At 32.6% G+C, this 57,671-nt stretch carries 57 protein-coding genes (1 of these 57 running past the window's edge); 21 read left to right on the top strand and 36 right to left on the bottom strand.

The genetic code is table 11. The features are described from left to right. The 5 genes from AC1EUY_RS06725 to AC1EUY_RS06745 all read right to left on the bottom strand — a co-directional run. On the bottom strand, positions 1–772 hold a 772-nt coding region (locus AC1EUY_RS06725), incomplete at its 3' end, for an ATP-grasp domain-containing protein (protein ID WP_480194743.1). 36 nt (positions 773–808) lie between these two features. Then, complete coding sequence (locus AC1EUY_RS06730; RefSeq protein WP_480194744.1) at positions 809–1,468, bottom strand: pyridoxamine 5'-phosphate oxidase family protein; 660 nt, start codon at positions 1,466–1,468, stop codon at positions 809–811. Then, positions 1,446–1,940, bottom strand: coding sequence for a hypothetical protein (locus AC1EUY_RS06735; protein WP_480194745.1), 495 nt, complete (start codon positions 1,938–1,940; stop codon positions 1,446–1,448). Before AC1EUY_RS06735 ends, AC1EUY_RS06730 begins: the two co-directional genes overlap by 23 nt. After that, positions 1,937–2,227 (bottom strand): DUF1272 domain-containing protein, encoded by a 291-nt coding sequence (locus AC1EUY_RS06740; protein WP_480194746.1) that lies wholly within the window; start codon positions 2,225–2,227, stop codon positions 1,937–1,939. The genes AC1EUY_RS06735 and AC1EUY_RS06740 overlap by 4 nt, the downstream gene beginning before the upstream one ends. 1 nt (position 2,228) lies before the next feature. Continuing rightward, complete coding sequence (locus AC1EUY_RS06745) at positions 2,229–2,747, bottom strand: DinB family protein (protein WP_480194747.1); 519 nt, start codon at positions 2,745–2,747, stop codon at positions 2,229–2,231. 80 nt (positions 2,748–2,827) lie between these two features. On the opposite strand from AC1EUY_RS06745, the gene pdxR reads away from it, so the two are divergent. Beyond that, a complete protein-coding gene (gene pdxR / locus AC1EUY_RS06750) occupies positions 2,828–4,309 on the top strand; it encodes a MocR-like pyridoxine biosynthesis transcription factor PdxR (RefSeq protein WP_480194748.1) in 1,482 nt (493 codons plus the stop codon). On the opposite strand, the gene AC1EUY_RS06755 is transcribed toward pdxR, so the two are convergent. The 6 genes from AC1EUY_RS06755 to dnaN form a co-directional block, all read right to left on the bottom strand. After that, complete coding sequence (locus AC1EUY_RS06755) at positions 4,296–5,159, bottom strand: RluA family pseudouridine synthase (RefSeq protein WP_480194749.1); 864 nt, start codon at positions 5,157–5,159, stop codon at positions 4,296–4,298. The genes pdxR and AC1EUY_RS06755 overlap by 14 nt on opposite strands. Then, positions 5,159–6,859 (bottom strand): gamma-glutamyltransferase, encoded by a 1,701-nt coding sequence (ggt, locus tag AC1EUY_RS06760; RefSeq protein ID WP_480194750.1) that lies wholly within the window; start codon positions 6,857–6,859, stop codon positions 5,159–5,161. The genes AC1EUY_RS06755 and ggt overlap by 1 nt, the downstream gene beginning before the upstream one ends. Beyond that, positions 6,856–7,446 (bottom strand): acyl carrier protein phosphodiesterase, encoded by a 591-nt coding sequence (locus AC1EUY_RS06765; protein WP_480194751.1) that lies wholly within the window; start codon positions 7,444–7,446, stop codon positions 6,856–6,858. Before AC1EUY_RS06765 ends, ggt begins: the two co-directional genes overlap by 4 nt. 54 nt (positions 7,447–7,500) lie before the next feature. After that, on the bottom strand, positions 7,501–8,220 hold the full coding sequence (locus AC1EUY_RS06770) for a hypothetical protein (RefSeq protein ID WP_480194752.1): 720 nt from the start codon (positions 8,218–8,220) through the stop codon (positions 7,501–7,503). A gap of 85 nt (positions 8,221–8,305) precedes the next feature. Beyond that, positions 8,306–9,001 (bottom strand): hypothetical protein, encoded by a 696-nt coding sequence (locus AC1EUY_RS06775; RefSeq protein WP_480194753.1) that lies wholly within the window; start codon positions 8,999–9,001, stop codon positions 8,306–8,308. A gap of 260 nt (positions 9,002–9,261) precedes the next feature. Beyond that, positions 9,262–10,380, bottom strand: coding sequence for a DNA polymerase III subunit beta (gene dnaN / locus AC1EUY_RS06780; protein WP_480194754.1), 1,119 nt, complete (start codon positions 10,378–10,380; stop codon positions 9,262–9,264). A gap of 179 nt (positions 10,381–10,559) precedes the next feature. On the opposite strand from dnaN, the gene AC1EUY_RS06785 reads away from it, so the two are divergent. The 3 genes from AC1EUY_RS06785 to AC1EUY_RS06795 all read left to right on the top strand — a co-directional run bounded on the left by AC1EUY_RS06785 (position 10,560) and on the right by AC1EUY_RS06795 (position 16,960). Further along, a complete protein-coding gene (locus AC1EUY_RS06785) occupies positions 10,560–13,064 on the top strand; it encodes a PIG-L family deacetylase (protein ID WP_480194755.1) in 2,505 nt (834 codons plus the stop codon). 118 nt (positions 13,065–13,182) lie between these two features. Then, positions 13,183–14,913 carry a sodium:solute symporter family protein gene (locus AC1EUY_RS06790; protein ID WP_480194756.1) on the top strand — a complete coding sequence of 577 codons (1,731 nt, stop codon included), beginning with the start codon at positions 13,183–13,185 and terminating at the stop codon, positions 14,911–14,913. Between the two features lie 52 nt (positions 14,914–14,965). Then, positions 14,966–16,960: a toxin-antitoxin system YwqK family antitoxin gene (locus AC1EUY_RS06795; protein ID WP_480194757.1), complete on the top strand. Its 1,995-nt coding sequence runs from the start codon at positions 14,966–14,968 to the stop codon at positions 16,958–16,960. A gap of 166 nt (positions 16,961–17,126) precedes the next feature. On the opposite strand, the gene AC1EUY_RS06800 is transcribed toward AC1EUY_RS06795, so the two are convergent. Then, positions 17,127–17,813 (bottom strand): M15 family metallopeptidase, encoded by a 687-nt coding sequence (locus AC1EUY_RS06800; protein WP_480194758.1) that lies wholly within the window; start codon positions 17,811–17,813, stop codon positions 17,127–17,129. A gap of 299 nt (positions 17,814–18,112) precedes the next feature. Here AC1EUY_RS06800 and AC1EUY_RS06805 point away from each other — a divergent pair, with 299 nt between their 5' ends. Continuing rightward, positions 18,113–19,174: a hypothetical protein gene (locus tag AC1EUY_RS06805; protein WP_480194822.1), complete on the top strand. Its 1,062-nt coding sequence runs from the start codon at positions 18,113–18,115 to the stop codon at positions 19,172–19,174. 26 nt (positions 19,175–19,200) lie between these two features. Further along, positions 19,201–22,653 (top strand): pyruvate carboxylase, encoded by a 3,453-nt coding sequence (locus AC1EUY_RS06810; protein WP_480194759.1) that lies wholly within the window; start codon positions 19,201–19,203, stop codon positions 22,651–22,653. A gap of 34 nt (positions 22,654–22,687) precedes the next feature. Here the strand turns inward: AC1EUY_RS06810 and AC1EUY_RS06815 are convergent, their stop codons facing one another. Further along, positions 22,688–23,470, bottom strand: a complete 783-nt coding sequence (locus AC1EUY_RS06815; RefSeq protein WP_480194760.1) for a S1/P1 nuclease — start codon at positions 23,468–23,470, stop codon at positions 22,688–22,690. 112 nt (positions 23,471–23,582) lie between these two features. Here AC1EUY_RS06815 and AC1EUY_RS06820 point away from each other — a divergent pair, with 112 nt between their 5' ends. The 9 genes from AC1EUY_RS06820 (at position 23,583) to AC1EUY_RS06860 (ending at position 33,372) form a co-directional block, all read left to right on the top strand. After that, complete coding sequence (locus AC1EUY_RS06820) at positions 23,583–24,443, top strand: SPFH domain-containing protein (protein WP_480194761.1); 861 nt, start codon at positions 23,583–23,585, stop codon at positions 24,441–24,443. A 174-nt stretch (positions 24,444–24,617) separates the two neighbouring features. Beyond that, on the top strand, positions 24,618–24,776 hold the full coding sequence (locus tag AC1EUY_RS06825) for a DUF4177 domain-containing protein (RefSeq protein ID WP_480194762.1): 159 nt from the start codon (positions 24,618–24,620) through the stop codon (positions 24,774–24,776). 9 nt (positions 24,777–24,785) lie between these two features. Continuing rightward, positions 24,786–25,301, top strand: coding sequence for a hypothetical protein (locus tag AC1EUY_RS06830; RefSeq protein ID WP_480194763.1), 516 nt, complete (start codon positions 24,786–24,788; stop codon positions 25,299–25,301). Continuing rightward, positions 25,291–26,238, top strand: coding sequence for an alpha/beta hydrolase family protein (locus AC1EUY_RS06835; protein WP_480194764.1), 948 nt, complete (start codon positions 25,291–25,293; stop codon positions 26,236–26,238). The genes AC1EUY_RS06830 and AC1EUY_RS06835 overlap by 11 nt, the downstream gene beginning before the upstream one ends. Before the next feature lies 1 nt (position 26,239). Next, entirely contained in the window at positions 26,240–26,410 is a 171-nt protein-coding gene (locus AC1EUY_RS06840) for a type II toxin-antitoxin system antitoxin (protein ID WP_480194765.1), read from the top strand. A gap of 34 nt (positions 26,411–26,444) precedes the next feature. Next, positions 26,445–28,706, top strand: coding sequence for a DUF5916 domain-containing protein (locus AC1EUY_RS06845; RefSeq protein ID WP_480194766.1), 2,262 nt, complete (start codon positions 26,445–26,447; stop codon positions 28,704–28,706). A gap of 34 nt (positions 28,707–28,740) precedes the next feature. Next, on the top strand, positions 28,741–31,272 hold the full coding sequence (locus AC1EUY_RS06850) for a M14 family metallopeptidase (RefSeq protein WP_480194767.1): 2,532 nt from the start codon (positions 28,741–28,743) through the stop codon (positions 31,270–31,272). A gap of 28 nt (positions 31,273–31,300) precedes the next feature. Continuing rightward, positions 31,301–32,641 (top strand): DUF819 family protein, encoded by a 1,341-nt coding sequence (locus tag AC1EUY_RS06855; protein WP_480194768.1) that lies wholly within the window; start codon positions 31,301–31,303, stop codon positions 32,639–32,641. A 44-nt stretch (positions 32,642–32,685) separates the two neighbouring features. Next, positions 32,686–33,372: a DUF4369 domain-containing protein gene (locus AC1EUY_RS06860; RefSeq protein ID WP_480194769.1), complete on the top strand. Its 687-nt coding sequence runs from the start codon at positions 32,686–32,688 to the stop codon at positions 33,370–33,372. 34 nt (positions 33,373–33,406) lie between these two features. On the opposite strand, the gene AC1EUY_RS06865 is transcribed toward AC1EUY_RS06860, so the two are convergent. From AC1EUY_RS06865 to argS, 7 genes are all read right to left on the bottom strand, one after another. Continuing rightward, entirely contained in the window at positions 33,407–34,207 is an 801-nt protein-coding gene (locus AC1EUY_RS06865) for a TIGR00266 family protein (protein WP_480194770.1), read from the bottom strand. Between the two features lie 239 nt (positions 34,208–34,446). Beyond that, a complete protein-coding gene (locus tag AC1EUY_RS06870; protein WP_480194771.1) occupies positions 34,447–34,758 on the bottom strand; it encodes a YbjQ family protein in 312 nt (103 codons plus the stop codon). A gap of 72 nt (positions 34,759–34,830) precedes the next feature. Further along, positions 34,831–35,337: a GNAT family N-acetyltransferase gene (locus AC1EUY_RS06875; protein WP_480194772.1), complete on the bottom strand. Its 507-nt coding sequence runs from the start codon at positions 35,335–35,337 to the stop codon at positions 34,831–34,833. 11 nt (positions 35,338–35,348) lie between these two features. Beyond that, the gene (locus tag AC1EUY_RS06880) at positions 35,349–36,038 is read right to left on the bottom strand and encodes a cyclase family protein (RefSeq protein WP_480194773.1); all 690 of its coding nucleotides are present in this window, start codon (positions 36,036–36,038) and stop codon (positions 35,349–35,351) included. 4 nt (positions 36,039–36,042) lie between these two features. Continuing rightward, positions 36,043–36,426, bottom strand: coding sequence for a VOC family protein (locus tag AC1EUY_RS06885; RefSeq protein ID WP_480194774.1), 384 nt, complete (start codon positions 36,424–36,426; stop codon positions 36,043–36,045). A 168-nt stretch (positions 36,427–36,594) separates the two neighbouring features. Then, entirely contained in the window at positions 36,595–38,067 is a 1,473-nt protein-coding gene (locus AC1EUY_RS06890; RefSeq protein ID WP_480194775.1) for a serine hydrolase, read from the bottom strand. 387 nt (positions 38,068–38,454) lie between these two features. Next, the gene (argS, locus tag AC1EUY_RS06895; protein WP_480194776.1) at positions 38,455–40,236 is read right to left on the bottom strand and encodes an arginine--tRNA ligase; all 1,782 of its coding nucleotides are present in this window, start codon (positions 40,234–40,236) and stop codon (positions 38,455–38,457) included. Between the two features lie 79 nt (positions 40,237–40,315). On the opposite strand from argS, the gene AC1EUY_RS06900 reads away from it, so the two are divergent. Genes AC1EUY_RS06900 through AC1EUY_RS06910 form a run of 3 tightly spaced genes read left to right on the top strand, consistent with a single transcriptional unit; the run spans position 40,316 to position 42,277 of the window. Further along, on the top strand, positions 40,316–40,684 hold the full coding sequence (locus AC1EUY_RS06900) for a cupin domain-containing protein (protein ID WP_480194777.1): 369 nt from the start codon (positions 40,316–40,318) through the stop codon (positions 40,682–40,684). Further along, positions 40,681–41,100 (top strand): VOC family protein, encoded by a 420-nt coding sequence (locus tag AC1EUY_RS06905; RefSeq protein ID WP_480194778.1) that lies wholly within the window; start codon positions 40,681–40,683, stop codon positions 41,098–41,100. Before AC1EUY_RS06900 ends, AC1EUY_RS06905 begins: the two co-directional genes overlap by 4 nt. A gap of 58 nt (positions 41,101–41,158) precedes the next feature. Beyond that, positions 41,159–42,277 (top strand): DEAD/DEAH box helicase, encoded by a 1,119-nt coding sequence (locus tag AC1EUY_RS06910; protein ID WP_480194779.1) that lies wholly within the window; start codon positions 41,159–41,161, stop codon positions 42,275–42,277. Positions 42,278–42,445: 168 nt separating this feature from the next. On the opposite strand, the gene folD is transcribed toward AC1EUY_RS06910, so the two are convergent. From folD to AC1EUY_RS06950, 8 genes are all read right to left on the bottom strand, one after another. After that, positions 42,446–43,321, bottom strand: a complete 876-nt coding sequence (gene folD / locus AC1EUY_RS06915; protein WP_480194780.1) for a bifunctional methylenetetrahydrofolate dehydrogenase/methenyltetrahydrofolate cyclohydrolase FolD — start codon at positions 43,319–43,321, stop codon at positions 42,446–42,448. 138 nt (positions 43,322–43,459) lie between these two features. Then, complete coding sequence (locus AC1EUY_RS06920) at positions 43,460–43,720, bottom strand: GIY-YIG nuclease family protein (RefSeq protein ID WP_480194781.1); 261 nt, start codon at positions 43,718–43,720, stop codon at positions 43,460–43,462. A gap of 56 nt (positions 43,721–43,776) precedes the next feature. Next, on the bottom strand, positions 43,777–45,105 hold the full coding sequence (gene ffh / locus AC1EUY_RS06925) for a signal recognition particle protein (protein WP_480194782.1): 1,329 nt from the start codon (positions 45,103–45,105) through the stop codon (positions 43,777–43,779). 54 nt (positions 45,106–45,159) lie between these two features. Then, positions 45,160–45,591 carry a hypothetical protein gene (locus tag AC1EUY_RS06930; RefSeq protein ID WP_480194783.1) on the bottom strand — a complete coding sequence of 144 codons (432 nt, stop codon included), beginning with the start codon at positions 45,589–45,591 and terminating at the stop codon, positions 45,160–45,162. Between the two features lie 321 nt (positions 45,592–45,912). Further along, a complete protein-coding gene (locus AC1EUY_RS06935; RefSeq protein WP_480194784.1) occupies positions 45,913–46,212 on the bottom strand; it encodes a type II toxin-antitoxin system RelE/ParE family toxin in 300 nt (99 codons plus the stop codon). Further along, positions 46,205–46,456, bottom strand: coding sequence for a type II toxin-antitoxin system ParD family antitoxin (locus AC1EUY_RS06940; protein ID WP_480194785.1), 252 nt, complete (start codon positions 46,454–46,456; stop codon positions 46,205–46,207). Before AC1EUY_RS06940 ends, AC1EUY_RS06935 begins: the two co-directional genes overlap by 8 nt. Positions 46,457–46,764: 308 nt before the next feature. Further along, positions 46,765–46,902, bottom strand: a complete 138-nt coding sequence (locus AC1EUY_RS06945) for a hypothetical protein (protein ID WP_480194786.1) — start codon at positions 46,900–46,902, stop codon at positions 46,765–46,767. A 381-nt stretch (positions 46,903–47,283) separates the two neighbouring features. Further along, complete coding sequence (locus AC1EUY_RS06950; RefSeq protein ID WP_480194787.1) at positions 47,284–48,492, bottom strand: DUF418 domain-containing protein; 1,209 nt, start codon at positions 48,490–48,492, stop codon at positions 47,284–47,286. A gap of 112 nt (positions 48,493–48,604) precedes the next feature. On the opposite strand from AC1EUY_RS06950, the gene AC1EUY_RS06955 reads away from it, so the two are divergent. After that, on the top strand, positions 48,605–49,420 hold the full coding sequence (locus AC1EUY_RS06955) for a methyltransferase domain-containing protein (protein ID WP_480194788.1): 816 nt from the start codon (positions 48,605–48,607) through the stop codon (positions 49,418–49,420). Here the strand turns inward: AC1EUY_RS06955 and AC1EUY_RS06960 are convergent. The 5 genes from AC1EUY_RS06960 to AC1EUY_RS06980 form a co-directional block, all read right to left on the bottom strand. Then, positions 49,417–49,941: a DinB family protein gene (locus tag AC1EUY_RS06960; protein WP_480194789.1), complete on the bottom strand. Its 525-nt coding sequence runs from the start codon at positions 49,939–49,941 to the stop codon at positions 49,417–49,419. The two genes, AC1EUY_RS06955 and AC1EUY_RS06960, sit on opposite strands and share 4 nt — an antisense overlap. Positions 49,942–50,143: 202 nt before the next feature. Further along, positions 50,144–50,698 (bottom strand): DUF1572 family protein, encoded by a 555-nt coding sequence (locus AC1EUY_RS06965; RefSeq protein ID WP_480194790.1) that lies wholly within the window; start codon positions 50,696–50,698, stop codon positions 50,144–50,146. A gap of 59 nt (positions 50,699–50,757) precedes the next feature. Continuing rightward, on the bottom strand, positions 50,758–51,156 hold the full coding sequence (msrB, locus tag AC1EUY_RS06970; RefSeq protein ID WP_480194791.1) for a peptide-methionine (R)-S-oxide reductase MsrB: 399 nt from the start codon (positions 51,154–51,156) through the stop codon (positions 50,758–50,760). 1 nt (position 51,157) lies between these two features. Beyond that, positions 51,158–51,652 carry a peptide-methionine (R)-S-oxide reductase MsrB gene (gene msrB / locus AC1EUY_RS06975; protein ID WP_480194792.1) on the bottom strand — a complete coding sequence of 165 codons (495 nt, stop codon included), beginning with the start codon at positions 51,650–51,652 and terminating at the stop codon, positions 51,158–51,160. Positions 51,653–51,655: 3 nt separating this feature from the next. Beyond that, positions 51,656–52,522, bottom strand: a complete 867-nt coding sequence (locus AC1EUY_RS06980) for an alpha/beta hydrolase (protein WP_480194793.1) — start codon at positions 52,520–52,522, stop codon at positions 51,656–51,658. Between the two features lie 56 nt (positions 52,523–52,578). Here AC1EUY_RS06980 and AC1EUY_RS06985 point away from each other — a divergent pair, with 56 nt between their 5' ends. Then, positions 52,579–53,400: a M48 family metallopeptidase gene (locus tag AC1EUY_RS06985; RefSeq protein WP_480194794.1), complete on the top strand. Its 822-nt coding sequence runs from the start codon at positions 52,579–52,581 to the stop codon at positions 53,398–53,400. A 97-nt stretch (positions 53,401–53,497) separates the two neighbouring features. Next, the gene (locus tag AC1EUY_RS06990; protein ID WP_480194795.1) at positions 53,498–54,874 is read left to right on the top strand and encodes an MFS transporter; all 1,377 of its coding nucleotides are present in this window, start codon (positions 53,498–53,500) and stop codon (positions 54,872–54,874) included. Between the two features lie 406 nt (positions 54,875–55,280). Here AC1EUY_RS06990 and AC1EUY_RS06995 read toward each other — a convergent pair whose 3' ends face one another. The 3 genes in view from AC1EUY_RS06995 to AC1EUY_RS07005 are tightly spaced (each overlapping or abutting the next) and all read right to left on the bottom strand, a layout consistent with a single transcriptional unit that may run on beyond the window. Continuing rightward, positions 55,281–56,063, bottom strand: coding sequence for an ABC transporter permease (locus AC1EUY_RS06995; RefSeq protein WP_480194796.1), 783 nt, complete (start codon positions 56,061–56,063; stop codon positions 55,281–55,283). Then, positions 56,056–56,763: an ABC transporter ATP-binding protein gene (locus AC1EUY_RS07000; RefSeq protein ID WP_480194797.1), complete on the bottom strand. Its 708-nt coding sequence runs from the start codon at positions 56,761–56,763 to the stop codon at positions 56,056–56,058. Before AC1EUY_RS07000 ends, AC1EUY_RS06995 begins: the two co-directional genes overlap by 8 nt. Continuing rightward, positions 56,760–57,671: the 3' portion of a nitrous oxide reductase family maturation protein NosD gene (locus AC1EUY_RS07005; RefSeq protein WP_480194798.1), read on the bottom strand. Its footprint extends 327 nt past the window's final position; 912 of the gene's 1,239 nt are visible here — the last part of the coding sequence; the start codon falls outside the window, past its right edge; the stop codon is at positions 56,760–56,762. Before AC1EUY_RS07005 ends, AC1EUY_RS07000 begins: the two co-directional genes overlap by 4 nt.

The raw sequence follows: 57,671 nt of genomic DNA on the forward strand, positions 1-57,671 counted from the left end.
GGTCAACTCTAGCATACAGTGGTAATTCATCACAAGCTAGAACTGCATTTTGAGCAAATGAAATTTCTTCTTGGGTAGGCTGATATTCATGAACCGAACCACCAAAATCGTCTTGTACTCTAAAATCACCTTGTTTGGCAATTTTTAATACAGCATGTGTGTAAATGCCTCCCATAAGCATTAATGATTTTTCACCTTCAGTCACAATATTATGCTGAAAAGGTTGTAACATCATAGGTTCATTTGCTATGAGTTTCGTAAATATAGCTTCGTGTTCTGAAATAGTTTCTGATGTAAGTTTATACGTATGACGAGCAGCACCCGAGAAAACAGGTTTTAATACAGTTTCTGAAAAGTTATTTTCGGTATGTAATTCTTCAAGCGATTTTTCACTTCCTTTTTTAATAAAAAGTGTGGGAGCACAGTGTATTCCTTTATTTTCTAAATCAATAAGATAACGTTTGTCAATATTCCAACGTATAAGATTTTCTGAGTTAATCATTTTCGTTTGCATACTAACGCGCTCTATCCAATCTGAGAATTCATTGAATCTGTCAAAATAATCCCAAGTAGATCTAAATAGAACATACTCTGTTGTTGACCAATCAAAATTGGTATCATCCCAAGATAGACGTGTTACCGTTAGCCCTAGTTTTTCAAGCGCATCTTGAACCAATTGATCTTCAAGTAGTACATTTTTGTTATACGCATTGATTTCTTTTGGGTTCACATAACGTCGATCTGTGAGTATGACAACATCGTAGTTTTTCATGACGGCAAATTAAAGATTTTTTCGAAACAGTGATTGCTATTTATTCTGTTCATAATAATCTATAATATGTTTCGGGATCTCAATGCCATTTGGTAATTCTGGATCAGAAATTGGGAATTCAGCAATTTGTTTTAAAGGAACTAAACCCGCCCAAATAGGTAAATTATAATCTTCGGGTTCATCATTCACACCAACATCTCTTACTTTTGCTGACGCAGTTTCTATAGTAAATTCAATCACTATTGTTCGGTCTAGCTCTTTTTGATACATGGGTCTAAGTGATTTCCAATGGTTTGGTACCATAGTATCTACAATCAGTTCTAGAAAATGAGCTTTGCTAGCGTCATCTTCTACTTTTTTTGTGGTTCCGAATAAGGTTGCAGATCTATAGTTTACTGAATGATGTAAGCCAGATCGAGCTAATACTAATGCATCTAAATGCATAACCGTAATAGAAGTTTTTTTAGCTTCTAAAATTGATAATAACATTCTATTTGCGGTCGAGCCATGTAAGTAAATCTTATCATTTACTTTAGCATATGCCATAGGTATAGAGACTGGATAACCATCATATATATAGCCTACATAACATAAGAACCCCGCGTTAAGAATCTGATTTATTTTTGCAACATCATAGGTTGCGCGATTGGCACCTCTTTTTACACGGTTTAATTTAGATTTTGGATATTCTTTCATGTTTTTGATAATAATAATTATTTTGATAGGCCTTAAAATCTAGATTTTCTGAGTTAGCTAACACATGCTTAATCCATGCTTTGCGCTCGTGGTAAAAGACTTCCAATTCCCAAATACAAACCAATTGTTTCGGGTTATAAATTGAAGAGATAATTTTTGTTGGTGATTTAAAATCTGAAAAATAGATATCAGTCTCAATCATATTTTCACCAGTCCACCAGCTTAATAATATAAGAACACCTTCTCGTGCTTCATGAACTATTAAAAAGGCATGCCTATGAGTAGTTATAGTTGATTTTCGGACTTTTTCAAGCCAATCAGGTAAAGTTTCTAAACAAGTATTTAATGTAACCGTAGATTCAAAATTACTTCTATTCGTTATGGTATAGACTTTTGTATCAAAACCAGTTGAGCCAACCGTTTTAATAAATTCAATTTTTCTATGTTCGTATTGCTCAAACTCAGGTTTCATCGTTTTTCTGGTAATATATTTCTTAATGTATCAGAAAGTTTCTTGGTCTTTTCTAAATCTTTAGGTTTATAGATTTTTTTAGAAGAGCTAGGGTATTTTTCTAACATTTTTGATGGTCGAATGGGGCGTTTTACAAAATTACCACCACAACTTGGGCATACATTTTTAAACAACTCTATAGCGCATGTTGTACAATAGGTACACTCAAAAGAGCAAATCATTGCATCAGTTGAGGTGTTGGGTAAGTCTTTGTTACAGTGTTCGCAATTGGGTCGTAATTCTAACATGTTACAAGTATCTTTCTTTTATGATTTCTATGTGCCAGATATCATGACCAGGAATAATAAATGCAGCAGCTCTTGCAGAAAGATCCGAACCGCTTGCATTTCCTATTTGCTTTAGATTTTCATCAGAAAGACTTTTGAGTAATATGATTGAGTTTTCTCTATTGACTTTAAACTCTTCAAGTAAATCAGTGATAGCTTTATCACTTGCGCCAGAAGGACTTATATAAATGTTTTGATCAAAACCTGCTAATGGAGTTTTGTCATGTCTAGCGATGCGTAAGCATCTGTACATAAAGATACGCTCGGTATCAATAAGATGTTGTAAAAGCTCTTTAATTGACCATTTAGTATGCTCGTATCTATAATCTAATTTATCCTTTGGGATGGATGTAAAGAAGTTAATTACAGATTCTTTTCCATTTTCATAGCTTGTGATTAATTTTTCATGCTCAGAAAGTTTATTAATATATCTAGCGTAGTACTCATTAAACTCTGAAGGTTTTAGTGTTGATCTTTTCATTTATTACTTATTTATATTTCAAAAATACTATTTTTATGGACTGTTATTTTCATCCAGAATTCATTTAATTAGTAGTCCAGATGTTTCCTTATAAAACGAGTTTAAAGATCAATAAAAAAAATGGAAGACCTATCTATCTTCAACTGGCAAATCAGCTTATTGAATTAATCAAGGAAAGAAAGTTACCGCCAAATACCAATTTGCCAGGTAGCAGAACAATGGCTGAGTTGCTAGCAGTACACAGAAAGACTATTGTTGCTTGTTATGAAGAGTTACTATTACAAGGGTGGGTTGAGAGTATTCCTAAAAAAGGAACTTTTGTACATAGCAACTTACCAATGCTACAAAAACATGATTTTTTAGATGCTGACTCAGAAATGACTTCTAATGCTTTGGGGTTTACATTTTATAAAGACGAACATCTAAATAATCATCATTATTCAAATAGTGAAGGATTTATAAAGATTGATGATGGCGTTTCTGATGAGCGCTTAACACCAATTGACGAATTAGCCATTATTTATAGAAAAATTGCAGGTAAAAGAAATAGCCATAAGCATTTAACGTATGGATCTACCTATGGTAATGAAAAGCTACGTGAAGTTTTGGTTAATTACTTAAATCAAACAAGGGGGCTAAAAATTAAAAAAGAGCAGCTTTTGATAACACGAGGTAGTCAGATGGGTACCTACCTTGCTGCGCAATTGTTATTACAAAAGGGAGACATTATTATTGTTGGAGAAACAAATTATGTTGCTGCAGACATAACCTTTAAAAATAGAAATGCAACGCTATTACGTGTACCAGTCGATAAGAATGGCTTAGATATAAAAGCGATTGAAGAAGCATTAAAAAACAAAAAAATAAAAGCAGTTTTTGTGACTTCGCATCATCATCATCCAACTACTGTAACGCTTTCCGCTGAAAGGCGCATTCATTTACTTAATCTCGCTAAAGAGCATCATTTTGCGATTATTGAAGATGATTATGACTATGATTTTAATTACAATCACGCACCCATCTTACCCTTGGCAAGTCATGATATTCATGGTAATGTAGTTTATATTGGCTCTGTATGTAAAACGGTAGCACCCGTGTTTAGAATAGGTTATTTGATTGCTCCAAAAGAATTTGTAGAGGAGGCAGCAAGATTAAGAAGAATTATTGATCGGCAAGGGGATGCTTTGTTAGAACTCACTTTTGCCGAGTTTATAAAATCTGGTGATTTAGATAGACATATTAGAAAAGTATTGAAGATTTATCAATCTAGAAGAGATCTTTTTTGTAAACTCTTAGAAGAAGAATTGAGTGAGTATTTTGAATTTACCATGCCAAAAGGAGGAATGGCAGTTTGGGCTACCTTACATAAAAAATACGCTTGGCGAGATGTCTCTAGAGTCGCTAGAGAATTTAATTTAGAGGTAGGTAATTGGCAACGTTATGATATGGCAAATACAAAACACAATTCAATACGAATTGGCTTTGCTACCAAAGATGAAAAAGAAATTGTTGTATTGATTGAAAAACTAAAACAAACAATGAAAGAAATTAGTAAGATGTAAAAATCTTTCTAAACTTTTTTGGTAGTTCATTAGTGATAGAAATTTTTTCCTTTGTAAAAGGATGCTCAAATTCTAATTTAGACGCATGTAAAAACAGTCCTTTTCCTTTTAAAATTAATTCGTTTTTAAAATATTTTTTATCGCCTAAGATAGGATTGCCAATAGCGGTTAAATGCTTTCTTAATTGATGTTTTCTACCTGTACTAGGATTTAATTCTACTAAATTTAAAAATTTAAAACGTTCTGAAACAACGGTCTGTAAAACTTTATATTGAGAAGAAGCATCTTTATTATCTATTTGAAAATCGATGGAGCCGCTATTTTTCATTTTACCTATAGTAACTGCATGATAAACTTTTCGAATTTCTTTATTTTCAAATAATCTATTCAAAGCAATAATACTAGTATTTGTTTTGCCAATTAATAGAAGTCCACTTGTTGGGTAATCTAACCGATGTACAGGTTGTGGCTTTGTGGCATCCTTTAAAGTGCTATTTTTAAGGTTTTGAACTAAAGCATTTTTGATTGTTGCGAACTTATTTCCGCTAACCGAAATTCCGGATGGTTTGTTAATAATTGCCAAATAATCATCTTCAAATAAGACTTCTAAGCTTACGTTAAATTTCCTTAATTGATTACTTACGGATTCTTGGTATAATTCAATGGTTTCTCCACCTTTAATAAACAGCGCTGTTGACGCAATTTTACCGTTTACTAAAACCAACCCTTTTTTTATGGCTTTTTTTAGACTTGATTTTGTAGTTAGTGAATTAAAAATTCCTACACCGTACTCTTGTAATCTCTCTGATTTCTTGTACCTAGGAACTTTATGAGTCTCTATAAGCTGCATTAAAAGCCAACAGCGGTATCATCACCACGTCTATCGGCGCCTCCTTCGAGTGCGCCATCTGGTAAAACTAAAATACCATCTACTTTGCCAATTACAGGAGAGTCTTCTTCATTAATTTTATAACCTAAAGTTTCTAAGCTTTGTGCTAATTCTCTTGAAAAAGAATTCGGTTCCATTCTAATTTCATCGGGTAACCATTGATGATGAAACCGAGGTGCATTCACAGCTTCTTGCATACTCATCTCAAACTCATGTACATTAAGAATGGTTTGTAATACTGAAGTGATAATGGTTGATCCACCAGGGGTACCTACAGACATTAGTAATTGACCATCTTTTTCAACAATGGTGGGCGTCATAGAGCTTAACATACGTTTTTCAGGCACTATACTATTCGCTTCTGCTCCTAAGAGTCCAAACATATTTGGTACGCCAGGTTTGGCGCTAAAGTCGTCCATTTCATTGTTTAAAAAGAATCCTAACTCACTGCAATAAAGTTTAGAACCATAAGCCCCGTTTAAAGTGGTTGTAGCTGAAATTGCATTGCCGAACTGATCTACAATAGAGTAGTGGGTGGTTTCATTACTTTCGACAATTTGAACTTTGCCATGTGAAACATCGGTAGATAGTGTAGCTTTGTCAAAAGAGAAGTCTTGCATTCTTGCTTTTAGATAGTTTTCACTAATGAGTTCATCCTGAGGTATGGTTACAAAATCGGGATCTCCTAGATAATAACTTCTATCGGCATATGCTCTACGTTCAGCTTCGGTAATTACTTGAATTGTTTTCGTTGAATTATGCCCATATTGTGATACATCATAGGGTTCAATCATTTTCATGATTTGTGCCAGACAAACACCACCACTCGAAGGGGGTGACATCGAAATGATCTTTAAATCATCATAGTTAAATGTAACTGGAGTTCTCCATCGAACTTCATATTTTGCTAAGTCTTCTTCTGTAATTATTCCTCCGTTTTCTTGTATAAATTTTGCTAAGGTCTTGGCTGTTTCACCTTTATAGAATCCGTCACGTCCATTTTTTAAAATCCGAGTTAACGTTTTAGCTAAAGCAGGATATTTTATAGTATCATTTTCTTTCCAGTATTTGTCGAATAGAATTGAGTCTTTATTAACTTCTAGAAAATATTTTTGATATTTTTTTATACGACTCTCTTGTTTTTTAGTGACAATAACTCCTCGATTTGCTAAATCTATTGCTGGTTGAATGATTGCTTCAATAGGTAATGTTCCGAACTTTTCATGCACTGCAAAAACTCCCGCAATACTACCAGGAACACCAACAGCTAAAGCACCTAAAGTACTTTTGCCTTGTATTACGTTTCCTTGCTCGTCTAGATACATATCTTTTGTTGCAGCCAATGGTGCTTTCTCGCGATAATCTATAGCGCCTATTTCGCCATTATTTTTTCTATACACCATAAAACCACCACCGCCTAAGTTACCTGCATAAGGATAGGCTACTGCTAAGGCTAATTCTGTTGCTGCCATAGCATCAAAAGCATTACCTCCTTTTCTGAGCATAGCAACACCTATTTTTGATGCTTCGGCTCTTGCCGAAACTACCATTGCTTTGTCAACTATAAGTCCTCTTTTTTTAGCTTGCTTAACAGCTAGTTCTGGCGCGTTTTTACACGCAATTAATGTTACAATCAAAAGGAATAAGGCAAGTCTTTTCATGTGGATAGATCAATTAGTTTTTGATTTGAAAAATCGATTAATTCTTTAAAAAATGAGGTGAATTCTTCTTCAAATTCATTATAAAAAATATTGAGTTCACGCACAGCATTGTTCATGCCCGATTTGTTTTGTGTACGACGATTCATGCCTTCTAATACCTTTGCGATTCCATCAATAGATGCATAGCTAAGTAACCAATTATCTGCAATCATATAGGGCATCATCTTTTGTATTCTAATAGGTAAAATCTCAAAATTAACCTCTAAAGAATCATAAAAGCGATCGACATACTGTGGCAATGGTATTTTAGAATAGTTTACCCAGTTTTTTGCTAAAAAATGATCATAAAGTATATCTACTATAATACCAGAATAATGGCTGTAATTTAGATGTAATCTTTTAGTGCTTTTTCGTACGGTTGGATGCGTATCTGTATAAGTATCAATAGCTCTATGCAATAAAATACCGGTTTGAATTTTTTCGGGATACTTTTTGTATTGTTTTCCACGAATACCATCGGCCATAAAATTACCAATAGTTACCAGTTGGTCATCACCCGATAAGTAAATATGTGCCAAGAAGTTCACATGGTGAAAATAAGAAATAAAAAGAATTTTAAGCTGCCTTCTATGAAGATACTTTTATAATCCGCTTTCTGGATTTACAAGATGCCATCTCATTTTATCGAGTAATTCAATCAGTGTATCTTTTTTACTTGTTTCACATACTACAAATTCATGCCCACCGTTGTTTGTTATTAGTACCGATAAACCTTTACTTTTAACAGCAACGCCTAACTTTTGTAAATAAGAACTTGTCCAATCATTACTTGTAGGGTGAGGTAGTGTATATTTTGAAATATATTGCATCTTTTTAAGCGATTTTCGAGTGTCTTTAGCTTCTTCGCCGTACCCCATTAAACCTTCTCGCATAAGAATTCTATGCATAGCAACTTTAAAATAATCTAATTCGTTATCTGCATTCGTCCATTCTCTTAAGTAGATATTGGGATCTAACACAATTTCTCCTTTAAAATTTTTCTTATCCCAATTTGGTAACGATCTGATGGCATAATCTCTATGCACCATATCAAATTTTTTAGGATCAATAAAAGATAACCATATCTTTTCTACAATTTCTTCGCGCTCTTCTTTGTTATAAAATTTTTCGCCTAATAAATCTACTATTTGTAGTAAATATTCTTTATCAAGAGATAAGCCTTCAAGTTTAGGATTATTCTTTTTATAATCTTTAAGCTTTTTCTTAAATTTTATCTGTGTATAATCAGGCTGCCCCTCTTGCGAATGAGTAGTACATAATATCGCGAATAAAAAAGTTACAAAAAGTACTATTTTTTTCATTTGTGCTTGTTTGTTGCGATTTATAAAAAAACCGCTCATTTGTAGAACGGTTTTTTCGTCGATAAAGTATATATTATCGTAAAAATTAAGGAGTTACTAATTCCCAATCTATTTTCTTGAATAAATCAGTTATTTTTTCTTTTTGATCTAGCTTACAAACGATAATATCGTAGTATCCTTTTGTTACTAAAGCAACAAGACCTTTCTTCTTTAATTCAACATTAGCCTCTTCGAGATATGAATACGCCCAATCATCATCGTCAGGATCTTTAAAATTCAATTCTTTCGTAAGCAATAGTTTATTAAAAGAAGATTTAACTGCTATAGCATCATCACCATGACTTAGCAAGCTATAATGATCTAAAATTTTGTTTAATGCTAGTTGAAAATATTCGAATTCATCGTCATTAACGGTCCATTCTGTTAAATAAGGATTTGGTTCTAAAACCATTTCGCCGTTTGCATTCATTTTACTCCAATTACGATTCGTTTTTACAGCAAAATCTTTATAAACAAAATCAAAGGTTTTAGGGTTAGAAATAGCCAACCAGGCTTTATTAATAATGTCTGTTTTTTCTTTCTTTGTATAAAATGAATCACCAAGCAATTCAATAATTTCAGAAACTAATTTTTTATCGATACCGAGTTCTTTTGTTCTGGGAATCGTTTCTTTGTACTTATAAATAGTACTGCTAAAAGTAACTTTAGAATAATCTGTCTGTCCTTCAGTAGTAAAAATTAAAGCCAAAAATGTTAAGGGGAAGAGTAATTTTTTTACCATATAGTACAATTAGTTATACATCATTTTTTTCATTTTAAAAAATGTCTATCTACATTAACCACAATAGATTAGGTGTAAATGTACAATTTTTAGATTAACTAATTAAACTAAGAAACAAATAGTAATAGATTGTATAAAGGGGTTTCATAGCTTAGCACTGCTAAATTACAAAAAAGAAACCATCTTTTTAGAGATATTTATAAAATGCAAAGATTCGTTAATAATTGGTAGGCTTTTGACAATATAAAGCTTTTGACAAATTAGTTATTTAGCATCACAGGCATTACTAACATGGTCACATTCTCACCATCTTCTAAACCATCAATTGGAGTTAAAATACCCGCTCTGTTCGGAAGTGACATCTCTAGTAATACCTCGTTAGAATTTAGGTTGTTGAGCATTTCGACCAAAAACTTTGAATTAAAGCCAATTTGCATATCATCACCTTCATAATTACATTGCAAACGTTCATCTGCCTTATTCGAGAAATCAATATCTTCAGCCGATATATTTAATGAAGTCCCAGCCATTTTCAAACGAATTTGATGTGTTGTTTTACTTGAGAAGATAGATACTCTTCGCACTGAATTTAAAAAAGTACTTCTATCGAGCGTAAGTTTATTTGGATTCTCCTTCGGAATCACAGCCTCATAATTTGGATATTTTCCATCAATTAATCTACATACTAGAACACTAGTATCAAATGTAAATTTTGCATTAGATTCATTGTATTCGATGGTAACTTCTTCAGTAGATCCACTTAAAATACTTTTCAGTAGTGTAAGGGGCTTTTTTGGCATAATAAATTCGGCTACTTCAGAGGCAGATACATCATCACGAACATATTTTACAAGTTTATGGGCATCAGTCGCAACAAACGTTAAATTTTCTGGTGAAAACTGAAAGAAAACCCCACTCATTACGGGCCGAAGATCATCATTACCAGAAGCGAAAATTGTTTTATTAATAGCAGTAGCTAAAATATCAGCAGAAATTGTGGTTGAGCTTGGTGAATCTAATTCAATAGCTTTTGGGAATTCGGCACCGTCAGCATACGCTAACGCATATTTACCACTATCTGAACTAATTTCAATGGTGCTATTCTCTTCAACTACAAAAGTTAAAGGTTGTTCAGGAAAAGTTTTTAACGTATCTAATAATAGTCTTGCAGGTACAGCTATCGATCCTGATTCATCAGCTTCAACATCTATGGTTGTACTCATGGTAGTTTCAAGATCTGATGCAGATATTTTTAGCTTATCATTACCTAATTCAAATAAAAAATTATCTAAAATTGGTAATGTATTACTACTATTAATTACACCACCTAGTATTTGAAGCTGCTTTAATAATTGTGTACTAGAAACTATAAATTTCATCCTGCTTTTTTGAGTTTTTAAAATAAGTTTACAAATATATTTTATTTCACTGAAGCTGCAAAGTATAAATACTATTCAATTCGAGAAGTTAATAACAATTTGTTAAGGTTTTCATAACAATTCATAAGATGTTGCTTTTAATGTTTAGATTTGCTTTAATCGATTTGATTAGACTAACCATGAAACATTTTATTTCGTTCCTTTTATTAGGGTTGTATATCTCATTATCTTTTGGGCAAAAGCCTGTAACACAGAACCCCTCAGAGATATACGAATCATTACAAAAACTAAATTTTTTAGGTTCTGCTTTGTATATAGCAGCGCATCCAGATGATGAAAATACACGGTTAATCTCATATTTTTCAAACCATCTCAAAGCTAGAACAGGGTATTTGTCGTTAACACGAGGAGATGGAGGGCAGAATTTAATTGGGCCCGAACTAAGAGAATTATTAGGGGTCATGAGAACGCAAGAATTACTAGCTGCACGTCGTATAGATGGAGGTGAACAATTTTTTACAAGAGCCAATGATTTCGGGTATTCAAAACACCCCGATGAAACATTAGCTATTTGGAATAAAGAAGAAGTACTTAAAGATGTAGTTTCAATCATACGAAAGTTTAAACCCGATGTTATTATCAATAGATTCGATCATCGAACACCTGGCACCACACATGGACACCATACATCTTCTGCCATATTAAGCACAGAGGCATTTGATTTAGCGAACAAATCAAGTTTTCAAACCCATTATGGTAGTGTTTGGCAACCAAGACGGTTGTTTTTTAATACATCATGGTGGTTTTATGGTTCTCAGGAGCGTTTTGCTAAAGCAGATAAAAGCAACATGCTAAATTTTGACATAGGTGTGTATTACCCCTTGAAAGGTATGTCAAATAATGAAATTGCTTCGATTGCCAGTAGCCAACATTTATGTCAAGGATTTGGGCGTTTAACTACTAGAGGATCACAAAAAGAATATATTGAGCTTGTTAAAGGTGATATGCCTAAAAATAACAATCCTTTTGAAGGAATTGACACCTCATGGAATCGTATTAAAGGAGGTAAAGCTATTGGAAAACTACTTAATTCAGTAGAAAGTAATTTTAATTTTACAGATCCCACAATCCATGTACCTGATTTAATGAAAGCATATCAGCTCATTAATAGATTAGAAGATGCGCATTGGCGTGAGATCAAACTAAAGCAACTCAAGAACATAATTAGTAGTGTTTTAGGCTTATATATAGAACCCTCTGCTAGCTCAAATTATGTGGTTCCAGGTGATAGTATTGATGTAACTATTGAAGCATTGGTACGAGCTAAAGCGGATGTTGAATTAACTTCAATTCAATTTTCAAATCAAAAGAAACCGATTATACAAAACCTTGGTTTAATAGAGAACAAAAGAGAAATACTCAAGCAACAAGTATTTATCTCACCGAAAAGTAATTATACTACCCCTTATTGGTTAACAAATAAAGGCTCATTGGGTATGTACAGTGTTGAAAATAAAGCCTTGGTGGGCCAACCAGAAACCCCTAGAGGACTTTTGGTTGACTTTAATTTAGAAATAAACAAAACACCAATTACTATAACCAAGCCTGTTGTATATAGGTATGCAAAACCAGATAAAGGCGAATTATATAAACCTTTTGAAATTTTACCACCAGTTTCTGTAAAAGTTGACCATGCTATTATCATTTCTAAACCAAACGAAGCAATTGAAGTAAATGTTACCATAAAGGCGCTAAAAAATGATATAAGTGGTTATGTAGAACTTGAAATGCCTGAAGGTTGGGATAGTCCAAAAATAAAAGATATCAGTCTTGTAAGTAAAGGTGAAGAAAAAATGGTTTCATTTCTAGTAAATTCTTCATCTACCACGGTAAATAATCTTATAAAACCCAAATTTATTATTGCTAATGAAGCCTATGTAGATGAAGTAGTGGAAATAAATTATGATCATATTCCTTCGCAAACTGTATTAGTACCTGCTGAAGTGAGCGTAGTTCGTTTAGATATAAAAAAGAATGGAGAACGCATTGCCTATATTCAAGGAGCGGGCGATAAAATCCCTGAAAGTTTAGGTCAGATTGGGTATCAGGTAGATGAACTTAAAGACAATGAAATAACGGCGGATAATTTGCAAAAGTATGACGCGGTGATCCTTGGTATTCGTGCTTATAACGTAAATGAAAATGCTAAATTTTATCAAAAAGACTTACATGAGTATGTAAAAAATGGAGGTACGCTATTGGTTCAGTATAATACGAGTAGAAGGCAAGTGGTAAAAAAAGTTGCACCTTTTGACCTTAAACTTTCAAGAGATCGCGTTACCGATGAAAATTCAGAAGTTACAATACTTGCTCAGAATCATGAAGTAGTTAATTATCCAAATAAAATAACAAAAACAGATTTTGATGGTTGGGTACAAGAACGAGGCTTGTATTTCCCTAATGAGTGGAGTGATGAATTTGTGCCAATCTTGGGAATGCAAGATAAAGGAGAAACTGAAAAACAAGGAAGTCTGTTGATTGCAAAGTATGGTAAAGGTTATTTTATTTATACAGGTTTAAGTTTCTTTAGAGAGTTGCCTGCTGGAGTTTCAGGTGCCTATAAGCTATATGCAAATTTATTATCTATTGGAAAGACCCCAGAAGACGAATCATCAGAAAAATAATATGAAACCATCAAGAAAATATAAGTGGGAAAAAACATACACTATAGTTTTGGTGGCTAATGCTATTTATATTCTCTTATTTTTTCTAATTACAAATTACTTCTCTTAAACTTTTATTATGCAACAATTAGATTGGATTGTCTTATCATGCACCTTAATCTTTATTGTCTTATATGGAGCTTGGAAAACAAAGGGAAGTAAAAATGTAGAAGATTTTATAAAAGGTGGTAATGATGCCAAATGGTGGACAATCGGTCTATCAGTTATGGCTACGCAGGCAAGTGCGATTACGTTTTTATCGACTCCAGGGCAAGCATTTCATAGCGGAATGGGTTTTGTGCAGTTCTATTTTGGGGTACCTCTTGCAATGATTTTTATTTGTATGGTATTTATACCGATTTACCATCGACTTAAAGTTTTTACAGCATATGAGTACCTCGAAACTCGCTTTGACCTTAAGACAAGAACGCTAACGGCTATTTTATTTTTAATTCAAAGAGGATTAGCTGCTGGTATTACTATTTTTGCCCCCGCAATTATCTTATCTGCCGTTCTTTCTTGGGATTTAATTACACTAAATATAGTTATTGGTGTTTTAGTAATTATTTATACTGTTTCTGGTGGGACTAAAGCTGTAAGTGTTACTCAAAAGCAACAGATGGCGGTAATTTTTACCGGAATGTTTATTGCCTTTTTTATTATTTTAAGCCAGTTGCCTGATGGAGTTACTTTTACGAAAGCATTGAATATTGCTGGTAGTAGTGGCAAAATGAAGGTGCTCGATTTTTCTTTTGATCTTAATAATAAATATACAGTTTGGACAGGTCTTATTGGAGGTACTTTTTTAGCACTTTCTTATTTTGGAACAGATCAAAGTCAAGTACAACGATACCTCTCTGGTAAATCTATGAAAGAAATGCAATGGGGGCTCATATTCAATGGATTGTTAAAAGTACCAATGCAGTTTTTTATTCTGTTGGTAGGTATCATGGTTTTTGTTTTTTATCAATTTAATGATACACCTTTAAATTTTAATCCAGACGCAAAAAAGGTAGTTCAAAGTTCTTCGTATGCTGATGATTACATAGCATTAGAAAAAATACATAAAGAAATAGAAAGTGAAAAGAAAACTTTGCAAATAGCGTTGATTCAGAACCCAATTAATACGCTTAGTAAAGAACGTGTTGCAGAATTAGAATATCTCGATAAAAATATTAGAGCCGAAGGTCAAACCGTTATTAAAAAGGCAGAAGAAGAGACAACTATAAAAGTTGAAGCTAATGACAAAGATTATGTATTTATCCATTTCATTTTAAACAATTTACCAAAAGGTTTAATAGGTTTATTGCTAGCGGTTATTTTATCTGCCGCAATGTCATCAACGGCTTCAGAATTAAATGCTTTGGCTTCTACAACAACCATGGATCTTTTTAAGAGGAACATCACCAAAGAAAAATCTGAGAGGTATTATGTAAATGCTTCGAAATGGTTCACACTACTCTGGGGAATTATTGCCATTATAGTAGCTTGTGTCGCTAATTTATTTGATAATTTAATTCAGCTGGTTAATATTATCGGCTCTATATTTTATGGTAATGTTTTAGGGATATTTTTACTCGGATTTTTTATAAAATTTGTAAAAAGTAATGCAACCTTTTTGGCAGCTTTGATTACACAGGTTTTTATTATAGCATTCTTTTATTATGGTATTTACTTGCCAGAAAGTAGAGGGGAAGCTCCAATAATAGGCTATCTATGGTTGAACCTTGTTGGTTGTGTAATGGTCATGGTGTTAGCTGTATTATTTCAATCCTTTAGTATTGCAACTAAAGAAAGAATAAATTCATAATTGTTATACTTTTTTTGAATTTAATTAGTTCTATTTAGAGTAAAATTCAGGAATGAACGGTAAAAAATTTCTTTACGCCTTTTTACTATCGATTTTAGGCATTATTGGCTACTTCATCTATACATTGTATTTGAGTCCAAGTTCAAATTTACGATCGGTCTATCTCATACCTAAAGATGCTGTTTTTTTGGTAGAAACTCAAGAGCCTGTTGAGAACTGGGATAAAATACGGGAAAGTGAAGTTTGGAATCACCTTCAGAACAACGACTATTTTAATGAACTGACTGAAAGTGTTCAAAAAATGGACACTATTTTTCATCAAAAGAAAAAACTATTACAATTTTTTGGTACGAGATCATTAGTGTTTTCAATACATATGTACAAGCCCAAAAAGTATGGTATTTTTTATGTCGTTGATTTAAAGAAAATTGCTAAGCTAAAACTCTTAAAATCTTACTTTAATACATTATTAAATGATGATTATACATTAAGTAAGCGAATATATCACGGGCACGAGATCATCGAATTATATGATACAAAAACTAAAGAAACGTTACACATTTCTTTTATTCAGAATCAGCTCATAGCTTCTTATGTACATACCTTAGTTGAGGTTTCTATTGACGAGTATAAAGAACCTGAAATTGGTAGAAATTTAGACTTTATAGAAGTTAAAAAACATACAGGTTATGATGATATGTTTAGACTATATGTGCAATATGATTTTTTAGATGAATATGTGCGTTATTTTTCTGATGCCGATAATAATTGGGTCAAAGTACTCAGTAAAAGCTTAGAATTTTCAGGTTTCAATTTAGATCTCAAGTCGAACAATACCATTTTAGCAAATGGATATACAAACATTAATCAGAACTCTATAGGCTACTTAAAAGCCTTGCAAAAATCAGGAATTGCTAAGCGGTCAATACCCAAGATAGCTCCTAAAAACACAGCATTATATATGAGTTTTGGTTTTGATAACTTTTCCGAATTGTATTCAAATTTCGATAAAATCTTACAAGAAGATCAAGAAAATTATTCTATTTATAAAGAACAATATGAAGGTGTTGAAAAGCTTCTAAACATAAATATTGAAGAGAATTTCACAAGTTGGGTGGGTAATGAAATAGCATTTTTACAAATTCAGCCTTCTGTTAATAAATCTAAAAATGATATTGCGTTGGTTGTACGAGCCTCAGATATTGAAAAGGCTCAAGAAAATTTGCGACTAGTTTTAAAACAAATTAAGAAGAGAACACCTGTTAAATTTAAACAACTTACCTATAAAGAGCACACGATTCATTTTTTAGCGATTAAAGGTTTTTTTAAACTCTTTTTTAACGGGCTTTTTGAAAAATTTGATAAACCCTATTTTACCATTATTGATGATTATGTTGTATTTAGTAATCAGCCAACTACACTAAAAAGAATTATTGATGATTCTCTGAATAAGAATACTTTAGATACTTCTGATGATTTCTTACATTTCGAAAACTATTTTGATAAAAAATCAAGTGTTTTTACGTATATAAATACACCAGTGCTTTTTAAAAACATGTATGCTATGGCAGATTTAAAAACAAAGATTAGTATGCGTAAGAATAGAGATTTTATTATTTGTTTTCCTCAGCTAGGTTTTCAGCTTACACCAGATGATGAATTATTTGAAAGTAAATTAGTAGCAAGCTATCAAAATGTCGAATTGGTAAAAAGTAAAGCACAATTTAATGACAACCAATATTATGGTCCAAAAATTAATAACGGTAAAAGTGATTATTCCTCAAATATATTAGTAACCAAAGATGTATTTGAAATACCAGCTATTTTTCCTGATGACTTAAATTCAGATGAGTATATTAAAACTTATAAAGATAAATCTATACATATAAAAGTAGGTTTGAAAGATGGCCAAAAACATGGACGCTATTATGAGTATTATTCTAATGGAGAAGTAAAAATAAAAGGAAGGTTTCGAAACGATCGGCAAGTGGGTACTTGGCGTTATTACGATGAAAAAGGAGAAATAATCGAAAAGAAAAAATTTTAAAACAGTATCATCGATTCAAAAGTGTGGCATAGGTCTTAGAAAATTTGTCCGACTTCTTGTTACAAGTCCAAGTCTTGCTTTCTATGCCAAAACGGACAAAAAATGCCAGCTAAACGAAAAGATTAGACAAATTAAAAATGCCGCTTATTACTTTAGCGGCATTTCTTTATTGTACTAAGAAATCAAAATATTTCTTTTTAAAAGGTTCTTCTTTTAAAGTAAAATGCCACCATTCTTTAGGATGTGATTCAAACCCATGCTTTTCCATTCTACGTTTTAACAATAGACGAACAGCATGTTGATTTCTTGTAATATTCGGGTAATCAACCGATGATTTTTCATCAAAAAGATCATAAGCACTTCCCATATCTAAAATATGCCCTGTCGTAAGAGAAACAATCGATACATCTACAGTACTTCCTCTACTATGTCCAGATTTTGAGGCAATGTATTGTTTTTCAATTAGTTCTTTTTTATTGATGTTCGGATAATATTTTTCCTTCATGGCAAGATCTGTAGAGTCTTTAGTCCATGCTACAAACTGATCAACGGCACGTTGTGGTCTATAAGCATCATACACAAGGAGTCCAAAACCTAACTTACCAAGTTCGTCTTGAACATTCTTTAACGCATTGGTAGCCTTTTTCGTTAAGATAACTTTAGGTTTAATGTATCCATCTACTGGCTTACCAATAAAGTTATTAGACGAATAATATCTAAGATCTGATCTCAAATTTGGTATGATCTCTTTTGCATATACAAAACCTTCAGGGAGTTCATTAAGTGCTTCTTGTGCAGACACTCTTACTGATAGTAAAATGAATGCAACTAATAAAACAGTTTTAATATTCATTGTTAGTTGGTTTAACGGCTCACCAAAATAACGAAAATCTTTTGAAAATATTTTAACAAATTTCAAATGAATTAAGTTTAAAACACAATCAGGTATGATGTGTTTTTACAAAATGAACTTTTATATTATGAAAAATAGTGTATATGTAATGTTCATTTAAGTAGTATATATACACTCTATCTGTATAGAAAGTAATTTTCAAAAATTTTAATACTATAGTGTATTAACTGTCTAAGTTACTAATGCAGTTGTTTGTTTTAGAATTTAATTCATGGTATATTTCAGAAGAATTACTAATGATGAATGAAAAGTTAATTTCAAAGAAAAAGCCTGCATATCCAATTACGCCCAAGTTATATGATTATCTTACTGAGCATAGTAGAAACATAAAAATTCCTATTTATTATGATGATTTGCTACGATTTCAAGGTGCTGTTGAGATTTATGATAAAGAAGGTAATGATACACTTTGGGTACGTACTTATTTTGCAGAGCATGAACGTGAAGAAATAGAATATAACTTAAAACAAATGTACACCATCTTGCATGCTGATGGTAGTGATGCTGCATTTCCATTTCTAAATATTGATTCTATAGACTTTTGCACATTTGGAAATTCGAAGCCTTTTAGGGTCAAGGTTCGTAATATTTTAAACGATAACTACATTTATCTATACATTAAAAAAGCAGATGCTTCTCGTATTTATGGTCTAGAACTAGAGCATATGCTTTCTCCTAATCACATTAATTTTTTGGTGCATAAGGATACACTTATTGAAGAACATATTTCGGGCATACCTGGCGATATATTTATTAATGAGCAACTTGATTCAATTTCTGAAAAAGATAAAGCGGCCATTGCAAAAGAGTTTGTAAAGTTTAATGAACGTTGTTTTGTGCGATTGTTAGGAGATATGCGTGCTTATAATTATGTGATGGTGCTCACGCATGATTTTGATAGAATACAATATCGAATTCGAGCAATAGATTTTGATCAACAATCTTATGAGGGTAACCCGAAAGTATATAAACCACAGTTTTTAAAAGACAACAACCGATTGGTAGAAATGACGTTAAATATGTTGCGTGAAGAATCTATCGAGCAGTATAAAATTGAAGAACGCTCTTTATTGGCGAAACGCGCTACGAGCGAAGACGATCGACTAAATTTATTGCTAGACTGTATGAGAAATGATGTTATATCACCTCCAGAAAAGGTAAAAGAATTAAAAAGTGGTTTGTATAAATTAACGAATGATATAAATTTTAAACGTGCTAAAAACATGGGAGAAATATTAGATAGTGCACTCGATTTTATTATCAGAAATTATAAAAATGTGAATCCATACATTATTCATTAATCAAATATCAATACTAAATAATTGAGGTGAAAATTAAAAAAATACTAGTTGCAAATAGAGGTGAGATTGCCATCAGAGTACTAAGGGCTTGTACAGAAATTAATATAAAAACAGTTGCTATTTATACTTATGAAGATCGGTATTCTCAGCATCGGTATAAGGCTGATGAAGCATATCAAATAGGTTTAGAAGAGCAACCATTAAAGCCTTATTTAGATATTAATGCTATTGTAAGTTTAGCTAAGAATAAAGGTGTAGATGCAATCCACCCTGGATACGGATTTCTATCTGAGAATTCAACTTTTGCAAGAACATGTGCTCAGAATGATATTATTTTTATTGGTCCAGATCCTAAAGTAATGGATGCACTGGGAGATAAAATTACAGCTAAGAAAATAGCAGTAAAGTGTAAAGTACCCATCATTGAAAGCAACAAGAAAAAGTTAACTTCTTTAAAGGTTGCACTTTTAGAGGCCGATGCTATTGGTTATCCTTTAATGTTAAAAGCTGCATCTGGTGGTGGAGGTAGAGGTATGCGCATCATTCGAACGGTAAAAGACCTCGAGTTTAATTTTAATTCGGCTAGAAATGAAGCCTTGAATGCTTTTGGTGATGATACCATGTTTTTAGAGAAATATGTTGAAAACCCAAAACATATAGAAGTTCAAATAGTTGCTGATAATCATGGTTCGATTCGTCATCTGCATGAACGAGATTGCTCAGTACAACGAAGGCATCAAAAAGTAGTAGAAGTAGCGCCTTCATTTGGTTTAAGTGAGGCGTTAAAACAAAACCTCTATAACTATGCTGTTTCTATTGCTAGTCAAGTAAATTATAATAACATAGGCACCGTTGAATTTCTTGTTGATAAAGAAGATGCAATTTATTTTATAGAGGTTAATCCTCGAATTCAAGTTGAGCATACGGTTACCGAAATGGTAACAGGTATTGATCTTGTAAAAACTCAGATTTTTATTGCTGGTGGATATAAGTTGGCTAGTAAGCAAATAAAAATTTATGATCAAGCATCAATTAACACATATGGTTTTGCATTACAATGTCGAATTACCACCGAAGACCCTCAAAATAATTTTACACCAGATTATGGAACAATAACTACATATCGCAGTGCTGCAGGTATGGGAATTCGCCTAGATGCAGGGAGTGTTTATCAAGCTTCTAAAATTAGTCCATTTTTTGACTCTATGCTTGTAAAAGTATCTGCTCATGGTAGAACACTCGATGGAGCTACTCGAAAAATGGTAAGAGCACTTAAGGAGTTTAGAATTAGGGGAGTAAAAACGAATATTCGTTTTTTGCAAAATGTAATCCAACATAAAGATTTCACTAAGGGAAAAGTTACCGTTAATTTTATTCAAAATACGCCTTCGCTTTTTAAAATTGAACTTCCTCAAGATAGAACAACGAAACTTACAAATTATTTAGGAGAAGTAATTGTTAATGGAAACCCTGATGTAAAATTTGTAGATAAAAGCAAAGAATTTAGAATTCCAAAAATGCCTGAGTTTAATTATTTGTCAGAATATCCAAAAGGGACTAAAGATATGCTTACTGAAATGGGTGCTGAAAAGTTTTGTAAATGGTTAAAAAAAGAAAAGAAAATACACTTTACAGATACAACGCTAAGAGATGCACATCAGTCATTATTAGCAACCAGAATGCGTACATATGATATGTTGAAAGTTGCAGAAAGTTTTGCAAAAAACCACCCCAATACGTTTAGTATGGAAATGTGGGGAGGTGCGACTTTTGATGTCTGTTTACGGTTTTTACATGAAAGTCCGTGGACACGCTTAAGAACGTTACGAAAAGCAATACCTAATATTTTATTTCAAATGCTACTGCGAGGTTCGAATGGTGTGGGCTATACGGCATATCCTGATAATTTAATTGAAAAATTCATCCTTAAATCTTGGGAAAACGGTATTGACATTTTTAGAATTTTCGATTCGCTTAATTGGGTAAAAGCAATGGAGCCAAGTATTCAGTATGTACGCAAGCAAACGGGAGGAATTGCAGAAGCTGCCATCAGTTATACCGGTGATATTCTAGATAAGAGTAATACTAAATATAGCCTTAAATACTATACCCAATTAGCAAAAGATCTCGAGAATGCAGGTGCGCATATGATTGCGATTAAAGATATGGCTGGTTTGTTAAAACCGTATGCGGCGACTGAACTGGTAAAGGCTTTAAAAGACACAGTTGATCTACCCATTCATTTACATACACATGATACATCGTCTTTGCAATCGGCTACTTATTTAAAGGCGATTGAAGCAGGAGTTGATGTGGTTGATGTAGCTTTGGGCGGATTATCTGGATTAACATCACAACCAAATTTTAACGCTGTGGTAGAAATGATGAAATACCACAAACGTGAACACGAATATAATATTGATAGTTTAAATAAATTTTCAAATTACTGGGAAGATATTCGAGAATACTATTATCCTTTTGAATCTGGTTTAAAATCAGGTACGGCAGAGGTTTTTAAACATGAAATTCCTGGCGGGCAATATTCTAATTTAAGACCCCAAGCAGAAGCTTTAGGACTTGGCGACCGTTTTGATGAGGTTAAAAAGATGTATGGTGAAGTAAATGAACTATTTGGAGATCTAATAAAAGTAACACCAAGTTCAAAAGTAGTTGGTGATATGGCAATCTTTTTGGTAACAAATAACTTATCTACAGGTGAAGTTTTAGAACGTGGAGACGAAATTTCCTTTCCTGAATCGGTAATAAATTTCTTTAAAGGAGATTTGGGGCAACCCGTTGGAGGTTTTCCTAAAAAACTGCAAAAGATTATTCTTAAGAATAAAAAGCCGTACAAGAATAGACCCAACGCGCATCTTAAGTCAATTGATTTTACCAAAGAGTACAAAACATTTGAAAAGAAATTTCAAAAAGGATTTACACGACCTATAGAGTTTGAAGATTTTCTATCTTATAGTTTATATCCTAAAGTATTTGAACAAGCGCATGAGTTTTATAAAGAATATGCAAACGTAGCAACAATACCTACTAAGAATTTCTTTTATGGTATGGTGCCAAGAGAAGAGATTATGGTAGAATTAGAGCCTGGAAAAACCGTGTTGGTTCAGTTACTTTCTATTGGTGAGGCTAATAATGAAGGAATACGTATCGTTTTCTTTAAAGTAAATGGTGAGAATAGATATGTAGAAATTAAAGATACATCATTAGACATTCAAAAGATAGAAAATGTAAAAACTGATGTAGATAATCTAAATGAAGTAGGAGCACCTTTACAAGGTTTACTTTACAAAATGCTTGTAAAAAAGGGACAAAAAGTAAAAGAAAATGATCCGCTATTTGTGATAGAAGCTATGAAAATGGAAACCACAGTTGCAGCTAGAAAATCTGGAGTTATTAAATCTGTTACCTTACAAGAAGGAACTATGGTAATGCAAGATGATCTAGTGCTAGTTTTAGAATGATTATAGGTTTCAGTTATAGCAACAAACTACTGAGTTATCCAAAAATATCGTTTAAAAGTTTCGCAAGACGAATGCCACCTTTTTGTAGTTGTTTTCTTACAGTAGGAAAATGATCGTATGAATAGCGATAACGCAATTTTTCGCCTATTTCTACCGACTCATATGTTGGTTTTGTGAGTTTTCGTGTATCACGCATCCAATCTAAAACACTACCTTTTTCTATAGCTTTTAGTTGAGCTTTTGACAAATTATCAGCATTTTCGGCAAGTTCAGAGTAACTCATTTTCCATTCTTCAATCATATCTTCATCCCAAACACGGTGTAAATTTGTACCTCTATTAAACCATCGCACTTGAATATCGTTACCACCTTTATCTTCAGCTCTGCCAATATGCAAGGGTTGATGTAAATCTCCCATAAAATGCACTAAAAGCTTTAAGAAAAAAACTTTATCCTCTTTCGAGCTGTCTTTATCTTTTAAAACACTAATGCATTTATTTATTCCTGTAATAATATCTCCTTTTGGGTTTTTTTCAGACTCTTCATACGTTTTGTCAAAGGGCATATTAACATAATGCCAGGTATAATACTTATCATACTTTCTATCAGATTTAATCTGATCGGCATAGGTTGATACAAAAGCTAGACTTTTCCCATTAAGTAATTTATTGATGTTTTTCTTAGCTTTTTTTGTTAAATGCTTTTCTGCAATTTCTCCTGTTGCTCTATGACCCGTTGGTCCCCAAACAGGCAAAGATTTAAAAGAAGTAGTTAATAAAAAAAGGCATCCTAATAAAAGTGAAAGTCTAATCTTCATGAAATCTTATTTTGTGCTAAAATATAAAATTAGTTTGTTAAAAATTTGGAAAATTCAAAAATTAAATTATATCTTTATAATATCAAAATAATATCATTTTAAATTAACAAACATGAGAGAAGAAAAAATTATTATACCAGCTAATGGTTATTTAATGTTATTTGTATTTCTAACACTTTTTTTTGGAAGTATTGCAATGGCAATTAGTAGTAAGAATCCAACTTACTTATTAATTATTATTCCTGCATTGTTAATTGCATTTGGTTTTATCATGGTACAGCCTAACAATTCGAGAGTACTATTACTTTTTGGAAAGTATGTAGGTACTGTAAAGAAAAATGGTTTCTATTGGGTGAATCCATTTTACACAAAAAAGAAAATTTCTTTGAGAGCTAGTAACTTTGATAGTGAACGCCTTAAAGTAAATGATAAATTAGGAAACCCTATTATGATTAGTACTATCTTAGTATGGAGAGTTACAAATACATATAAAGCAGCTTTTGATGTAGATAATTATGAGAATTTTGTGCGTGTACAGACCGATGCAGCCGTTCGCAAACTAGCAAGTATGTATCCGTATGATAACTTTGCTGATGAAGGATATGAAGAAGACATTACACTTCGTTCGAGTGTTAACGAAGTAAGTGAGACTTTAGAAAAAGAAATAGAAGAGCGTCTTTCTATTGCTGGCATCGAAGTTTTAGAAGCGAGAATTGGTTATTTAGCGTATGCACAAGAAATAGCAAATGCTATGCTTAAGCGCCAACAAGCGACTGCTATTGTGGCAGCACGACATAAAATAGTAGAAGGAGCTGTGAGTATGGTTGAAATGGCACTAGAGGAATTAAGTAAGAAAGAAATAATTGAACTCGATGAAGAACGCAAAGCTGCTATGGTAAGTAATCTCATGGTAATACTTTGTGGTGATAAAGACGCTTCACCAGTTTTAAATACGGGTACTTTAAATCAATAATTATAAATGACAATCAAATTAAAGCAATAGCTATAGACCCAGTACTAGGCACTAGCTTTGGTACAACTATAAGTGTCATTTTGATGATATAGTCTAAGAACAGTATTTGGAAGTGGTATAGGACTTGCCATTGGTATGTTAATTAGTTTTTTTGTTTTCAATAAAAAATGATATATGAAAGAATATAAAGTTATTAGCTGGAAAATGGGAATGATTAAAAACAATGAGCGTTTAGAAGATACTTTAAATGAGTATGCTAAAAATGGTTGGCGTGTTATCAGTGTTGCTGAAAATTCAGCACGAATAATATTTGAACGCGATAAGAATAGGTAGTTTGTGTAGATGAAGATTTTTAAAGAAGAACAACGGTTTACGCAATTATGGCTACATATTTTGTTAGTGGTTAGTTTTATATTGCCTATTGTTATGGTGATTAAAGAGTTTATAGAAGCCAATAAAACCGGAGAATCAAAAATTACCTTGCTTACAGTATTGGGATCTTTAATTTTAGTTTATGGATTAATTTATTCACTAAAATTAACCACGCGAATAGACGAAAAAGGTATCAGTTATCGGTTTATTCCTTTTCACTTTTCTAATAGAAATGTAACCTGGAATGAAATAGAAAAAGCATATGTGCGAAAGTATAACCCTATTTCAGATTATGGAGGATGGGGAATTAAAGGGGGAGCTCTATGGAATAAAAGTAAAGGTATAGCTTATAATGTTAAAGGTGATATTGGTCTTCAATTAATTTTAAAGAATGGTAAGAAAATATTAATAGGTACACAAAAAGCAGATGAAGTAAAAAGGGTACTTCAAACATATAAAAATAAAATAGTGTTTAATGAAAAATAGAATAGCAATCATATTACTGTTAATTGTAAATCAGATTTCTAGTCAAAGCACAAATTTTGTAGAAAGTGAGCTTAGCATATCTTCTAAGAAAGTAAATGTTAATGGCTCATTATTAGCGCCAAAAACATCTGAAAGAGTTCCATTAATAATTATTATTCCAGGATCAGGCGCAACAGATAGAAATGGAAATCAAAGAAGAATAGAAAGTAATTCTTTAAAATATTTAGCTCAAGATTTAGTTAGTAGTAATATCGCAACATACAGATATGATAAAAGTGCAATAGCCTTAGTTAAAGAAGATAAACTTAAAGAAGAAGATTTTTCTTTTGATGATTTTATAGATGATGCAGTTTCAGTGATCAATTACTTTAAAAGCAAAGATCAATTTTCTAAGTTAATTGTTGCAGGGCATAGCCAAGGAAGTTTAGTCGGTATAATTGCTGCAACTAAATCTAAAATTGATGCATATATTTCTTTAGCAGGTGCAGGCAGGCCTATAAATGAAATTTTACGTGAACAATTATTAAGAAATGCACCAGCTTTAGAAAAAGATATCACTAAAACACTTGATTCTCTTAAAGAGGGTAAAATACATAAAGATTATAACAAATTATTAACCTCTATCTTTAGAGAATCTGTTCAGCCATTTTTAATTTCTTGGATAAAATATAATCCTCAAATTGAGATTAAAAAACTTTCAATTCCGATTCTTATTGTGGGTGGAACCAAAGATATTCAGGTACCTGTTTTAGACGCTGAATTATTGCATAAGAATACTAAAACTTCTAAAATGGTGATAATTGAAAATATGAATCATATTTTTAAAGAAGTAAAAAGCGATAAGAGAGAAGATAATATAGCTACCTATACTAACGGAGAGATTGGTATAATGAAAGAGGTAGCTGTAGAGATTACTAAATTTGTGAATTCATTCTAGAATGGCTAAGAAGAAAGCATTTGCACTAAGAATAAATGAAGAGATGCTCAAAGCAATTGAAAAATGGGCTGCTGATGAATTTCGTAGTACCAATGGGCAAATAGAGTGGATGCTTAATCAAAGCCTAAAACAAGCCAAGCGTGAACCCAAAAAGAAAGCGGGTGATAATTAAGACTTCTTTAACATTTTAAAATTCTATATTTGGCTTGAAGTCAATTAGCGGAATGAACTATTATAAATATCTCCTTAGCCTTACTATTATATTTACTTTTTTTCAACTCACTGCTCAAGAGAAAAAATTTACAGTTAAATATATTAATACTCCTATAAAAGTAGATGCCGTATTAGACGAAGATGTTTGGCAAAAGGCTGATATCGCTACTAACTTTTGGCAACAGTTTCCTACAGATTCTTTACAAGCAAAAGCACAAACAGAGATTAAAATGCTGTTTGATGATGATAATTTATATGTCGGTATAAAAGTACATGCAAAAAGTAATGACTTTATCATACCATCTTTACGACGCGATTTTAGAGCAGGTGGTAGTGATAACATCACTTTAATGTTCGATACCTTTAACGACGCTACAAATGCGTTTATTTTTGGCTCAAACCCTTATGGAGTACTTCGAGAAATTCTATTAGCTAACGGAGGCACTGATGTACGTGATTTTGATGGTTCTTGGGATGTAAAATGGCAAGGAGAGTCAAAAATTCATGATAATTATTATATCTGCGAATGGGCGATTCCACTGTATGCTTTTAAATACAGAGAAGGAGAAACAAAATGGCGTTTTAATAGTTATCATTTCGACACACAGGATAATGAACGTAATACATGGATTCACATTCCTCAAAATCAATTTATTTTCAATCTTGCGTATATGGGTGATATGTATTTTGAAAAACCATTAGGTAAATCTAAATCACCAATATCAATAATACCCTACATCAATACTAGCGGAGTTCAAGACTTTGAGGAGAATACGGATGATGCTGATTTTAAGATAGGAGGAGATGCTAAATTCACAATCGGTAATAGCTTGAATTTAGATTTAACGATTAATCCAGACTTCTCTCAGGTTGAAGTTGATCGTCAAATAACCAATCTAACTAGGTTTAGTATTGCACTACCTGAGAGGAGGCAATTCTTTGTAGAGAATAGTGATTTGTTTTCAAGTTTTGGTGATTTTCGAGAATCTCGTGCTTTTTTCTCAAGAAGGATCGGTATAGCCCAAGATATTGATGGAGAGACTATTCAAAATGATATAATTGCAGGCGCACGCATTAGTGGAAAGTTAACAAATAACTTTAGAATAGGTTTTCTAGATATGCAAACAGCCGAAGATGAGACGAACGAAATTGCTGCTACTAACAATGCTGTTTTGGCATTGCAACATAAAATGTTTAGTAGATCTAATTTGAGCTTTCTATTTGTAAATAAACAGGCAACAAAAGACTATGATTTTTTAAATAATAATGATGATGACTTGGGTAATAATACATATAACAGGGTTATAGGTTTAGACTATAACCTAGCTTCAAAAGACAATACTTGGACTGGTAAATACTTTCTTCACAAATCATTTACACCAAATTCAGGCAATAAAGATTTATCTGCTGGGGCTACAACCCAGTTTAATAGCAGATATATTGATGCAAGATTAGGTGGAGTTTATACAGGTGATGATTATAGATCTGAATTGGGCTTTGTAAGACGGACTGATATTTTTAAAGCAGTTGCAAGTCTTACAGGAAAATTTTGGCCTAAAAAAGGGATATTTAACAGACACAGCCTCTCATTTATAGGGATAGGAGTATGGCGACCTGATGCTTTAGGTTTTAGCTTTGATAATTTAAATGATGGTATTTCTGATGAATTTTATAGAATTCAATGGCAAAGTAATTTTAATAATCAATCAGAAATATCTTTTAACATGAATCATAGATTTACGAAACTAGTGAACGATAGTTTTGATCCTACTAATACAGAGGGTGCCGTAGCGCTTCCTCAAGGTTCAGAATATGATTATACTGATTTTGGAATACAGTACCGTTCAGATATGCGTAAAAGATTTTCCTATTCATTGAATCCGTCATACGGTTCTTTTTATAATGGAAAAAGGTTTTCATTTCAAGGAAATTTAAATTTACGATTACAGCCTTATTTTGTCGCTTCAGCCCAAATAAATTATGACAATATTAATTTGCCGAATCTGTTTCCCGATGCCTCTATTTGGTTAGTGGGGCCTCGTTTTGATGTAACCTTTAATAAAAAACTTTTTTGGACAACTTTAGTACAATACAGTAATCGACGTGATAATATTGGTATTAATAGCCGTTTGCAATGGCGTTTTAAACCACTTTCAGATCTCTTTATTGTATATAACGATAATTACTTTGTGAATACCTTTGCTCCAAAAACAAGATCACTTACATTAAAATTTACATACTGGTTAAATATATAATTCAATATATTTGAACTCCTAACTCAATTTTATAATGAAAAACATCACCTATCTTTTCGTTTTTTTTATCACTTTATCACTTTTTGCACAAACCAAATCACCCAAAGAATTCTTAGGATATGAATTGGGCGAACGATTTTCTAGAAATCATCAGGTTGTAGATTATTTTAAATACGTTGTAGAAAACAACAACAATGTATCACTTTTAAAATATGGAGAGACTTATGAAAAGCGACCCCTGTATTTAGCTTTTATAACGGCACCAGAAAATTTTTCTAAGCTTGAAGAACTTCGAAAAAATCATTTGAAAACAGCTGGAGTCATAGAAGGAAACCCTTCAGATGATATTCCAATTGTATGGCTTAGTTATAATGTACATGGTAACGAAGCATCAAGTACAGAAGCATCTATGAAAACTTTATTTGCACTGGTAGATCCATCTAATAAAGAAACAAAAGAGTGGCTTAAAAATACAATTGTAATTATAGATCCATGCATCAATCCAGATGGTCGCGATCGTTACGCAAATTGGTATAATCAATTTGGAAATAGCCCTTATAATTTAAATCCAGATTCTAAAGAACATCATGAACCTTGGTTAAGTGGAAGGCCCAATCATTATATGTTCGATTTGAATAGAGATTGGGCTTGGGCAACGCAAGTAGAATCTCAACAACGTCTAAAACAATACAATAAATGGATGCCAAATATTCATGTAGATTTTCATGAGCAGGGAGTAGATAACCCTTATTATTTTGCACCAGCTGCTGAGCCTTATCATGAAGTGATAACCGATTTTCAACGTGATTTTCAAGGTACAATAGGTAAAAATCACGCAAAATATTTTGATAAAAACGGATGGTTGTATTTCACAAAAGAATGGTTTGATTTATTATATCCTAGTTATGGAGATACTTACCCAACTTTTAATGGGGCAATTGGGATGACCTATGAGCAGGCTGGGCACGGTAGAGCTGGATTAGGAATAACAAATGCTGAAGGAAATGAATTGTCACTAAAAGATAGAATTGAACATCATTATACAACTGGGCTATCAACCATAGAAGTAGCATCGACCAATGCCGATAAACTAAAAAAAGAATTCTCTGATTATTTCCGTAAGGCAAAAACGAATCCGAAAGGAAAGTATAAAAGCTTTGTTATTAGTGGTGCAAATGACGTTGATAAGATGAACAGTTTACGAGAAGTATTAGATAGACATGAGATTCAATATGGAGTTTCAAATTCAACGGCTTCTCTAAAAGGTTTTGACTATCAGTTAAATAAAAATAAAACGATAAAACTTTCTGGTACTGATTTAGTAATTAATATGAATCAGCCAAAATCGAATTTGGTAAAGTCATTATTTGAACCTCAGGCTAAATTAAACGATTCATTAACCTACGATATTACTGCTTGGTCTTTACCATATGCGCGTGGATTAAAGGCCTATGCTTTATCAAGTACAATAGCCGTTACGAATGCTCCAGATATTGATGCTACTAATAACGTAGAAGGAGTATCAAAACCATATGCCTACATTTCTAAATGGAATGATGTAAAAGACGCTTCTTTTTTAGGAGATTTGTTAAAACATAAGATCAAAGTTCGTTTTGCTTCACAAGCATTTAGTGTAGAAGGTAAAGAGTATGAACCAGGTTCATTGATTATTACTCGAACAGGTAATGAAAAATTAGCAAATACTTTTGATGCTCTAGTTAGAAAAATTGCAAAAGAGCATCATAGAAATTTAAACGCAGTTGCTACTGGTATGGTTTCTAAAGGAAAAGATTTTGGTTCAGCAACAGTTCGCTACATAAAAACACCTAAAGTTGCTGTGCTATCAGGTAAAGGAGTATCAACGTTGAGTTTTGGAGAAATATGGCATTTCTTTGAACAGCAATTGCATTATCCTGTTACGGTATTAGACGCAGACTACTTTGGTAATGTAAATCTCGATAAATACAATGTACTCATTTTACCAAATGGCTGGTATGGTAGTACATTAAGTGAGAGCAGATTGAAATCACTAAAAGCATGGGTACAAAAAGGCGGACGCTTAATTGCAATCGACGGAGCTTTAAATAAGTTTGCCGCTAGTAAAGAATTTAAGCTATCGAAATTCAAAAGCGATGATGAGAAAAAAGAAGTTGAGAAAGCCGAAAAAGAACAAGCCGAAAAATTAGAGTTAGAAGCTTTTGATAATTTAGAGCGTCATTCTATTTCTAATTTAATTACGGGAAGTATTTTTAAAGCCACTATGGACAATACCTATCCACTTGGGTTTGGTTATGGTAAAACATATCATACGTTACGTCTAAATGGTAATCATTATGCATATTTAAAAGATGGTGTAAATGTGAGTGTTATTAAAGATAAATCTGATCAAGTAAGCGGATTTGCAGGAGTGAAAGCATTAAACAATGTTAGCAAATCTTTGGTATTCGGAGTTGAGTCTATAGGTAGTGGAGAGGTAGTGTACCTAGCAGATAATCCTTTATTTAGAAGTTTCTGGGAAAATGGAAAATTGGCGTTTTGTAATGCGGTGTTTTTTGTTGGTCAATAAAAATAAGTTACAACTCTAAAACTAGTAAATGCTTTTAATTTTAATTCAAGAGTTTCCAAAAGATACCACGCCTATATTTACGAAAGACACCATCGTCTTTGGGCTCTTAATGATTGTGTTAGGCCTTATTTTCTATACATCTTCTCAAAAAGAGGGTTTTTGGAAGAAATTCTACAATATTATTCCTGCTTTATTTTTGGCCTATATGATTCCTGGTTTACTTGCTACCTTAGGTATAATTGCTTCAGATTGGAAAACAGTAACAGCTAGTGGAGAGGTTATTGAAAATAGTTCGAGTTTATATTATATGGCGAGTCGCTATTTACTACCTGCAGCCTTAGTTTTAATGACGTTAAGTATAGATCTTAAAGCGGTATATAATTTAGGTTGGAAAGCTTTAGCAATGTTTTTTGCTGGTACATTGGGTATTGTAATTGGTGGACCCATTGCAATACTATTAATTTCTATGGTTTCTCCTGAAACGGTGGGTGGAGCTGGACCTGATGCAGTTTGGAGAGGGTTGTCAACATTGGCAGGAAGTTGGATTGGTGGAGGCGCCAATCAGGCAGCTATGCTTGAAATATATGGCTTTAATCAAGCTAAATATGCTCAAATGGTTTTTGTTGATATTGTAGTTGCCAATATTTGGATGGCTATTATACTTATTGGTATTGGTAAATCGAAACGAATCAATACGTGGTTAAAGGCCGATACTACCGCTATAGAAGACCTTAAAGAAAAAGTAACAACTTTTGCTAATAAAGTTGAAAGAAAAGCTAGTGTATCTGATTTTATGATTTTAGGAGCCATAGCGTTTGGTACTGTAAGTCTTTCACATTTTTTAGGAAATTATTTAAGTGATTTTTTTGGTGAAGTAGTAGCGAATATTCAATCTGAAACCACAAGAAATATATTTACGTTTTTAGATTCACAATTTTTCTGGATGGTGAGTATCGCAACCATTATTGCAATTTTATTATCATTTACCAATATGCGAAAATATGAAGGAGCAGGAGCAAGCAAGATCGGAAGTCTCTTTATTTACATTTTAGTTGTAACTATAGGTATGAAAATGGATTTAAGACAGATTGCTGAAAACCCTGGTTTGATTGTAGTAGGTATTGTCTGGATGACCATACATGCTTTGTTATTAATTTTTGTAGCAAAATTAATTAAGGCTCCTTACTTTTTCTTAGCTGTAGGCAGTCAAGCGAATGTTGGTGGTGCTGCGTCTGCGCCTGTGGTTGCGTCTGCATTTCATCCATCACTAGCGACTGTGGGGGTCTTATTAGCTGTTTTTGGATATGCAGTGGGTACCGTAGCGGCCATAGGATGTACTATCTTAATGCAAATTGCCTCTGGAGGATAAAATTCTATCAAATTACCTATATTCGCATCCGTTAAAAGGAAATGATGAGAAATTTAGTTGGTTTACTACTTATATGTTTACTCTTATGTGCATGTGGTTCTGATAAAAAAGAATCAATGTTGGTAAAGGGTGAAATTAAAGGCTTAAAAAAAGGAACACTCTATCTTAAAAAACTAAAAGATACAGCTTTTGTAGCGATTGATTCAGTACAACTTGATGGCATAAGTACATTTACATTAACAGACGAGTTAGAAAGTCCAGAAATTTACAATTTAGTATTAAATAACGATCCTAATAAAACGATTTTATTCTTTGGTGATAAAGGTGACATTACGATTAATACACATTTAGAAAAATTTGGTTTTAGAGCGGAAATTAAAGGCTTGCAGAATCAAAATTTATTAGACGAGTATTCTGAAATGGCTCAAAAATTTAACAATCAACGCTTAGAATTGATAAAAGCTGAATTTGATTTTAAAGAAGATAGTATAAAGAAAGACTCTATTATAAAACTTGAAAATAACTTAATACGGAGACGATACTTATATACGACAAATTTTGCTGTAAAACATGCAAATAATGTGATTGCTCCTTATATAGCATTAACAGAATTAGGCAACGCTAATATTAAATTGCTAGATACTATAAATGTTTCTATGACAGATGAAGTAAGGGCTTCTAAATATGGTAAAATGTTAGAAGAATACTTAGCAGATATAAAAAAGAACTAAAAACATAAATCCCGCTGCTAACGGGATTATTTGGTTAAAATCTATTATCACCATCTAAGAGATCTCCTAGACCGCCTAAGATGCTCCCTTCTCCTTTATTTTTACCTCCAGCTTGCGGAGCAGCAGCGATTACCCTTCCGGCAAGTCTACTAAAAGGTAATGACTGTATATATACAGTTCCTGGGCCTTCTAGTTTAGCAAAAAACAATCCTTCACCACCAAATACTGTGTTCTTAATGCCTCCTATAAATTCAATATCATAATTTACGGTCTGATCAAATCCGACAATGCATCCAGTGTCAACTTTTAATACTTCACCAGGTTGTAATTCTTTCATTGCTACGGTACCACCAACGTGTAAAAAAGCCATACCATCACCTTCTAGCTTTTGCATGATAAAACCTTCACCGCCAAATAGCCCGCGACCTAATTTTTTAGAAAATTCAATACCAATTGAGACTCCTTTTGCAGCACATAAAAATGCATCTTTTTGGCAAATAAACTTATTGCCAAAATTTGTAAGATCTAATGGGATGATCTTACCAGGATAGGGTGATGCAAATGATATTTTCTTTTTTCCTTGTTCTACATTTAAAAAAGAAGTCATAAACAGACTCTCGCCTGTTAGAATACGTTTTCCAGCGGAGAATATTTTACCCAAAACATTTTGGGTTTGCCCGGAACCATCACCAAAAATAGTATTCATTTTTATACCATTGTCCATCATCATAAAGCTGCCAGATTCAGCTACAACGGCTTCTTGAGGATCTAGTTCTATTTCTACGTATTGCATTTCTTCGCCGTAGATTTCATAATCGATTTCGTGTGCAGTCATTGTTTGTTAATTTATAATTTTAGTTATTAATGAATTCAATTCTAAATTAAGAAAACTTTTTCTAGTTGAATTAAATCTTTGTTATTTGAATAGTATCTTAGTTAAGAATCTAATTATCTCTTTTATCAAAATTTTCGGTCTCTGATATTTTAATTCTTCTAGCAATTAGGTAAACTAAAATAACTGCTATAGCAATCCAAATTAAAATTTGTAAAATAACGGCAAATGTTCCCATACCATTAAAGTTTTACAGCTGTACCATACGCTAAAATCTCAGCACAACCTTGCATTACCATCGCAGTCGTTAACCGTACATTAATAATGGCATCTGCTCCCATACGTTGCGCATCTTGTTGCATACGTTGCATGGCTTGTTCTCTAGCGTGTGCTTGAAGTTTTGTGTATTCTTCTATTTCACCACCCACGATATTTTTTAGACCTGCAAAAAAATCACGACCTATATTGCGAGCACGTACTGTGCTACCACGAGCAACACCTAGAATTTCCTTAATTTCTCTATTAGGAATAGTTTCGGTTGTTGTAATAATCATATGAAGTTGTTTTTTAATTAATGTACTATATAGGTAGCATTCATCTAAGTTTTGTTACACTACTAAATAATCTTAAAATACTAATTCGTAGCAATAGAAGGGATATTCTTTTATTCTTGAAAAATATATTTCACCTGTTTTTTCATAACCTCGCTGAGTATAAAACTGTATATTTCTGGGGTTTTGTGAAAATGTATCTAATCTTACAGAGGCATAGTTATGTTCTTGAGCATACTTTTCAGCATAACATAATAAAAATTGTGCGTGTCCTCTTTTTTGATGGGTGGGATGAATTGCTAATCGGTGAATGTAAATATTATTGTTTGTAGTTAGCCACGATACCGATTTGTATTCTTCATCCATAAAGGTAGAAATAGTGATACACCCTATGATAGTACCTTCTAATTCTAAAACATAGAGTTCACCTCTTTTAAAATCTTTAAAAAAAGCTTCTTTAGAAGGATACTTTTCATTCCATTGATAGATGTTTTTTTTTGCTAAATGTTTGCCACAAGCTCTGGTAATATTTAGTATAGTTTCTATATCTTTTTCTAAGGCTTTTCTAATGTTCATATGCATTTCTACATTATTCAAAAAATAGCGACTGCTCGTACAGGTGAACCTGTACCACCTCTAATTTTTAAGGGCAACCCAATAAATTGAAATTCGCCCTTACCTACTAATTTATGTAGATTGATAAGGTTTTCATAATGGGTAAAACCATATTCACCACAGATATGATGTACTTTTTTATTCGAAATTCCAGGAACCCCAGGTGACATGGTCTCTACACCAAAAGAGGCTATTTTCTTTGAAGCTAAGTATTCTGCTGAAGCGATAGATATCCCAGGGCCTTTCCCCCAATTATCAGTATTAAAGTACCTTCTGTAATGATTTGTATAAAATAAGATACAAGTACCTTCTTTGATGGTTAAACCTTCTTTTTTAAGAGTTTCTTCTATTTCTTGGGGTTCTATTAATTCTTGTAAATTTTTATGAGAAAAATCTAAACAAATACCTTTTGTATAAAACATAGACAAAGGCATCGTATCTATAGATTTTCCTTTGTGTTTTGCGGCCATATGGTTAATGGCATCTACATGTGTGCCCGTATGTTCTCCTAGCTCTAATTTATAAACCGCAGGGGTTTTTGTAGTATGGTTTTTTATATGATTCCATTCTTCATGCGTATTATGTACAGTCATTTTTACTTGTGGTAAATCTTTATATACAGGCATGCCTTCATAAATCTCTTGGCTTAAGTCTATGATTGCTGTCATTTTTTTAGATATCATCGTTTATTTCAATCCAATATCCATTTGGGTCTTGAAAGTAAACTTGCTTAATTCCATCTTTTCTAACATAATCTTTGTTCGGAGTATTAAGCCAATCTGAGTAATCAATTTTTAATTTTTCTAGATGTTCCACAAATAAATTGATATCGGCTGTAGCTAATGCAAAATGAACAGCTTTGTTAGTTTTTATTTCAGAATTTGGACGTGGAATCAGATGAAGCTGTTTTCCTTCATTAAGTGATAACCACCTTGTTTGTGAGTCTGAAGCTGTATTCTTAACTTCTTCAAGTTGAAGTACCTCTTGATAAAATTCAACAGATTCATTTACATCTTTTACAGAAAGTGCTAAATGATTAAATGAAAAAATAGGCATTGTTACATTTTATTATAAGATTAAGATACTTCTGGTCTTTAATTTTAAAAGTATTTTTGAACTACATCCTTTAAACAGTGAGCTTGTTAAATGTCAAAAAAAGTTCATCATTTTGTCCAAAAGATAAAATACTCATCCCTAAAAATATTAATGTTGCTAGTGCTTTTATCATTTCTCCGCTGTTTCTTTTCCAATTCGCTCAATCATAACCTTGGCATTTTCGTTTTTAGGATTTAATTCTAATGATTTTTGATAATTTTCTTTTGAAAGTTCGAACTGCTTATCCGTAAAATAGCCTTCGCCCAAACTATCAAATGCATTGGCTGAATTTGGATGCAACTCCGTATTTAATTTGAAAACCTCAATTGCTTTAGTTCTTTGGCTATCTCTTAAATAGTTATAAGCAAGTCTGTTTATAGTATTTTCGCTTATATTATAATCATTCGGATTTTTACTAACCGCACTTTTTATTTTAGTGATCGCAGTACCTGTATCATTTTCTACAAATTCCTTTACAATTTTGTTTACAATTGGTATTCTAGGTGCTTTGTATTTCGATTTTTCAAGGATGTTGTCAATTGATGCTATTAATTCGTTCATTGCTAATCTACCACCTTGGTTAGTCAAAAATATGTAATCATAGCCATCAGTCAGATTTTTCTTTATCAAAGACTGATAACCATCTACCGAACCATCGTGTTGAACATACTTTTTACCTTCTTTTATAAATGGACTCCAGCCAAAACCATAACCATATTTTTGACCATTGATATTTAAAATAATTTGTCCATTAACTAATTTCCCATTTGCAAATGCAATGTTAAGTGTTTGTTCTGAAACTAATTTGTTCTGATTTAAAGCATTGTTCCATTTCTCCAAATCATTTAAAGTTGAATATATTCCGCCTGGGCCGATTACAGAAGACATATAATCTGATTTTGACCCAATAAGATTATAGCCATTTACAAAATTAGAAGAACTTTTCGCCACGGTCTTTGTAGCTGTGGTATTTTGCATTTCTAAAGGTTTAAAAATCTCTTGATTGAAAAATTGGTCAATTGGTTTGCCTGAAACTTTTTGAATTATTAAAGCAAGTATTGTATATCCCGAATTGCTGTATCGAAAAGTTTTTCCATTTTTAAGCTCAAGGGAATCTTGTTTCATCAGCATTTCAAAAACATCTGTATTATTTGGGTTTGAAAGTTTATAATATTCCGTATCCGTTAATCCTGAAGTATGATTCAATAGTTGTCTTACAGTAATATTTTTCAAATAGTCTGGATAATCTGGGAAAAAGTCTTCGATTTTATCATCAAAAGTTAGTTTGTTTTTTTCTTGTAACATCATAATTCCCATTGCAGTAAATTGTTTGGAAACCGATGCTATGTAAAACACAGATTCGGGCGTTATTTTTTCCTCGGTTTCTTCGTTGGCGTAACCAAAAGATTTCTTGTAAATAATAGAGTCGTTTTTTGTAACCAAAACAGCTCCGTTAAACATTCCGTTCGAGTGGCTGAAATTAAACAAAGAATCGAGTTGTTCTGCTTGAGTACTCTTTTTGTCTGGTTCAGTTTTTGAACTATTCGAGCAGGAATTAAAAATTAACAAGACAATTAGCAAACTGTAAAATGGAAGTTTCATTTAATCTATTTTTCTTTAAGGACGATAAATTTTCTTAATTGTGACGACGTTTCTTATTAATGGATGGGTTATGGTTTTGTTGCGTGTTTGAGCAACTAAATTAACAAATACAAACCGAATAGAAAATATGCGAGGATTTTCGTAAGTAGGCGAGTACGAACAATGAATTATACACGGCTTGTTGTGCGTAGTTATTTTATTCGATAGATGGTTTCATTCGTGATACTATCATTTGATACTATCAAAGATACAATCATTTAACTAAGATTATGGAATGAAACGGAATTTTTAATTGGGCGCAACGTTAAGCTATGCGGAGTTTTAATTCTGTTTAGCAAATCATAAATGAGCGAAGTTATAGGACACCTTTTTAAGAAACAAACTAAATCACATACGCTCAGGTACATCAATACCTAATAAACCAAAAGCAGTTTTTATAACTTCAGAGGTCTTTTTTGAAAGCTGTACTCTAAAGATTTTTTCTTGCTCATTATCTGAACCCAAAATAGGTACACTTTGATAAAAAGAATTGTATTCTTTTACCAGCTCATAGGTATAGTTAGCGATTAATGCAGGGCTGTAATTTTGTGCGGCTTGTTGCACCGTTTCAGGGAAAAGAGATAGTTGTTTTAACAAATTACGTTCTTTTTCACCTAGAGATATCTCACTTTCACTCAATATGACAGAGAGATCAGAATTGGCTTTTCGAAGAATCGATTGAATTCTTGCATACGTGTATTGAATAAAAGGCCCTGTATTTCCTTGAAAGTCAATTGAGGCAGCTGGGTCAAATAAAATTCGTTTTTTAGGATCTACCTTTAAGATAAAATACTTTAAAGCACCTAAACCAATAGTTTTGTATAAACTTTCTTTTTCCTCTTCGGTATATCCCTCTAGTTTACCTAATTCCTCAGAAATTTCTCTGGCGGTAGCGGTCATATTTACCAATAGATCATCGGCATCTACCACGGTTCCTTCTCGTGATTTCATTTTACCACTGGGTAAATCGACCATACCATAGCTTAAATGATATAAGTTTTTGGCCCAATCGAAGCCTAATTTTTTAAGAATTAAAAACAATACTTTAAAGTGATAATCTTGCTCATTACCAACAGTGTAAACCAATCCGCCTACATCAGGATGATCTTTAATACGTTGTATGGCTGTACCAATGTCTTGGGTCATATAAACCGCGGTACCATCAGAGCGTAGTACTATTTTTTCATCAAGACCTTCATCGGTTAGATCACACCAAACTGAGCCATCTTCTTTTGTAAAGAATACACCAGTTTTTAAACCTTCAGCTACAAATTCTTTACCTAATAAATAAGTGCTACTTTCGTAATAAAGCGTATCAAAATCTACGCCTAAATTTTTATAAGTAATATCAAATCCTTCATAGACCCAGCCATTCATCGTTTTCCAAAGATCGACAACTTCTTTATCACCATTTTCCCACTTGCGAAGCATTTCTTGTGCTTCTAACAGGATTGGTGCTTGTTTTTTTGCATCTTTTTCTAAAATGCCCTTCGCGACAAGCGATGCTATTTCTTTTTTATATTCTTGATCGAATTTTACATAATAATTACCCACCAATTTGTCACCTTTTAATCCTATAGATTCAGGTGTTTCTCCGTTTCCATAACGCAACCAAGCTAGCATACTTTTACAGATGTGAATACCACGATCATTAATGATCTGTGTTTTATATACTTTTTTACCCGATGCTTTTAAAATCTCAGCGACAGCATAGCCTAGTAAATTATTACGAATATGTCCTAAATGCAGTGGTTTATTGGTGTTTGGTGAAGAATATTCAACCATAGTCGCCTTTTCATCAAGCTCAGTTTCAATTCCAAAATTTTCAGTTTTATAAATGGCTTTAAACTGATGTAAGAAAAAAGCATCACTTAATTCTAAATTCAAAAATCCTTTTACAACATTAAAATCAGCAACTTCTTCAACATGTTCCTTAATATATTGCCCGATATTAGCGCCAATTTCAACAGGATTTCCTTTTACAACTCTCAGAAATGGAAAAACAACAATAGTAATATCACCAGCAAAATCTTTACGTGTTGCTTGAAACTCTACATGTTCTATTGAGGCATTATAAATACTTCGAAAAGCATTTTGTACTGTAGATTTTAAGTTATTTTGAATATTCATTTACTAAAAATTGAAGCGCAAAATTAAGTAATTACAGTACAAATTACTACTTTTATTCATGCTAATTAGAACTTAATTAATGCAGAAGAAATATACCATTCAAAAATCGCCGTTTGTTGTACCTACTACAGATGGTAAGCTGATAGAAGAGCATTTTGGAAATGCCACAGATGGTAATTCAAAAGTAAGCATTGCTCATATGATAGCGCCACCGGGTTGGGGTGAACCTTTTCAAACTCCAAAATTCGATGAATATACTTACATAATAAAAGGAAAAAAACAGTTTATCATTGAAGAAGATACTGTTGTTTTAGAAGCGGGTCAATCTATAAAAATTGAAAAAAATACGAGAGTGCAATATTCCAATCCGTTTGCGGAAGAATGTGAATATTTAGCTATTTGTTTACCTGCGTTTTCGATGGATTTAGTAAATAGAGAAGAAGTATGAATGTTCAACCTTTTCACATCGCAATACCTGTTCACAACCTAGAAGAATGCCGAACTTTTTACCGAGAAATACTGAATTGTGAAGAGGGTAGAAGTTCTGACCATTGGGTAGATTTCAATTTATTTGGACATCAATTGGTTATTCATTATAAACCTAAATCTGACATCGATGTACACACCAACGCTGTAGATGGAAAGCATGTACCTGTGCCGCATTATGGTGTGGTATTGGCTTGGCATCAGTTTCATGCGTTTGCAGATAAACTTACATCAAAAGGAGTCACTTTTGTAATAGAACCGTACACGCGATTTAAAGGAGAAGTAGGAGAGCAAGCGACCATGTTTTTTTTAGATCCTGCAGGGAATGCTTTAGAGTTTAAGGCATTTAAAGACATGAGTCAATTATTTGCGAAATAAACTTAAATCTAAGATATACTACTTTTAAGAAGCATATATTTGCATTTTATAAAGAGATATGTCAACATTTTTAGATTTAGGAATACATAAAAAGTATTTAAAAGCTTTAAAAGAACTTGGTATAGATACACCAACAGAGATTCAGGAAAAAACGATTCCTATTTTATTAGATTCTAAAACAGATTTTATAGGGTTGGCTCAAACGGGCACGGGAAAGACTGCGGCTTTTGGCTTACCAGTTTTACATCAAATAGACGATTCAAAAGCTATAGTGCAAGTGCTTGTTTTAACACCAACGCGTGAATTGGCACAACAGATAAAAAAGCAACTGTTTAAATTCACAAAATATACTAATGCTAGAGTTTTTGTTGAGGCAGTGTATGGTGGTGAGAAAATAGATATTCAGATTGGTAGATTAAAACGACCAACTCATATTATTGTAGCCACGCCTGGTCGTTTGATCGATTTAATAGAGAAGAAATCTATCGATCTGCAAACTATTAAAACCTTAGTTTTAGACGAAGCCGATGAAATGCTTAGTATGGGTTTTAAACAAGAACTAAATGCTATCTTAAAATATACTACAGGGTCTAGAAATACGTGGCTTTTTTCTGCTACAATGCCAGAAGAAGTCAAAAAGATTATCACGAACTATATGAGTAATGATGCTAAAAAGGTTGAAGTCAATAAAAATGCATTGGTAAATGCTAACATTACTCATAAATATATATTAACTTCTATTAAAAATAAAACAGATAAACTTATTCAGCTACTTGAACGTAGCACCAATGATCGTGGTATTATATTTTGTAGAACAAAGTTAGGAGCTCAAAGCTTAGCTAAAGAATTATTAGAAGACGGATTTTCGGTTGCAGCTTTAGAAGGTGATATGCAGCAGAAAGAGCGTGACAAAGTTATGAGAGCTTTTAAAAATAAAAGCTTACAATTTTTAGTATCTACAGATGTTTCTGCAAGAGGTATCGATGTAACCGATTTAAATTTTGTAATACATCATCAATTACCAGAAAGTTTAGAATATTATACGCATAGAAGTGGTAGAACAGCGAGAGCTGGAAAAACTGGTGATTCTATAGCGTTAATTTTACCTAGTGAATTGCAACATATACATAAAATTCAAAAAGAATTAGGAATCAAATTTGAAGAATCGCTCGTATAATTACTGTTGAAAGTTTCGAAGTTAACTATTTGTTAACTATAATTACAAGTTTTTGTCAGCATCAAATATTGATTAATTTTGAATATGTAACTAATTTTATGCTATGATTGTTAAATTAATCGTATTGTTAATACTCTTTATAATAACTGTTTCAGTTAACTTTTTGGCTTAACTTCTTCTTTTACAGGCTAACAAAGTATTTTTTAGTAGCATGGCTATGGTCATCGGGCCTACACCACCAGGTACGGGTGTAATATAACTAGCTTTTCTACGCACACTTTTAAAATCTACATCACCCACTAAACGAAAACCATTTTTTTTAGATGGGTCAGCAACTCTGGTAATACCTACATCTATTATCACCACGTCATCTTTGACCATATCGGCCTTTAAGAATTCGGGAATACCCAATGCAGCAATAATAATATCTGCATTTTTGGTAAATTCTTCAAGGTTTTTTGTTCTACTATGCGTTATGGTTACGGTGGCATTACCCACTTTTCTTTTTTGTGATAGCAAAATGCTCATGGGGCTACCTACTATATGACTTCTACCGATAACAACTACATTTTTACCAGATGTTTCTATATTGTATCGATCGAGTAACTCTAAAATTCCGAAAGGTGTAGCAGAAATAAATGTGGGTAAATTCAATGCCATTTTACCAACGTTTGCTGGATGAAACCCATCTACATCTTTATCAGGGTGCACTGCCATTATCACTTTTTGCTCATCTATATGTTTTGGAAGTGGTAATTGCACGATAAAACCGTCAATGTCGTTATCAATGTTTAGAATGGCAATCTCATTTAACAATTCTTCTTCGGTTGTTTCTTCAGGTAATCTTACTAGTGTAGATTCAAAACCAACACGTTCACATGCTTTTACTTTAGCGTTTACATACGTTAAACTTGCCCCATCATTCCCAACAATTACTGCTGCTAAATGAGGTGCTTTTAAATCACGTTCTTTCATGTCGGCAACCTCTAGAGCGATTTCTTCTTTTATATCTGCCGAGGTTTTTTTTCCGTCAAGTAAAATCATATTTTGGATATAGTTTAATTTATTATGTTGTCACCTCGATCGGAGTCGAGAGGTCATTTATTTTTTTAAATTTAGAGTGACTTTCATTGTTACACTCAGCTAAAATTTTCAATAAATCATATTTATCATTTGCAAGTGCTAGTTTCTTTTTTCTACCCTATTTTTTATTTTTTTCTCAAAATAGATGGCCTGATTAACATCGTTGAATTCTTGATAAAATATTAACTTAACAGGTCTTCTTTTGTATGTAAAACTAGTTGTATTTATACCTTGATTGTGTTCTGAAACCCTCTCGTCTATATTGTTTGTAATACCTGTGTAAAGATAATTATCAGAGCATTGAACTATATAAACAAAATATAGCTTCATAGAACCTCTCGACTCCGCTCGAGGCGACATTCAATATTAATAATAAACTATTAAAAAAAATGAGATAAGTCACCTTACCTCATTTTTTATCTCATTCCTTTCATCATTTGCATCATACGCTTGCCTCCACCACCTTGCATCATTTTCATCATTTTGCTCATCTGATCGAATTGCTTCATAAGCTGATTTACTTCTTGTACCGATGTACCCGAACCTTTTGCAATGCGTTTTTTTCTACTAGAATTAATCATAGCAGGTTTGCTTCTTTCTGAAGGTGTCATAGAATGGATAATGGCCTCTATTCCTTTAAAGGCATCATCATCAATATCGACATCTTTCATAGCTTTACCAACACCAGGAATCATACCCACTAGATCTTTCATATTACCCATCTTTTTGATCTGTTGAATCTGTTTTAAGAAATCATCAAAACCAAACTGGTTTTTGGCAATTTTCTTTTGTAGTTTTCGAGCTTCTTCTTCATCAAACTGTTCTTGAGCACGTTCAACTAACGAGACAACGTCACCCATGCCTAAGATACGATCTGCCATACGATCGGGGTGGAAAACATCAATCGCTTCCATCTTTTCACCCGTACCAATAAACTTAATAGGTTTATCAACGACCGATTTGATCGACAAAGCCGCCCCACCACGAGTATCGCCATCTAGTTTTGTAAGTACAACACCTTCAAAGTTTAAGATATCGTTAAACGCTTTTGCAGTGTTTACAGCATCTTGACCCGTCATAGAATCTACTACAAAAAGTGTTTCTTGCGGATTTACAGCTTTATGGATATTTGAGATTTCTGTCATCATCTCTTCATCAACAGCTAAGCGACCAGCGGTATCAATAATCACTACATTTTTACCATTAGATTTTGCGTGTTGAATAGCATTTTTAGAAATTTCAACAGGATTCTGATTTCCTTCTTCTGCATATACTTCAACACCTATCTGCTCACCAACTACTTTTAACTGATTGATCGCTGCTGGACGATATACATCACAACCCACTAACAAGACTTGCTTCGTCTTTTTGTTTTTAAGATAGTTTGCAAGCTTACCAGAAAAGGTCGTCTTACCAGAACCTTGTAAACCAGACATTAAGATGATTGTTGGTGAACCACCAAGGTTGATACCTACAGTTTCACCACCCATTAATGCTGTTAATTCATCTTTAACGATCTTAACTAATAATTGCCCAGGATTTAACGTAGTTAATACATTTTGACCCAGTGCTTTTTCTTTTACACGATTGGTAAATTCTTTGGCTATTTTATAGTTAACATCGGCATCTAAAAGAGCTCTACGAACCTCTTTTAATGTCTCGGCAACATTTATTTCAGTAATTTTTCCATGCCCTTTTAAAACATGAAAAGCTTTATCTAATTTATCACTTAAGTTATTGAACATACTCCTACGTCATTTTTTATAAGTGGCAAAGATACTAATTTGTGAAGAGAAAATTTAGTCAGAAATGAGGGTTTTTACAATAACTTTTGCAGCTATTTTACTACCTTTTAAGGAAGGGTGAAAACCATCAGTACCATAATAAGAAAAATCATTTGTTTTGTCAAAATGGGCTTTCCATGCCTTACCTACGGGTGCTAGTAAAGCATTATTTCTCTTTGCTGCATCGGTATGATTTTTTATAACTTCCTCAAAGGTGTGATAATACTGTTTTGAAGGCCAAACCATAAAATAAACAAGTTTCGTATTTGTAGCATCACATACCTTTTTCAGTTTTTCACCATAGTTTATAAGGCTGGTTCTACCATATTCTTGTGAAGAAGGACCTTGCTGAATAATTACAAAGTCGTACGCATTTTTTTTGATAAGTTTTTGAACTTTTCCATCACTCCAATGATCTTCTAAACCATAATTTGGGAAAGCAACCAATGCTGTTTTTACAGTTTTACCTTTTCTGTTGGCTTCTTTTTAACTAATGAAGGTAACTCATTGGTATAGGTTAGACTGTTCCCAATAAAAAGGATACTAGTTTTTGAATTAACTTGCGAAAAGCTTAACACATAGATGAGTAGTAATACGCAAAAAATAATTTTTTTAGAATGCATTTTCTAAGTTCGCTTATCGGTCTCAGCTATGAGTAGTTGCGTGGATTAGTGGTTAATTTTTAAGTACACACCAAACTGAAAATCTGCGAGGATTTTCGTAAGCAGGCTCGTACCAAGCAATTAATAGCATCGTTGTGTGCAGTTTTTATTCGGTTATTCTTTTCTTTAAATCCATTCTTTCGTGCAGTATTCTCGTGATTTCCACATAATTTTTATCCAATGTTCTGTAAAATATTATGTGTCGGTTTGCTTTAACACCGAGAAGTTGCTTTGATATTCCTTTGTAGTTTTTTCCTAAATCTGGATTTTCCGCAATTTCTTCACAATTAAAAATCAGTTCATCGTAATATTTGTCAGCCTGTTTTTCAGACCAAACCTCAAATGTGTAATCCCAAATCTTCGATAAATCCTCAACAGCTTTGTTGGTCAGTTTATATTCAGCCATTCGAGTGCTTTTTGGCTTTCAAAGATTCTAGATGTTTTTTTGGGTCAAAATCGAGAGCAATTCCGCTATCGATTCCTTCTTGTATTGCGTTTTTTAAAGCAATCACTTTACTTTCTTCTTCTTCTAAAAGTCTTAATCCAGCACGAATAACTTCACTAACGTTTTTAAACCTTCCTTCACTTATTCGGTTTTGAATGAATTGGTCAAAATAATTTCCGAGCGATATTGATGTGTTTTTGTTCATTTGACATAATTTATTCAAATATACCAAAAACTGGTATAACAGCAAATTTTTTTTTCAAAATTCTGACTAACGTCAATTTTGTTTACTGATTATTAAGCTCTTATTAAACCCTAAATCTTCAGGTTTTAAATCAAATTTATCGATTTGTTTTTTAATTCTTTTCATCATTCCAAGTTTTCTTTTTTGATCGAGGAATAAGTATTGTTTTGGTGGTTGATATTGGATTTTTTTAGTAATCATATTCCATATAATTACGGCTAATTTTCTTGCAGTTGCGCTCACAGCTGAGTGCCTTCCTTTTCTATAAGCTACTCTGCATACACCCCAAATTCTTTAACATCTTCTAGTTCTTGCCCAATGGCTACAAAGTGAGATCGACTTCCTATATCAATACCTGCTGCATTGAAATTTACCACATCCATTGCGAGTTTCATTTTTCTTTCCATTCTAAAAAAATTAATGATTTATAAAAAATGATCCTAAGGAAATGTAACATTGTATTTGAAAATTATTCTGAACGGGGTAACTGAGAGATCAGTTCCACCACTGAAATTATCAACAAGCCTCTGAACCACGAATTCAGAGGCTTTTACATTTTCAACCAGAATTACGCCCGAGCTATGATGCATCAGTTTAAAAATCGGCCTTGCATAGGATCTTGATAAAGGTCGGAAGTGCAAAGAAGTTAGCAAAAGAAATTAATAGAATTTCTTTATGTGGGGAATTACAGCTAACGTTAAAATATGGTTATTTTCTAATGAATTATATCGACTGATAAGCGAATTTCGATGAAATTTTTTTAAGAAACAAACTAAATTAGCTTTCCTTTAGATAACCTTTTTAAATGGAAATATTTTAAAATACGTTAAACTTCTCCACAACCATTCTAAAGGTCCATAATTATATCGTGACAGCCACCATTTACTAAAAAGCATTTGTATAATGATGATTACAATGCCTAATAGAAAGGTATAGATATTTCTTAATTCACCAAGATATCCCATTCCCCAACCATAGAGTATCGCAGTACCTATAATTGTTTGCATAAAATAATTGGTTAACGCCATTCTACCATACGAAGCAAATTTTTGCAGAAAACGCTCACCTTTTAATTTCATATAGATTAATAAAAAACTTAGTATTAAACTTAAGGTCATAAATAGATTTGAAAGGTCATAGCCTGTTAAGGCAAATATAGAAGTCCAATTTCCAAAATTTGACTGCCCTTCTTTATTAGCTATTGAAAATAGAAAACTCATGAGAACAGTGGTTAACAGAAATAATCCTATTGACCAGTATAAACCTTTCAATAGTTTCTTTCTATTTTCTCTAAAACTTTCAAAGAATTTTAATTTACCAGCATACAATCCTAATAAAAAGAAAGCAAAGGTTAAGTAGCCTCTACCAAAAACACCTAATTGAAAATCGAGTTTCATGAGATGCCCTTCGGTAGCATTACTAGTAAAGACCTCCATAAGATTTCCGTTTTTTATACTATTGAAATAGTTTATAATAGCAGGATTATTTGGAGTAAATGCTACACCAGAAAACAGCGAGTCATTTCCAGCGAAAGCAAAAACAAGATAACGCCCAATACCTAAAAATAAAATTCCAGCAAGTGCTAGAATCCACTTAGGTTTTATGCTGTAAAAAGGAATTAAAAACACACCTAATAAGGCATATATGGTTAAAATATCGCCTCTATAGAATAGGTGGTGTATAGCACCTATTATGAGTAATAATAACAACCTCCACATGAAACGTCCTTCAAATCGAGTATTTTTTTCTGCTCCCTTTTCCATTTGAATAAAGAAGCTTAAACCAAATAAAAATGAGAATAGGGCGAAGAATTTTCCACGGATAAACAGAAATATAAAACCTTCAACGATACCGTCTAATACTCCTTGATTAGCCGCAGCCATGGCATCGGCAGGGGGAAGGCTGCCAATATAATTTTCTACCATGTGTACTATGACAATTCCTGCTAATGAAAAGCCACGCAATGCATCGATAGATTGAATTCTTTCTTTGTTCATGAGGTTATAATTAGTTGTATTTCAGAAGATTATATGTCTAAGTTAATCATTCGTGAATAAAGTTTTACTGTGCTATTAAAATTTTATAATTTAGTTAATATAATTTTAGCCTATGTCACAACAAGAAACAAATGCCTATATATTGGGCACCGAAGCTGCCGAATTACATCGCCTAGGGTTACAACATCAAGTATGGGCAAGTGAAGCCATAAGAGGCTGGGATTTAGCTGGTTTTACCCAAGGTCAAACGATTCTAGATTTAGGTTGTGGGCCTGGTTTTTGTACTACAGAATTAGCTTACATAGCTGGTGAAAAAGGTAAAGTAATTGGTGTAGATAAGTCACAGCACTATATTGATTTTTTAGATAGAGTTGCAGAACAATTCAACTTAAATATTGAAACTCAATGTTGTGATTTTAATGATATGCAACTCGCTGAAAATAGCTTAGACGGCGTTTATGATCGTTGGGCACTAGCTTGGGTTCCTAATGCTAAAGAAGTACTTACAAAGCTTCATCGCGCATTAAAAAAAGGTGGGGTAGTAGTGACTCAAGAATATTTTGATTGGTCAACCTTACAGACCGAACCTCATATTTCTGCATTGGCAAAAGGAATCGCTGCAGCGTTGCAAAGCTTACGTGATCAAAATGATATAGACGTAGGAAGAAAATTACCCGTCTATTTTGAAGAATGTGGTTATGAAGTAATTCATACTAGGCCTTTAACTAAAATGGCAACTCCTAATCAGTTTACCTGGCATTGGCCTAAGAGTTTTTTTACAATCTATTTTCCGAAATTGGTTGCTGCAGGTTATCTAACTCAAAAAGAAGTGAATGATGCTTTGTCTGCTTTTGAAGATCTTGAAAAAATGCCGGGTGCTACTATTTTTACACCCACCATGCGTGAAGTAATTGCAAGAAAAATCTAGTAATCTTTTTTTAATGTTTTGGTATGATGCTCTACGTGATGTGCTGTCCACATTATTATTTCCCGAACTACCATCTTACCCATAAGCGGGTGCGGAAGTACGAGCTCATCTAAATCATTATCTTTTATTTTACGCGTTTTATATTGTAGTTTTTTGTTTTCATTTTTTAACCTGTTTAAGATGTACTGCTTATCTTTTATTTTTGGAGGTTGCAACTTTTCATTATAAATTTTTGCATTTTCTAAGTTTTCAGACAATTTTTTCTCATATTTTTCTGCTACAGTTTTATAGGAGCGTACTTCTCTGTTATTTTTTCCGAACATAGTACGCATTAAAAGCCTTGGCATGCTTAACGAATCATTTAAAGGCTTAATACTTTTTAAAAGGTGCAATGCATGCTGTCCTACTGTCCATCTACCTTCTGGACCTTGTATCCATTTTTCATCTGGCTGATTTTCTAGCCAGTCAAATAATTCATGGTGTTTGGCTTCTAAAATTTCTGCGATCGCTTCTTTATCCATAAGAAATAATTTATAGAACTAAAGATATAGAAAATTAATTTATCTGGTAATACTGTTTTCTTTCACGTCATCCAAGGATAAAGCTCATTAAATATCGTATATAAATAATAAAAAGCTGAGGCAGTGATTTATTTTTTATCTAGAGATCGAAAAAGTTGTTAGAAATCAGACAAACAAGAGATAATTTTGCAACTTTTTTAAGTCACAGTTCATCAGTAAAGTGACCTCGGTGTTTTTCTTTACTAAACTTTTCTTTGTTATAATTTTCTGATTGACCTTTAGGTACAGATAAGTTTTTCCAATCTTTTCCTTTGAGCATTTTTCCTAAAAAAACAATTTGACCGACATGAAAAGAGTAATGACACAGTTGTCTGTTAATAGCTTCTAATACAGAGTGCCCTATATTTCTTATATAGATGATTTGCTCTAAGTCTTCTATTTTAAGAGTATTTATTATGGTAAATAAACAATGCCAACCAGATTCCCAATAGGTAATAACTTCTTCTTTAGTAGTAAATGAATTTATAAATTCTTGATCTCTATTTCTCCAACCTTTTTCACCATCTTCTGTATAAAAGTTGGTCCATCGACTTAACATGTTACCAGCTATATGTTTTACAATAATAGCTATAGAATTATCATCTTTACTAGTTTGCCAAAAGAATTGTTCTTCATCTAATTGCTCAAAAGTCTTATCGCCTAAGTCTTTATAATAGTTCAATTGTTTTTGAATACTATCTATATAATTTTGATGCATAAAAAAGAGTCCTCATCTTAAAACAGAGCGCTCTAAATTTACTCAATATTATTCAAAAATTACTTTGACTTTACAAATTTTATGGAGCTTGTATTAACACAATATCTTTTTCCTGTAGTTTCTTTAGGTCCGTCATCAAAAATATGTCCCAAATGACCATCGCAACGGGTACATGTTATTTCTGTACGTATCATACCATGACTGGTATCTCTTGTAAAATCAATAGTGCCAGGTATTGCATTATCAAAAGATGGCCATCCGCAATGTGATTCATATTTGCTTCCAGATTCGAATAACTGCGCATTGCAAGCCCTACAGTGATACGTGCCTTTTTCAAAATGTTTTGTATAACCTTCGTTGCCAGGTCTATCTGTACCTTTTTGACGGAGTACATAATACTCTTGAGGGCTTAATTCTTCTTTCCAAGCTTTATCAGATTTGATAATTTTTTCTGACATTTTATTTCTCTGCTATAAATTTTAAAGCTACACCATTTATACAATGCCTTATACCAGTTGTCTTTTTGGGACCATCATCGAACGAATGTCCTAAATGACCTCCGCATGAATTACATTTTAATTCGGTTCTAGCATAACCTATTTTATAGTCAATATCTTTTTCTACACTGTTTTTAATTGCTCTGTCGAATGAAGGCCAACCAGTTCCAGAATCAAATTTATGTTCAGATTTATAAAGAGGTGTATTACATGCCGCACATACATATATCCCTTTATTATAGTTTTTGTTGAGCTTACTAGTAAATGGTCGTTCTGTACCTGCTTGCCTTAACACATAAAATTGTTCTTGTGTAAGTATATTTTTCCATTCAGATTCTGATTTAGTAATCTTATATTCTTTTTTCTTTTTTTGCTCAGTTTTCTCTTTTTTTTGCGCACTAGTTGAGCAACTTAGAAAAACAAAAAATACGATTAGTACAGTTAAAATATTTTTCATCTTCTATGTTTTTATAAAATCTATTATTTTTTGAATGACGGTATCATCTCGTAAAACTTTTCGATGTCCTAAACCATTTGTTATAAGTAAAAGACCATTCTTTAGGTTTTGTCGAATTTTAAATGCAGCACTTACATCTACATCATTATCTTTAGTATCATGAATTACATAGGTTGGAATAGTAACCTTTTGCGCAACTTTATAGGCATCAAAATCACTCACATTAAAATTTAATTTTTTTAATACGATGGCTTTCATTTTATCTGATGTTTTTTGTTTTAACCCCATTTTTATAACAAAATCATCAAAAATTTTATGAGTAGAATATTCAATACCAATTGTAATTGCTTTTTTAGCTATTGGTTTTTTCGATTGTACGTTTAATAAAGTAATGCCTCCAAACGAATGTCCAATAGCGGCATCAAATGGACCATACTTTTCTGCGATATGTTCTAAAGCTTTAATATTCTCAACCATGTTGGTTGTTTTACCTTGTGATTGTCCATGAGCAAAACCATCATAAGCAATCACCATCATTCCATTTTCTAGTAACTTATCAGCTATGGCATACATTTGTGTACCTCTACCTGCCCATCCGTGAAGCAATAATACTTTTGTTTTTGAAAATCCATATTCATATACTATTAATTCTTTATCATATCCTGGAATTTTTTCAGAAATGTTTTTTGCGCTTTTTCGCATCATCATTTCTCGTTCTGGAGTTTTAAATTTTGGTGGTGTGGAAAATACCCTTAATGCAAATTTCGCTGCTGCTGTGGTTGAAAATAATTGATATAGTTTTCCGAGCCGTGTAATGCTGTCAGGAATTTTAAATGCATTATTTGGAACAGTATTTGATTTTTCATTCATAAGAACGAATTTATGTAAAATTTGTATATTTACGATAACCAAAAACGAATAGTATTATGAAGAAAATAATAACATTAGTAGGATTTCTTTTTTTAGTTTATAGTTGTAAAACAGTACCTATTACTGGGAGAAAACAATTGAGTTTAGTGAGCGATGCTCAATTATTACCCATGGCTTTTCAGCAGTATCAAGGTTTTTTAGACCAAAACAAATTATCGTCGAATACCGAAAAAGCGAATGAGTTAAAAGCTATAGGAAAGCGCGTTTCGGCTGCTGTAGATAGATATCTTAGAGCCAACGGAATGGCTGAAACAGCCGATAATTATCGCTGGGAGTTTAATTTAATCGAAGATAAAACGGTGAATGCTTGGTGTATGCCAGGAGGCAAAGTAGTCTTTTATACAGGTATTTTACCCATAGCTAAAAATACAGACGGTATTGCTGCCATTATGGGGCATGAAGTGGCGCATGCATTTGCACGCCATGGTGCCGAGCGTATGTCAACAGGAATGTTACAACAAGCAGGCGGTTTAGCAGTAGCCTTATCTACAGCTAACAAATCACCACAACAGCGTCAAATGTGGATGCAAGCTTATGGTATTGGTTCTCAATTAGGTGTTATGTTACCTTTTAGCAGAAAACATGAAACCGAAGCTGATAAACTAGGGGTTGTATTTATGATTATGGCAGGTTATGATCCTGCTGAATCTGTAAATGTATGGATACGTATGGGGCAACAACCTGGTGCAAAAAATGCGCCACCAGAGTTTTTAAGTACACACCCTTCTAACCAAACACGTATTAAACAATTACGCGAGTGGATACCTCAAGCAAAAGTAATTGCCAAACGATTGAATGCACAAACTATGGCAAACTAACCATTAAAAGATGGTTTTAATGCTAAACTTCCAAATTAAAAATTAGTACATTGTAAGCCGTTCTGCATAGCAGAACGGTTTTTAATTCTAACTAACTATGCTTAAACGAGGTGATAAAAAACTCATCAATGCCTGGGCATTTTATGATTGGGCAAATTCAGTATATTCATTAGTAATTTCGACAGCCGTTTTTCCTATTTATTATGCTTCTATAACCAAAGACAAAACAGTTTCGTTTTTAGGTATGCAATGGGAGCATCCCGATGCACTTTTTAGCTATTCTATCTCGTTTTCGATGTTAGTGGTAGCTTTTATTTCCCCGATATTATCAGGAATTGCTGATTATACAGGTAATAAATTAAAATTTTTAAAAGCATTTTGTCTTATTGGTTCTTTGGGAGTAATGAGTTTATTTTTTTTTGAAAGTATAGCTACCGTTTGGGTAGCCATTGTATTTTCAGTTATTGCAAGTATTGGTTTTTGGGGGAGTATTGTCTTTTACAATGCGTATTTACCTGAAGTAGCTTATCCTGAGCAGCAAGATAAGGCGAGCGCCAAAGGGTTTATGTTCGGGTATGTTGGTTCTGTAATTTTGTTACTTGTAAATTTAGGAATGATGATGTTCCCTAGCTTTTTTGGATTTGATGTTAGTATAGATGAAAGTTTAAAGTTAAACGGTAGCGAAGCTGAAATCGACGAAGCTATTAAAAGTGCTAAAAATTCTGCTGCTTTGAAAGCTATGAGAATATCTTTTGTTATGGTTGGGTTGTGGTGGTTAGGTTTTGCCCAGATTACCTACCGACGTTTACCTAATAATGTTTATAAACGCAAGCCTGAAAAGGATTATATCAAGAAAGGATTTAAAGAATTAAGAAAAGTATATAATGAAATACGGAGGTATCCACAATTAAAGATCTTTTTAATTTCTTTTTTTCTGTTTAGTGTAGGTGTACAAACCATTATTTATATGGCAGGTATTTTTGGGAGCTCAGAGTTGAACTTACCAACTAGCGACTTAATCGCAGCTATTTTATTGGTACAAGTAGTAGCGATTGGTGGTGCTTATGTTTTTTCTAGATTAACCGATAAAATTGGGAATATTGCAGCGTTAAAAATAACCATTGCTGTTTGGGGCTTGGTATGTTTTGTATTATTTATGATCGATAAAGAGAGTGAAAATATAGCGATACAATTTTATTCATTGGCTGGATTGATTGGTTTGGTAATGGGGGCCATACAATCATTATCACGTTCTACCTATTCAAAATTATTACCCGAAACAGAAGATCATGCTACGTATTTTAGCTTCTATGATGTTACAGAAAAAATTGCCATTGTATTAGGTACTTTTGTCTTTGGTGCCCTTATTTGGTTAACAGATTCTATGCAGTGGAGTGTGCTCTTTTTAGCAATTTTCTTTTTAGCTTCTTTTGTGGTGTTGAGTTTTTTAAAGAAGACAAAATATGTGCAATAAAAATTAAGGTTTCGCTTATCGGGTTTGTGTATGGTTTGTAGCAAGTCTATGTTCATTTATGAAATTACTTTGCACTGCTGTAGGTTATTTAAAATGGTGTATTTAAGTTTTTTATACTTATAAGTTGTTTTTCAGAGTTTTCTTTAAGCATTTGTAAGACTTTTTATATTTGTGGTTGCAGCCACGTCAAAGTGATCAGATGCTACTATTTGATTATAGGTGTTTAGAATATAAAAACAACAGGGAACTTTCTTTAAAAATCTGTAAAGCATATGCTAATGCATCTTTCGAATTACTTGAAAAGTCAGTCAGGATAAGTGCTTTTTCATGATTTTTATTTCTATTTATTGAATAAAATTATCACATTACAATACGATAAATAATGGTATTCATCATGATAAATTTATTAGAAATCTTTTTTCTTGGATTTATGTATGATTCTCCAAACAGGAAAAACTACCCATAATACCAGAATAGAGAAGGAGGTAAGCATACCTAAATTTGTACCAAAGAATTTTTGAAAAACAGCACCTGTATATCCTAATAAAGCTGAGATGTCTAATTTTAGCAGTATAAGTATTCTAGAGAGATCTATTGGATTAAGCATTGTTGCTGCCAAAGAGAATTTATCTAAAGGATACTCTTGTAAAAGGACTAATGAAATTAGAAATAATCCATCATAGATTACAGCTAAGAACAACCATAATAAAATTGCAAAACCAAAACCTTTGATCTTATTTTCATTTGATAAGGCTATATTAAAAGCTAAAGCAACAAAGATAAAAGTGAGAAAAGTTCCAACCAATAGTAGTGACAAAAAATTAAATATTTCTGATGACTGAAAAATACCATATGCTAAAAAAGGAATACCTAAACCTATAACTAAACTCAATGATAATGAAAGTGATACACCTATATATTGTCCTAAAAAAATAGTAGAGCGTTTTAAAGGTTGTGCTAATAATAATTCGGTAAATTCACGAGAATTGTAATAATACATCACGCCAAAAATGGTACCTATTAATGGTGTAAGTACTATAATAATGTTTAATAAAGTAATTACAGCTTTAGAAGTGTTATTATTCAAAAACAATAGTACAAAACCTAAGAGTAAGTAAAAAGCAAAATAGACGTAGCTCCAGCGACTACGCATTAGATCATAAAAACTATATTTTAATATTTTAAGCATGTTCTTTAGATAAAATAGTAGCTATTGCTTGTTCTAAATTTTGTTGTTTAGTTACTTTTTGTAGTTCTTGAATACTTCCTTTAAAATAAGTCTTTCCGTCAAGTAAGAAAACGATTTCATCTGCTACTTCTTCAACAAAACTCATAATATGAGAGGTGATTAAGATGGTTTTACCTTTTTCTTTTTCTTTTTGAATGATTTCTTTTAAATGAATTAATGAAATAGGGTCTAAACCTGTGGTTGGCTCATCTAAAATTATCAATGGACTATCAAACATAAAGGTTAATACTAAATTTACTTTTTGGCGAGTACCTCCAGAAAGATTTCCTAGCTTTTGATCAAGAAAAGTATTTAAACCAAATATTTCTATTAGATCTTTATCTAAAGTTGGTTTTGAACGTAAGTTCTTGATCATTTTGATCAATTCTTTGACTGTTAGATTACTAGGAAAGCTTGCTATTTGTGGCAAATAATCAATTTCATTTCTGTACTCATGTCTGCCTAAGATACCATCATTATCAATTTTTATTGAACCTTTATTAGGAATAACCATCCCCAAAATACTTTTGATAAGGGTTGTTTTACCAGAACCATTTGGACCTAGTACCGCAAAAATACCACCACTTTTAATAGTTAAATTAAGATCTTTTAAAACCTCTACCTTACCAAATTTCTTATATAGATGTTCTATAGCTATCATTTTACAGGTCGCATTAATGGATCATTATCTAGCAAGTTGTCTGGTGTAAAAACTGGTGATACTTTTTCAGAAAAATTAATAATATCTATAAATAAGCTTCGCAACAATACCAAAGTTTCTGGTGTTTTATTCACGATATAAGAGAATAATTTTACAGGTCTGTAAGGTACATCACCATAACCATTTTTATCAAGGTCGTAACCTGTATATGAACTCCAATAATTTTCATTGAAAGAATTATCATTCAATTTACTATTGTATGATATATCAAAAGCATTATTCATAAAATTATTATGTTTAAAAACATTGGTATAACAAGCTCCAGAAATTTTTACCCCCCAACCATTTCTTACAAAATTATTGCTTTTATAATTTATTCTGGTTGATCCTTCGGTATATACACCAGTGGTGTTTTGTTCAAAAGTATTGTGTTCAATTTCGGCATCATAAATTTCTTTTAATAATAATCCATAAGATGCTGTGCCCCAGTTTTCTGAAAATGTATTGTTTGTCATGTTTATAAATTTAGAAAACATTACAGCTACACCAGAGCCATTTTTGGTAAAAGTGTTATTATGGTACTCATCGTTATTCGAAAACATAAAATGTAAACCATAACGTAAATTATTATAGCTTTTATTCTTAAGAACTTTACTTTCGGTCACAAATTCGAAGTAAATACCATCACGAAGATTATGCAATTCATTATTTTCAACTACTACATTTGAGCAATGCCACATATGCACTCCATTGCCTGAACCTGCTTGATCAATAGCTTCACTTGAGATATGGTTATTTTTTATGACTCCGTAGTGAGATTTTTCTACAAGCAAACCAAAAAATACATTTTCTAAAGTAGTGTTTTTAATAATAAAATGTTTGCTTTTAGAAATATAGATGGCTGCATA

Source organism: Maritimimonas sp. 2210JD6-3 (assembly GCF_056591795.1).

What these genes read in the sequence shown, in the direction of transcription:
- AC1EUY_RS06730 (WP_480194744.1), bottom strand. Translation starts at nt 1,468, where the DNA reads ATGAAAGAATATCCAAAATCTAAATTAAACCGTGTAAAAAGAGGTGCC.
- AC1EUY_RS06735 (WP_480194745.1), bottom strand. Translation starts at nt 1,940, where the DNA reads ATGAAACCTGAGTTTGAGCAATACGAACATAGAAAAATTGAATTTATT.
- AC1EUY_RS06740 (WP_480194746.1), bottom strand. Translation starts at nt 2,227, where the DNA reads ATGTTAGAATTACGACCCAATTGCGAACACTGTAACAAAGACTTACCC.
- AC1EUY_RS06745 (WP_480194747.1), bottom strand. Translation starts at nt 2,747, where the DNA reads ATGAAAAGATCAACACTAAAACCTTCAGAGTTTAATGAGTACTACGCT.
- pdxR (WP_480194748.1), top strand. Translation starts at nt 2,828, where the DNA reads ATGTTTCCTTATAAAACGAGTTTAAAGATCAATAAAAAAAATGGAAGA.
- AC1EUY_RS06755 (WP_480194749.1), bottom strand. Translation starts at nt 5,159, where the DNA reads ATGCAGCTTATAGAGACTCATAAAGTTCCTAGGTACAAGAAATCAGAG.
- ggt (WP_480194750.1), bottom strand. Translation starts at nt 6,859, where the DNA reads ATGAAAAGACTTGCCTTATTCCTTTTGATTGTAACATTAATTGCGTGT.
- AC1EUY_RS06770 (WP_480194752.1), bottom strand. Translation starts at nt 8,220, where the DNA reads ATGAAAAAAATAGTACTTTTTGTAACTTTTTTATTCGCGATATTATGT.
- AC1EUY_RS06775 (WP_480194753.1), bottom strand. Translation starts at nt 9,001, where the DNA reads ATGGTAAAAAAATTACTCTTCCCCTTAACATTTTTGGCTTTAATTTTT.
- dnaN (WP_480194754.1), bottom strand. Translation starts at nt 10,380, where the DNA reads ATGAAATTTATAGTTTCTAGTACACAATTATTAAAGCAGCTTCAAATA.
- AC1EUY_RS06785 (WP_480194755.1), top strand. Translation starts at nt 10,560, where the DNA reads ATGAAACATTTTATTTCGTTCCTTTTATTAGGGTTGTATATCTCATTA.
- AC1EUY_RS06790 (WP_480194756.1), top strand. Translation starts at nt 13,183, where the DNA reads ATGCAACAATTAGATTGGATTGTCTTATCATGCACCTTAATCTTTATT.
- AC1EUY_RS06795 (WP_480194757.1), top strand. Translation starts at nt 14,966, where the DNA reads ATGAACGGTAAAAAATTTCTTTACGCCTTTTTACTATCGATTTTAGGC.
- AC1EUY_RS06800 (WP_480194758.1), bottom strand. Translation starts at nt 17,813, where the DNA reads ATGAATATTAAAACTGTTTTATTAGTTGCATTCATTTTACTATCAGTA.
- AC1EUY_RS06805 (WP_480194822.1), top strand. Translation starts at nt 18,113, where the DNA reads ATGAATGAAAAGTTAATTTCAAAGAAAAAGCCTGCATATCCAATTACG.
- AC1EUY_RS06815 (WP_480194760.1), bottom strand. Translation starts at nt 23,470, where the DNA reads ATGAAGATTAGACTTTCACTTTTATTAGGATGCCTTTTTTTATTAACT.
- AC1EUY_RS06820 (WP_480194761.1), top strand. Translation starts at nt 23,583, where the DNA reads ATGAGAGAAGAAAAAATTATTATACCAGCTAATGGTTATTTAATGTTA.
- AC1EUY_RS06825 (WP_480194762.1), top strand. Translation starts at nt 24,618, where the DNA reads ATGAAAGAATATAAAGTTATTAGCTGGAAAATGGGAATGATTAAAAAC.
- AC1EUY_RS06830 (WP_480194763.1), top strand. Translation starts at nt 24,786, where the DNA reads ATGAAGATTTTTAAAGAAGAACAACGGTTTACGCAATTATGGCTACAT.
- AC1EUY_RS06835 (WP_480194764.1), top strand. Translation starts at nt 25,291, where the DNA reads ATGAAAAATAGAATAGCAATCATATTACTGTTAATTGTAAATCAGATT.
- AC1EUY_RS06840 (WP_480194765.1), top strand. Translation starts at nt 26,240, where the DNA reads ATGGCTAAGAAGAAAGCATTTGCACTAAGAATAAATGAAGAGATGCTC.
- AC1EUY_RS06850 (WP_480194767.1), top strand. Translation starts at nt 28,741, where the DNA reads ATGAAAAACATCACCTATCTTTTCGTTTTTTTTATCACTTTATCACTT.
- AC1EUY_RS06855 (WP_480194768.1), top strand. Translation starts at nt 31,301, where the DNA reads ATGCTTTTAATTTTAATTCAAGAGTTTCCAAAAGATACCACGCCTATA.
- AC1EUY_RS06860 (WP_480194769.1), top strand. Translation starts at nt 32,686, where the DNA reads ATGAGAAATTTAGTTGGTTTACTACTTATATGTTTACTCTTATGTGCA.
- AC1EUY_RS06865 (WP_480194770.1), bottom strand. Translation starts at nt 34,207, where the DNA reads ATGACTGCACACGAAATCGATTATGAAATCTACGGCGAAGAAATGCAA.
- AC1EUY_RS06870 (WP_480194771.1), bottom strand. Translation starts at nt 34,758, where the DNA reads ATGATTATTACAACAACCGAAACTATTCCTAATAGAGAAATTAAGGAA.
- AC1EUY_RS06875 (WP_480194772.1), bottom strand. Translation starts at nt 35,337, where the DNA reads ATGCATATGAACATTAGAAAAGCCTTAGAAAAAGATATAGAAACTATA.
- AC1EUY_RS06880 (WP_480194773.1), bottom strand. Translation starts at nt 36,038, where the DNA reads ATGACAGCAATCATAGACTTAAGCCAAGAGATTTATGAAGGCATGCCT.
- AC1EUY_RS06885 (WP_480194774.1), bottom strand. Translation starts at nt 36,426, where the DNA reads ATGCCTATTTTTTCATTTAATCATTTAGCACTTTCTGTAAAAGATGTA.
- AC1EUY_RS06890 (WP_480194775.1), bottom strand. Translation starts at nt 38,067, where the DNA reads ATGAAACTTCCATTTTACAGTTTGCTAATTGTCTTGTTAATTTTTAAT.
- argS (WP_480194776.1), bottom strand. Translation starts at nt 40,236, where the DNA reads ATGAATATTCAAAATAACTTAAAATCTACAGTACAAAATGCTTTTCGA.
- AC1EUY_RS06900 (WP_480194777.1), top strand. Translation starts at nt 40,316, where the DNA reads ATGCAGAAGAAATATACCATTCAAAAATCGCCGTTTGTTGTACCTACT.
- AC1EUY_RS06905 (WP_480194778.1), top strand. Translation starts at nt 40,681, where the DNA reads ATGAATGTTCAACCTTTTCACATCGCAATACCTGTTCACAACCTAGAA.
- AC1EUY_RS06910 (WP_480194779.1), top strand. Translation starts at nt 41,159, where the DNA reads ATGTCAACATTTTTAGATTTAGGAATACATAAAAAGTATTTAAAAGCT.
- folD (WP_480194780.1), bottom strand. Translation starts at nt 43,321, where the DNA reads ATGATTTTACTTGACGGAAAAAAAACCTCGGCAGATATAAAAGAAGAA.
- AC1EUY_RS06920 (WP_480194781.1), bottom strand. Translation starts at nt 43,720, where the DNA reads ATGTCGCCTCGAGCGGAGTCGAGAGGTTCTATGAAGCTATATTTTGTT.
- ffh (WP_480194782.1), bottom strand. Translation starts at nt 45,105, where the DNA reads ATGTTCAATAACTTAAGTGATAAATTAGATAAAGCTTTTCATGTTTTA.
- AC1EUY_RS06935 (WP_480194784.1), bottom strand. Translation starts at nt 46,212, where the DNA reads ATGGCTGAATATAAACTGACCAACAAAGCTGTTGAGGATTTATCGAAG.
- AC1EUY_RS06940 (WP_480194785.1), bottom strand. Translation starts at nt 46,456, where the DNA reads ATGAACAAAAACACATCAATATCGCTCGGAAATTATTTTGACCAATTC.
- AC1EUY_RS06945 (WP_480194786.1), bottom strand. Translation starts at nt 46,902, where the DNA reads ATGGAAAGAAAAATGAAACTCGCAATGGATGTGGTAAATTTCAATGCA.
- AC1EUY_RS06950 (WP_480194787.1), bottom strand. Translation starts at nt 48,492, where the DNA reads ATGAACAAAGAAAGAATTCAATCTATCGATGCATTGCGTGGCTTTTCA.
- AC1EUY_RS06955 (WP_480194788.1), top strand. Translation starts at nt 48,605, where the DNA reads ATGTCACAACAAGAAACAAATGCCTATATATTGGGCACCGAAGCTGCC.
- AC1EUY_RS06960 (WP_480194789.1), bottom strand. Translation starts at nt 49,941, where the DNA reads ATGGATAAAGAAGCGATCGCAGAAATTTTAGAAGCCAAACACCATGAA.
- AC1EUY_RS06965 (WP_480194790.1), bottom strand. Translation starts at nt 50,698, where the DNA reads ATGCATCAAAATTATATAGATAGTATTCAAAAACAATTGAACTATTAT.
- msrB (WP_480194791.1), bottom strand. Translation starts at nt 51,156, where the DNA reads ATGTCAGAAAAAATTATCAAATCTGATAAAGCTTGGAAAGAAGAATTA.
- msrB (WP_480194792.1), bottom strand. Translation starts at nt 51,652, where the DNA reads ATGAAAAATATTTTAACTGTACTAATCGTATTTTTTGTTTTTCTAAGT.
- AC1EUY_RS06980 (WP_480194793.1), bottom strand. Translation starts at nt 52,522, where the DNA reads ATGAATGAAAAATCAAATACTGTTCCAAATAATGCATTTAAAATTCCT.
- AC1EUY_RS06985 (WP_480194794.1), top strand. Translation starts at nt 52,579, where the DNA reads ATGAAGAAAATAATAACATTAGTAGGATTTCTTTTTTTAGTTTATAGT.
- AC1EUY_RS06990 (WP_480194795.1), top strand. Translation starts at nt 53,498, where the DNA reads ATGCTTAAACGAGGTGATAAAAAACTCATCAATGCCTGGGCATTTTAT.
- AC1EUY_RS06995 (WP_480194796.1), bottom strand. Translation starts at nt 56,063, where the DNA reads ATGCTTAAAATATTAAAATATAGTTTTTATGATCTAATGCGTAGTCGC.
- AC1EUY_RS07000 (WP_480194797.1), bottom strand. Translation starts at nt 56,763, where the DNA reads ATGATAGCTATAGAACATCTATATAAGAAATTTGGTAAGGTAGAGGTT.